At 64.9% G+C, this 56,355-nt stretch carries 52 protein-coding genes and 2 pseudogenes (2 of these 54 running past the window's edge); 28 read left to right on the plus strand and 26 right to left on the minus strand.

From position 1 onward, the window contains the following. Positions 1-351, minus strand: the 5' portion of a protein-coding gene (locus ACVIGA_RS19425) for a shikimate kinase (protein ID WP_456667603.1). It extends 282 nt beyond the left edge of the window; the window shows 351 of its 633 coding nt (coding positions 1-351); the start codon lies at positions 349-351; the stop codon falls past the left edge of the window. Positions 352-496: 145 nt separating this feature from the next. Here ACVIGA_RS19425 and ACVIGA_RS19430 point away from each other — a divergent pair, with 145 nt between their 5' ends. The 5 genes from ACVIGA_RS19430 (at position 497) to ACVIGA_RS19450 (ending at position 5,155) form a co-directional block, all read left to right on the plus strand. After that, entirely contained in the window at positions 497-643 is a 147-nt protein-coding gene (locus ACVIGA_RS19430; protein ID WP_016843561.1) for a hypothetical protein, read from the plus strand. 17 nt (positions 644-660) lie between these two features. Beyond that, positions 661-1,632: a site-specific tyrosine recombinase XerD gene (gene xerD, locus ACVIGA_RS19435; RefSeq protein WP_456667604.1), complete on the plus strand. Its 972-nt coding sequence runs from the start codon at positions 661-663 to the stop codon at positions 1,630-1,632. 202 nt (positions 1,633-1,834) lie between these two features. Then, positions 1,835-2,797, plus strand: a complete 963-nt coding sequence (locus tag ACVIGA_RS19440) for an acetyl-CoA carboxylase carboxyltransferase subunit alpha (protein ID WP_223972118.1) — start codon at positions 1,835-1,837, stop codon at positions 2,795-2,797. 229 nt (positions 2,798-3,026) lie between these two features. Further along, entirely contained in the window at positions 3,027-4,484 is a 1,458-nt protein-coding gene (locus tag ACVIGA_RS19445) for a L,D-transpeptidase family protein (RefSeq protein WP_456667605.1), read from the plus strand. A 275-nt stretch (positions 4,485-4,759) separates the two neighbouring features. Next, the gene (locus tag ACVIGA_RS19450; RefSeq protein WP_456667606.1) at positions 4,760-5,155 is read left to right on the plus strand and encodes a nuclear transport factor 2 family protein; all 396 of its coding nucleotides are present in this window, start codon (positions 4,760-4,762) and stop codon (positions 5,153-5,155) included. Positions 5,156-5,187: 32 nt separating this feature from the next. Here the strand turns inward: ACVIGA_RS19450 and ACVIGA_RS19455 are convergent, their stop codons facing one another. The 9 genes from ACVIGA_RS19455 to ACVIGA_RS19495 form a co-directional block, all read right to left on the minus strand. Beyond that, the gene (locus ACVIGA_RS19455) at positions 5,188-5,421 is read right to left on the minus strand and encodes a hypothetical protein (protein ID WP_375777558.1); all 234 of its coding nucleotides are present in this window, start codon (positions 5,419-5,421) and stop codon (positions 5,188-5,190) included. Positions 5,422-5,499: 78 nt separating this feature from the next. Then, positions 5,500-6,201, minus strand: a complete 702-nt coding sequence (locus ACVIGA_RS19460; protein ID WP_223972111.1) for a branched-chain amino acid ABC transporter ATP-binding protein — start codon at positions 6,199-6,201, stop codon at positions 5,500-5,502. Further along, the gene (locus ACVIGA_RS19465; RefSeq protein WP_456667607.1) at positions 6,194-6,928 is read right to left on the minus strand and encodes an ABC transporter ATP-binding protein; all 735 of its coding nucleotides are present in this window, start codon (positions 6,926-6,928) and stop codon (positions 6,194-6,196) included. Before ACVIGA_RS19465 ends, ACVIGA_RS19460 begins: the two co-directional genes overlap by 8 nt. Further along, on the minus strand, positions 6,915-8,015 hold the full coding sequence (locus ACVIGA_RS19470; RefSeq protein ID WP_456667608.1) for a branched-chain amino acid ABC transporter permease: 1,101 nt from the start codon (positions 8,013-8,015) through the stop codon (positions 6,915-6,917). The genes ACVIGA_RS19465 and ACVIGA_RS19470 overlap by 14 nt, the downstream gene beginning before the upstream one ends. 7 nt (positions 8,016-8,022) lie before the next feature. After that, positions 8,023-9,243: a substrate-binding protein gene (locus ACVIGA_RS19475; RefSeq protein ID WP_212311940.1), complete on the minus strand. Its 1,221-nt coding sequence runs from the start codon at positions 9,241-9,243 to the stop codon at positions 8,023-8,025. A 5-nt stretch (positions 9,244-9,248) separates the two neighbouring features. After that, positions 9,249-10,106, minus strand: a complete 858-nt coding sequence (locus ACVIGA_RS19480) for a branched-chain amino acid ABC transporter permease (RefSeq protein ID WP_097671091.1) — start codon at positions 10,104-10,106, stop codon at positions 9,249-9,251. 42 nt (positions 10,107-10,148) lie between these two features. Beyond that, entirely contained in the window at positions 10,149-11,663 is a 1,515-nt protein-coding gene (locus ACVIGA_RS19485) for an amidase (protein WP_456667609.1), read from the minus strand. Positions 11,664-11,857: 194 nt separating this feature from the next. Beyond that, positions 11,858-13,021: a substrate-binding domain-containing protein gene (locus ACVIGA_RS19490; protein WP_456667610.1), complete on the minus strand. Its 1,164-nt coding sequence runs from the start codon at positions 13,019-13,021 to the stop codon at positions 11,858-11,860. 146 nt (positions 13,022-13,167) lie between these two features. Next, a complete protein-coding gene (locus ACVIGA_RS19495; protein ID WP_456667611.1) occupies positions 13,168-14,349 on the minus strand; it encodes a substrate-binding domain-containing protein in 1,182 nt (393 codons plus the stop codon). A gap of 178 nt (positions 14,350-14,527) precedes the next feature. Between ACVIGA_RS19495 and ACVIGA_RS19500 the strand changes: the two genes are divergently transcribed. Next, positions 14,528-14,971, plus strand: a complete 444-nt coding sequence (locus ACVIGA_RS19500) for a MarR family winged helix-turn-helix transcriptional regulator (RefSeq protein ID WP_038387042.1) — start codon at positions 14,528-14,530, stop codon at positions 14,969-14,971. Between the two features lie 21 nt (positions 14,972-14,992). Here the strand turns inward: ACVIGA_RS19500 and ACVIGA_RS19505 are convergent, their stop codons facing one another. Next, positions 14,993-17,428, minus strand: coding sequence for a hypothetical protein (locus ACVIGA_RS19505; protein ID WP_456667612.1), 2,436 nt, complete (start codon positions 17,426-17,428; stop codon positions 14,993-14,995). A gap of 349 nt (positions 17,429-17,777) precedes the next feature. Between ACVIGA_RS19505 and ACVIGA_RS19510 the strand changes: the two genes are divergently transcribed. Both ACVIGA_RS19510 and ACVIGA_RS19515 read left to right on the plus strand, forming a co-directional pair. After that, a complete protein-coding gene (locus ACVIGA_RS19510; RefSeq protein WP_456667613.1) occupies positions 17,778-18,212 on the plus strand; it encodes a VOC family protein in 435 nt (144 codons plus the stop codon). A gap of 312 nt (positions 18,213-18,524) precedes the next feature. After that, positions 18,525-19,736: an ABC transporter substrate-binding protein gene (locus ACVIGA_RS19515; RefSeq protein ID WP_456667614.1), complete on the plus strand. Its 1,212-nt coding sequence runs from the start codon at positions 18,525-18,527 to the stop codon at positions 19,734-19,736. 26 nt (positions 19,737-19,762) lie between these two features. On the opposite strand, the gene secA is transcribed toward ACVIGA_RS19515, so the two are convergent. Then, on the minus strand, positions 19,763-22,627 hold the full coding sequence (secA, locus tag ACVIGA_RS19520) for a preprotein translocase subunit SecA (protein WP_456667615.1): 2,865 nt from the start codon (positions 22,625-22,627) through the stop codon (positions 19,763-19,765). A gap of 379 nt (positions 22,628-23,006) precedes the next feature. Between secA and ACVIGA_RS19525 the strand changes: the two genes are divergently transcribed. Continuing rightward, on the plus strand, positions 23,007-23,945 hold the full coding sequence (locus ACVIGA_RS19525; RefSeq protein ID WP_212311945.1) for a peptidylprolyl isomerase: 939 nt from the start codon (positions 23,007-23,009) through the stop codon (positions 23,943-23,945). A gap of 260 nt (positions 23,946-24,205) precedes the next feature. Beyond that, complete coding sequence (gene argJ, locus ACVIGA_RS19530; RefSeq protein WP_456667616.1) at positions 24,206-25,447, plus strand: bifunctional glutamate N-acetyltransferase/amino-acid acetyltransferase ArgJ; 1,242 nt, start codon at positions 24,206-24,208, stop codon at positions 25,445-25,447. Positions 25,448-25,735: 288 nt separating this feature from the next. On the opposite strand, the pseudogene ACVIGA_RS19535 reads toward argJ, so the two are convergent. Further along, positions 25,736-27,080: pseudogene (locus ACVIGA_RS19535) on the minus strand (TadE/TadG family type IV pilus assembly protein). A 175-nt stretch (positions 27,081-27,255) separates the two neighbouring features. On the opposite strand from ACVIGA_RS19535, the gene ACVIGA_RS19540 reads away from it, so the two are divergent. After that, positions 27,256-27,666, plus strand: coding sequence for a (deoxy)nucleoside triphosphate pyrophosphohydrolase (locus ACVIGA_RS19540; RefSeq protein ID WP_050630700.1), 411 nt, complete (start codon positions 27,256-27,258; stop codon positions 27,664-27,666). Between the two features lie 302 nt (positions 27,667-27,968). On the opposite strand, the pseudogene ACVIGA_RS19545 reads toward ACVIGA_RS19540, so the two are convergent. Next, positions 27,969-28,846, minus strand: a pseudogene (locus tag ACVIGA_RS19545) (methyltransferase domain-containing protein). Between the two features lie 78 nt (positions 28,847-28,924). Here ACVIGA_RS19545 and ACVIGA_RS19550 point away from each other — a divergent pair. Genes ACVIGA_RS19550 through ACVIGA_RS19570 form a run of 5 tightly spaced genes read left to right on the plus strand, consistent with a single transcriptional unit; the run spans position 28,925 to position 31,807 of the window. Beyond that, positions 28,925-29,734 carry a ComF family protein gene (locus tag ACVIGA_RS19550; RefSeq protein WP_456667617.1) on the plus strand — a complete coding sequence of 270 codons (810 nt, stop codon included), beginning with the start codon at positions 28,925-28,927 and terminating at the stop codon, positions 29,732-29,734. 30 nt (positions 29,735-29,764) lie between these two features. Beyond that, complete coding sequence (grxC, locus tag ACVIGA_RS19555) at positions 29,765-30,037, plus strand: glutaredoxin 3 (RefSeq protein ID WP_097671104.1); 273 nt, start codon at positions 29,765-29,767, stop codon at positions 30,035-30,037. Then, complete coding sequence (locus ACVIGA_RS19560; RefSeq protein ID WP_456667618.1) at positions 30,037-30,915, plus strand: carbon-nitrogen hydrolase family protein; 879 nt, start codon at positions 30,037-30,039, stop codon at positions 30,913-30,915. Before grxC ends, ACVIGA_RS19560 begins: the two co-directional genes overlap by 1 nt. After that, positions 30,912-31,382, plus strand: a complete 471-nt coding sequence (locus ACVIGA_RS19565) for a DUF1178 family protein (RefSeq protein ID WP_456667619.1) — start codon at positions 30,912-30,914, stop codon at positions 31,380-31,382. The genes ACVIGA_RS19560 and ACVIGA_RS19565 overlap by 4 nt, the downstream gene beginning before the upstream one ends. Further along, complete coding sequence (locus ACVIGA_RS19570) at positions 31,379-31,807, plus strand: EamA family transporter (protein ID WP_456667620.1); 429 nt, start codon at positions 31,379-31,381, stop codon at positions 31,805-31,807. Before ACVIGA_RS19565 ends, ACVIGA_RS19570 begins: the two co-directional genes overlap by 4 nt. 59 nt (positions 31,808-31,866) lie before the next feature. Here ACVIGA_RS19570 and ACVIGA_RS19575 read toward each other — a convergent pair whose 3' ends face one another. The 5 genes from ACVIGA_RS19575 to ACVIGA_RS19595 form a co-directional block, all read right to left on the minus strand. Further along, complete coding sequence (locus ACVIGA_RS19575) at positions 31,867-32,766, minus strand: EamA family transporter (protein ID WP_456667621.1); 900 nt, start codon at positions 32,764-32,766, stop codon at positions 31,867-31,869. Between the two features lie 185 nt (positions 32,767-32,951). Beyond that, positions 32,952-33,473 carry a lipocalin-like domain-containing protein gene (locus ACVIGA_RS19580; protein ID WP_456667622.1) on the minus strand — a complete coding sequence of 174 codons (522 nt, stop codon included), beginning with the start codon at positions 33,471-33,473 and terminating at the stop codon, positions 32,952-32,954. A 135-nt stretch (positions 33,474-33,608) separates the two neighbouring features. Beyond that, positions 33,609-34,520, minus strand: a complete 912-nt coding sequence (locus tag ACVIGA_RS19585) for a LysR substrate-binding domain-containing protein (protein WP_456667623.1) — start codon at positions 34,518-34,520, stop codon at positions 33,609-33,611. A gap of 13 nt (positions 34,521-34,533) precedes the next feature. Then, positions 34,534-35,304 (minus strand): bifunctional 2-polyprenyl-6-hydroxyphenol methylase/3-demethylubiquinol 3-O-methyltransferase UbiG, encoded by a 771-nt coding sequence (gene ubiG, locus ACVIGA_RS19590; protein WP_456667624.1) that lies wholly within the window; start codon positions 35,302-35,304, stop codon positions 34,534-34,536. Positions 35,305-35,318: 14 nt separating this feature from the next. Continuing rightward, on the minus strand, positions 35,319-35,786 hold the full coding sequence (locus tag ACVIGA_RS19595) for a PH domain-containing protein (RefSeq protein ID WP_375777579.1): 468 nt from the start codon (positions 35,784-35,786) through the stop codon (positions 35,319-35,321). 210 nt (positions 35,787-35,996) lie between these two features. Between ACVIGA_RS19595 and ACVIGA_RS19600 the strand changes: the two genes are divergently transcribed. From ACVIGA_RS19600 to prfA, 3 genes are all read left to right on the plus strand, one after another. Then, complete coding sequence (locus tag ACVIGA_RS19600) at positions 35,997-37,253, plus strand: aspartate kinase (RefSeq protein ID WP_456667625.1); 1,257 nt, start codon at positions 35,997-35,999, stop codon at positions 37,251-37,253. Between the two features lie 452 nt (positions 37,254-37,705). Further along, positions 37,706-39,973: a phosphoenolpyruvate--protein phosphotransferase gene (gene ptsP, locus ACVIGA_RS19605; RefSeq protein ID WP_456667626.1), complete on the plus strand. Its 2,268-nt coding sequence runs from the start codon at positions 37,706-37,708 to the stop codon at positions 39,971-39,973. A gap of 56 nt (positions 39,974-40,029) precedes the next feature. Next, positions 40,030-41,109 (plus strand): peptide chain release factor 1, encoded by a 1,080-nt coding sequence (prfA, locus tag ACVIGA_RS19610; protein WP_456667627.1) that lies wholly within the window; start codon positions 40,030-40,032, stop codon positions 41,107-41,109. 66 nt (positions 41,110-41,175) lie between these two features. Here the strand turns inward: prfA and ACVIGA_RS19615 are convergent, their stop codons facing one another. Beyond that, positions 41,176-41,643 (minus strand): MarR family winged helix-turn-helix transcriptional regulator, encoded by a 468-nt coding sequence (locus tag ACVIGA_RS19615; protein WP_456667628.1) that lies wholly within the window; start codon positions 41,641-41,643, stop codon positions 41,176-41,178. 142 nt (positions 41,644-41,785) lie between these two features. Next, a complete protein-coding gene (locus ACVIGA_RS19620; protein ID WP_456667629.1) occupies positions 41,786-42,274 on the minus strand; it encodes a hypothetical protein in 489 nt (162 codons plus the stop codon). 244 nt (positions 42,275-42,518) lie between these two features. Between ACVIGA_RS19620 and ACVIGA_RS19625 the strand changes: the two genes are divergently transcribed. The 4 genes from ACVIGA_RS19625 (at position 42,519) to ACVIGA_RS19640 (ending at position 47,418) form a co-directional block, all read left to right on the plus strand. Further along, complete coding sequence (locus ACVIGA_RS19625) at positions 42,519-43,874, plus strand: substrate-binding protein (protein WP_375777584.1); 1,356 nt, start codon at positions 42,519-42,521, stop codon at positions 43,872-43,874. A 103-nt stretch (positions 43,875-43,977) separates the two neighbouring features. Beyond that, the gene (locus tag ACVIGA_RS19630) at positions 43,978-44,853 is read left to right on the plus strand and encodes a branched-chain amino acid ABC transporter permease (RefSeq protein WP_456667630.1); all 876 of its coding nucleotides are present in this window, start codon (positions 43,978-43,980) and stop codon (positions 44,851-44,853) included. Positions 44,854-44,866: 13 nt separating this feature from the next. Next, positions 44,867-46,723 carry a branched-chain amino acid ABC transporter ATP-binding protein/permease gene (locus ACVIGA_RS19635; RefSeq protein WP_456667631.1) on the plus strand — a complete coding sequence of 619 codons (1,857 nt, stop codon included), beginning with the start codon at positions 44,867-44,869 and terminating at the stop codon, positions 46,721-46,723. Continuing rightward, positions 46,720-47,418 carry an ABC transporter ATP-binding protein gene (locus ACVIGA_RS19640; RefSeq protein WP_456667632.1) on the plus strand — a complete coding sequence of 233 codons (699 nt, stop codon included), beginning with the start codon at positions 46,720-46,722 and terminating at the stop codon, positions 47,416-47,418. The genes ACVIGA_RS19635 and ACVIGA_RS19640 overlap by 4 nt, the downstream gene beginning before the upstream one ends. Positions 47,419-47,591: 173 nt before the next feature. On the opposite strand, the gene ACVIGA_RS19645 is transcribed toward ACVIGA_RS19640, so the two are convergent. Continuing rightward, positions 47,592-48,017 carry an HIT family protein gene (locus ACVIGA_RS19645; protein ID WP_456667633.1) on the minus strand — a complete coding sequence of 142 codons (426 nt, stop codon included), beginning with the start codon at positions 48,015-48,017 and terminating at the stop codon, positions 47,592-47,594. Between the two features lie 105 nt (positions 48,018-48,122). Between ACVIGA_RS19645 and prmC the strand changes: the two genes are divergently transcribed. Both prmC and ACVIGA_RS19655 read left to right on the plus strand, forming a co-directional pair. Beyond that, positions 48,123-49,010, plus strand: coding sequence for a peptide chain release factor N(5)-glutamine methyltransferase (gene prmC / locus ACVIGA_RS19650; RefSeq protein WP_456667634.1), 888 nt, complete (start codon positions 48,123-48,125; stop codon positions 49,008-49,010). Between the two features lie 476 nt (positions 49,011-49,486). Next, positions 49,487-50,272 (plus strand): DUF4167 domain-containing protein, encoded by a 786-nt coding sequence (locus tag ACVIGA_RS19655; protein WP_456667635.1) that lies wholly within the window; start codon positions 49,487-49,489, stop codon positions 50,270-50,272. A 47-nt stretch (positions 50,273-50,319) separates the two neighbouring features. Here the strand turns inward: ACVIGA_RS19655 and ACVIGA_RS19660 are convergent, their stop codons facing one another. Continuing rightward, positions 50,320-51,069 carry a class I SAM-dependent methyltransferase gene (locus ACVIGA_RS19660; RefSeq protein WP_223972039.1) on the minus strand — a complete coding sequence of 250 codons (750 nt, stop codon included), beginning with the start codon at positions 51,067-51,069 and terminating at the stop codon, positions 50,320-50,322. A gap of 183 nt (positions 51,070-51,252) precedes the next feature. Between ACVIGA_RS19660 and gloB the strand changes: the two genes are divergently transcribed. After that, the gene (gene gloB / locus ACVIGA_RS19665) at positions 51,253-52,020 is read left to right on the plus strand and encodes a hydroxyacylglutathione hydrolase (protein ID WP_456667636.1); all 768 of its coding nucleotides are present in this window, start codon (positions 51,253-51,255) and stop codon (positions 52,018-52,020) included. Further along, positions 52,020-52,451: a cupin domain-containing protein gene (locus tag ACVIGA_RS19670; protein ID WP_456667637.1), complete on the plus strand. Its 432-nt coding sequence runs from the start codon at positions 52,020-52,022 to the stop codon at positions 52,449-52,451. The genes gloB and ACVIGA_RS19670 overlap by 1 nt, the downstream gene beginning before the upstream one ends. Before the next feature lie 112 nt (positions 52,452-52,563). Here the strand turns inward: ACVIGA_RS19670 and yddG are convergent, their stop codons facing one another. The 3 genes from yddG to ACVIGA_RS19685 all read right to left on the minus strand — a co-directional run bounded on the left by yddG (position 52,564) and on the right by ACVIGA_RS19685 (position 55,642). Then, positions 52,564-53,430, minus strand: coding sequence for an aromatic amino acid exporter YddG (yddG, locus tag ACVIGA_RS19675; protein ID WP_456667638.1), 867 nt, complete (start codon positions 53,428-53,430; stop codon positions 52,564-52,566). Between the two features lie 139 nt (positions 53,431-53,569). Further along, on the minus strand, positions 53,570-54,295 hold the full coding sequence (gene phbB, locus ACVIGA_RS19680) for an acetoacetyl-CoA reductase (protein ID WP_456667639.1): 726 nt from the start codon (positions 54,293-54,295) through the stop codon (positions 53,570-53,572). A gap of 168 nt (positions 54,296-54,463) precedes the next feature. Beyond that, positions 54,464-55,642, minus strand: a complete 1,179-nt coding sequence (locus ACVIGA_RS19685; protein ID WP_223972027.1) for an acetyl-CoA C-acetyltransferase — start codon at positions 55,640-55,642, stop codon at positions 54,464-54,466. 313 nt (positions 55,643-55,955) lie between these two features. Here ACVIGA_RS19685 and phaR point away from each other — a divergent pair, with 313 nt between their 5' ends. Next, positions 55,956-56,355: the 5' portion of a polyhydroxyalkanoate synthesis repressor PhaR gene (phaR, locus tag ACVIGA_RS19690; RefSeq protein ID WP_375777595.1), read on the plus strand. 191 nt of this gene lie beyond the right edge of the window; the window shows 400 of its 591 coding nt (coding positions 1-400); its start codon is at positions 55,956-55,958; its stop codon lies off the right edge, out of view.

Consider the following 56,355-nt stretch of genomic DNA (forward strand, 5'->3'; position numbering starts at 1 on the left):
GCGGTCGCGGATCTTGCTGCGGGTCTCCTCGCGCATGAAGGCGCCGCCGCCGGTCGCCAGCACGACCGAGCCGCTATCGAGGATGCGGGCGATCACCCGCGCCTCGCCGTCGCGGAAATACGGCTCGCCATGGGTCTCGAAGATCTCCGGGATCGTCATGCGCGCCGCCGCCTCGATCTCGGTGTCGGCATCGGTAAACGGCAAATTGAGCCGCAGCGCCATCCGCCGGCCGATGGTCGACTTCCCGGCCCCCATCATGCCGACCAGCACGATCGACCGCGTCCCCAGCGCGGCCGTGATATCGGCCTCAAGGGTCGGGTGGGTGGGCGCCGGGACGGCTGCGTCGGACATCAAAAAGCTCGGATATTGGGACGATTTGTTCAGAATTCGAGCCACCTATACTACCCCCGGCGATACCGTTACCAGCGACTCTTGCAACCGCGCGGGGAACATGTTGGATGATTTCATTGGTTAATTCGCCGCCTGAGTCGCCTCCATGCCCAGCCTGTTCCGCTTCCTGACGGTCGTCGCCGTGATTTTCGGGATCGGCTACGGCATCGTCTTCGCGCTGGCGAATTTCGTGCACCCGAAACCGCGGGAAATGACGGTGACCATCCCGCCGGATAAGTTCCTCAAGAAATAGGCGCTATGAGTCTTGGCATGACCGCTGCTGCCAAGAAGACCCCTGCCAAGTCCTCCGACGCCAAGCTGACCGCGTTGTTCCTCGACATGCTCGCCGCGGAACAGGGGGCCGGCGTCAACACGCTCGACGCCTACCGTCGCGACCTCACCGATTTCTCCGACTACCTCACTCATTCCGGCACCGATTTCACCAGCGCCGACACCGACGCGCTGCGCGGTTACCTCGCCGACCTCGACACGCGCGGCTTCAAGTCGACCAGCGTGGCGCGGCGGCTGTCCGCAATGCGGCATCTCTACCGCTTCCTGCTCAACGAACGTATCCGTGGCGACGATCCGGCCGCGATCCTGTCCGGCCCGAAGCGCGGCCGCGGCCTGCCCAAGGTGCTGTCGATTGCCGACGTCGACCGCATGCTGACCCGCGCCAAGGAGCTGACCCAGACCGACGTCTCGCCGGCGCAGCGGCTGCGCGCGCTGCGGCTGTATTGCCTGCTCGAGGTGCTCTACGCCACCGGCCTGCGCGTCTCCGAGCTGGTGTCGCTGCCGGTCTCCGCGGCGCGGCGCGATGCGCGGATGATCGTGGTGCGCGGCAAGGGCAACAAGGAGCGGCTGGTGCCGCTGAACGACGCCTCGCGCCAGGCGATGGCGGACTATCTCGCCGTACTGGAGGTGATGCAGCCGAAGGCGAAGAAAACCGCGCCGTCGAAATGGCTGTTTCCCTCCTCTGGCGAGAGCGGCCATTTGACCCGGCAGCATTTCGCCCGCGACCTGAAGGAGCTCGCGGCCGCCTCCGGCCTCGCACCGCGGCTGGTGTCGCCGCACGTGCTGCGCCACGCCTTCGCCAGCCACCTGCTGCACAATGGCGCGGACCTCCGCATCGTGCAGACCCTGCTCGGGCATACCGATATCTCCACCACCCAGATCTACACCCATGTGGTCGAGGAGCGGCTGAAGAGCCTGGTCCGCGACCTGCATCCGCTGGCGGAGAAGTAAGTCCGGCACCCGCCAGACATCGATACCTTCGCCTGATCCGCCTTGACTTCCGCGTCGTCTCCGCAGAAAGAGCGTCACCTGCCTGCGATCCCGAAGCGTGCATTCCGCCCGAATGCGCGTTAACCGATTGAAGTTACAAAACTTCTCTTGCCACCGCCGAAACCGCTTCGCCCCTCGCATTGTTCCTCCCTATATTGAGTTGATGCCCGACCCGATGCGCAGCTATCTCGACTTCGAAAAACCCGTCGCCGAGCTTGAATCCAAGATCGACGAGTTGCGTGCGCTTGCCGCAAGCGGCAGCGACATCGGCGACGAGGTCGCGCGGATCGAGGACAAGGCGGCGCAGGCGCTGACCGACCTCTATGCCAACCTGACGGCGTGGCAGAAGACGCTGGTGGCGCGGCACCCGCAGCGGCCGCACTTCACCGATTTCATCGGCGGTCTGATCACCGAATTCACCCCGATGGCCGGCGACCGCAAATTCGCCGACGACGAGGCCCTGATCGGCGGCTTCGGCCGCTTCCGCGGCGAGAGCATCTGCGTGGTCGGCCAAGAGAAGGGCGCCACCACCGATACCCGCATCAAGCACAATTTCGGCATGGCGCGCCCCGAAGGCTACCGCAAGGCGGTGCGCCTGATGGAGATGGCCGACCGCTTCGGCATCCCCGTACTGTCGATCGTCGATTCCGCCGGCGCCTATCCCGGCATCGGCGCCGAGGAGCGCGGCCAGGCCGAGGCGATCGCGCGCTCGATCGACTCCTGTCTGTCGCTCGGCGTGCCCAATGTCGCGATCGTCACCGGCGAAGGCATGTCGGGCGGCGCCATCGCGATCACGACGGCGAACCGCGTCCTGATGATGGAGCACGCGATCTACAGCGTGATCTCGCCGGAGGCCGCGTCTTCGATCCTGTGGCGCGACGGCACCAAGGCGCAGGAAGCCGCCAACAGCATGAAGATCACCGCCCAGGACATGCTGCGCTTCGGCGTGATCGACCAGATCCTGAAAGAACCCTCCGGCGGCGCTCATCGCGACCCCGCCGCGATGATCGCGCTCACGGGCGACGCCATCGCCCAGGCGTTCAACGACCTACGAAATCTTGATCCGGACGCGATTCGCAAACAGCGGCGCCAGAAGTTCCTGGATATCGGCCGCAAGCTGGGTTGACCCACCCAAACCGCCCAATTTTTCGACCAAATCGGCCGATTTTGCCGTAATTGGGCCCCGAGACGGGTCTTTAACGTTCCTTGAACCATGCCTGCTACCGTGAAGGCTGTCAGCCTCGGTTCAGGTTGCGAGCAGGGGTGGTCGAAGGCTAATATTTTACACAATGGCTTCAGGGCATATTCGCCGTGTTGGGGTCGCGAAAATCGCCCGGTGGGTGTGGAGCTCGGACTTGACTCATCGCACGCTCGTACGCGCGCTTCTGACTTCGGCGGTCCTCGCCGCGGGTGTCATGCTCGCCGGCTGTGACAGCGATCAGATCTCGCTCGCGCAGAATGCCAAGGCCAACCAGCCGGTCCCGCCAAAGCTCGTCGCTGCCATGACCGAGAAGGACATGGACATGCAGTCGCCGATCCTGGTGCGGCTGTTCAAGCAGGAAGCCGAGCTCGAGATCTGGAAACAGACCCGCTCCGGCCAGTTCGCGCTGCTCAAGACCTATCCGATCTGCCGCTGGTCGGGCGATCTCGGTCCGAAGGTCCGCGAGGGTGACCGCCAGGCGCCCGAGGGATTCTATTCGATCAACCCGAGCCAGATGAACCCGCAGTCGGCCTACTATTTGTCGTTCAACACCGGCTATCCCAACGCGTTCGACAAGTCGCTCGGCCGCACCGGCTCGGAGCTGATGGTGCATGGCGACTGCTCGTCGCGCGGCTGCTACGCGATGACCGACGAGCAGATCGCGGAAATCTATTCGCTCGGCCGCGAGTCGTTCTTCGGTGGCCAGAAGGCCTTCCAGTTTCAGGCCTATCCGTTCCGGATGACGCCGGTGAACATGGCCAAGCACCGCAACAACCCGAACATGCCTTTCTGGAAGATGATCAAGGAAGGCAACGATCATTTCGAGGTGACGAAGCAGGAGCCGAAGGTCGACTTCTGCGAGAAGAAATACGTCTTCGACGCGGTGAAGGCGCCGGACGCTGTGCGCGATCCGGTGTTCAATGCATCGGCGAAGTGTCCGGCCTATGTCATCCCCGAGGAGATCGCGAGCGCGGTGCGCGAGAAGGAGCAGCGCGACGACGCGGAGATGGCCAAGTTGGCCGCGAAGGGTACGCCCGTGGCCCGCCTCAACACCGGCATCGACGGCGGCATGAACGCGATCTTCGCCTCGAAGATTCCCGAAGGAAACACCGGTCTGTCCGAAGGCGGCGACAGCCAGGCGCTGCAGTCGATGTCGCTGGCGCGCGCGCCCGGCACGATCCCCGGCACGGTCAATCCGCCGCGGCCCAATCTCGCAGTCCAGCGGGACGAGCCTGTGGTGGCGACCACGTCGTCGACCACGCCGCCGGCCAGCACCCGCGTCGCCTCGGCCAACGCGTCCGACAAGTCCGAAGGTTTCTTCTCGAGCTTTGCTCGCAAGGTCGGCATCGGTGACGCCACCGCCGACGCCGGCAAGCCGGCCGCGTCGCCGTCCACTCCGGCCAAGCCGAAGGTCGCCGAGGCCAAGCCGCAATCGGTGGTTCGCGTCGCCCCGAAGGCCGAGCCGAAGCAGCCCGCCAAGCCGGCGCCGAAGCCGCAGGTGACCGGCGCCGCCGCCGCCGCCCCGGCCACGACACCGTCGACCCAACTCGCGGGCTCCGCGCCCGTCGTGCAGACCAACTCGTTCGACACCCGCTTCTCCGCGGTGAAGTGAGCGGGGGCTTGCGCCGCGGCGCCGCCTTTCGGTAACGATCAAACTTTCCCGCCAGTACAGTGTCGTCCCGGCGAAGGCCGGGACCCATAACCACAGGGTTGGGTTGGTGAGGAAAGCTGTGGCCCCAGCGCCGCGCAACAATTGATATTTGGGATAATGGGTCCTGGCTTTCGCCAGGACGACGATGAGGATGGCCCCCTTCGCCGCCACATTCCCCTTGCCAATCACGCGCAGACGATCGTGAAATGCGTGCGGGGCACAGCCGGGAGATTGCGATGGACGATCGAGCCGTACGCACGGCGTTGCAGCGCCATTGGGAGGCTTCGGACGCGAGCGATTTCGAGCGCGAGCATGAGATCTACCACGAGGATGCGGTGCTCGACTATCCGCAATCGGGCGAACGAATTCGCGGCCGGCGCAACATTCAGCAGAGCCGCACGGTGCAGCCGAACACAAAGCGCTTCACGATCCAGCGTATGATCGGCAGCGGCGATCTCTGGGTTACCGAATTCGTGCTGACCTATGACGGCATCCCGTCCTACACGGTGAGCATCATGGAATTCCGCGACGGACAGGTCGTCCACGAAACGCAGTACTTCGCCGACCGGTTTGAGCCCTCGCCATCGCGCGCGCATCTTGTCGAGCACGTCGGCGGGACGCCGTCGCGTTGATCAACGCGAATATCTGCACGGGCTGATGACGGTTACATGCCGTGGCTTTCAAATACCTTCTTGCAGCTTGAGCTCAGGCTGGCTCGCTTCATCTGAAGGCAGCTCTGCACGGCGCCGTCATTGCCGAGGTCTTTCCGGCAGAAGCGCTGTGCATCGCGCGAGCATGCGGATTGTTCGGACTTGGTGCCGGCATGCTGCGCCAGCGCTGCACCGCTGCTCATCACGGCAGCAGCAGCACAAAGGGTTATGATCGAAAGATAACGCATTGGTGAATTCCTCCCGCGGCCCAACGGCGGCCGGGGCGCTTCGTTCCTCGGGAACCCGGGATTCACCACGCCCTGCGGTTACGGCGCCAGGTACCGCAGCAATTCCGGATCGTTGCGCACTTCGCTGGCGCCGCCCTGCAGCGCGACGCGGCCGCGATCCAGCACATAGGCGTAGTCGGCGACGCGCAGCGCGAGGTCGAGATGCTGCTCGACGATCACGACCGAGATGCTCTTGGCGAGCTCGATCAACCGCTCGGTGATCTCCTCGATCACGCCTATCCAGACGCCTTCGGTCGGCTCGTCCAAGAGCAGCAGTTTCGGATTGCCGAGCATGGCGCGGCCGATCGCCAGCATCTTGCGCTCGCCGCCGGACAGCGTGCCGGCCGGCTGGTCGAGGCGCTGGCCGAGCTTCGGGAAGATCTCGAGCACGCGATCGACCGCGCTCGTATCGGAATTTGTCAGCGAGCCTACCGCGAGGTTGTCGCGCACCGACAGGCGGGCGAACACCGAATGCTCCTGCGGCACATAGCCGATGCCGGAGCGCACGCGCTCCTCGGTGCGGCGGCGGGTGATGTCGCGGCCGTCGAAGAACAACTCTCCCGTTGTGCTCGCGAGCTCACCGACGATGGTCTTCATCAGCGTGGTCTTGCCGGCGCCGTTGCGACCGAGCACGGCGACGCCGCCGCGCCAGGGAATGCCGATGTTGACATCGAACAGAACCTGGCTGCGGCCATAACCGGCATCGAGATGCCGGATATCGAGGAAGGATTGGTCAGGCACGGCGAAGATAAATCTCCTGGACACTCTTGTTGGCCTGGATTTCCGCGACCGTCCCCGACGCCAGCACCTTGCCCTGGTCGAGCACGGTCAGGCGGTCGCAGATGTCGCGGATGAAATCGAGGTCGTGTTCGACGATAACGAGCGAGCAATGCTGCTTGATCGGCTGCAACAGCTCGCCGGTGACGCGGCGCTCTTCGAGGCTCATGCCGCCGGTCGGCTCGTCCAGCAGCAACAGCCGCGGCTTGCCGGCGAGTGCCATCGCGATCTCGAGCCATTGCTGCTGGCCATGCGACAACGCCGCCGCGGCATCATGCGCGCGGTCGGCGAGCCGGAACTGGGTCAGCATCGTCATGACCTGATCGTGCAGCTTGTTGCGGGTGCGCGACAGCACGAGATCGAACAGCGAGGACTGCGCCTGCAGCGCCAGCAGGATGTTGTCGTACAGCGTCAGCGTCGGCAGCACCGAGGTGATCTGGAATTTCAGGCTCATGCCGGCGCGGGCGCGCTCGGTCGGCGTGAACGCAGTGATGTCGGCGTTGACGAACGAGACCTTGCCCGTGGTCGGCATTTCGGCGCCGGCGACGCACTTCATCAGCGTGCTCTTGCCCGAGCCGTTGGGGCCGATCAGGCCGTGAAACTCGTTCTCGCCGACGGTCAAGCCTGCGCCGTCGAGCGCGGTGAGCTTGCCGTACACCTTGCTGATGCCTGATGCTTCAAGGAGCGGCATTGCCGGTCTCCTTTGGCTTTGGCGCTTTGCCGAAGCTGCCGACCCGCTCGCGCTCGCCGAGCACGAGGGAGACCAGCCCGAGCGGGCGGAACATGATCACGAGCAGCAGCAGCACGCCGAGGATGATCGGCCAGACGTCGCGGTAATTGTCCGACAGCCAGAAGCTGACGCCCTCGATGATCACGGTGCCGATCACCGCGCCGATCAGCGTGCCGGAGCCGCCGAATAACACATACAGAACCACCTGGGTCGAGAACACGACCCCCAGCATGTTGGGCCAGACGAATCCTTCGTGGAAGGCATAGAGGCTGCCGGCGAGGCCGGCGATGGTGCCGCCGACCGCAAAGATGATCGCCTTCAGATGCTGCGCCTTGTAGCCGAAGAAGGCGATGCGCTGCTCGTTCTCGCGCAGGCCCGCGAGCGCGAGGCCGAATTGCGAGCGGACCAGGAAGCGGCAGAGCAGATAGACCACGACGAGGATGCCGAGCACCATGTAGTAGTAGACCGGCCCCTCCTCGAACTCGTAGCTGCCGAGCGTGAGCGGCGGGATCGACGGGATGCCGTTCTGGCCGCCGAGATAGTACCAGCCGCGCGCCAGCCGGTCCGCCGCGTAGGAGCCGGTCAGGGTACCGAGCGAGACGAAGATCACGCTCGAGGGATAGCGCCCGAGCAAGAGAAAGCCGCCGAGCAGCAGCGATGCCGTGAGGCCGATCAAGGTGCCGGCGGGCAGGATCAGGAGGATCGAGGTGACATTGAGGTCGCGCGCGAGCAACGCCACGCCGTAGCCGGCGGCGCCGAAGAACAGCGCCTGGCCGAAGCTCATGATGCCGGCATAGCCCCACACCAGGTCGAACGACAGCGCGAACAGCGCGAGGATCACCACGCGGGTGGCGAACACCGTGAGATAATCCTGCAGCACCCATGGCAGGACCAGTGCGATCAAGAGCACCAGCCCTTCCACGATCGGCAGGACCTTCCATCCTGCCGATGCCTGTCCCGCCGGCGCGCGCGCGGCCGGTGCACCCTCACCTGTCACGACATCCGGTTCCTCACCGATGCGTGCGACGGCCTGCTCTGCTCCACCCATGGATTGCTCAGCATTCCTTGGGATCGACGAGACCGGCGCTGCGCGCCACGATCTCATAGTTCCCGCCTTTGGCAACAGCGGTGTACATCTTCATCTTGCAGTGCCGCTTGCCCGGCACCATTTCGGCCGGTCCGCCGGGCCCTTCGGCGATCTTGGCGTGGTCGAGCGCGGCCGCGACCGAGTCGCGATCGACCTTGCCGGCCTCCTTGACCGCAGCTTCCCACAGCTTGAGGCCGCGATAGGTTCCGGTGGCGGCGCTGCCGGCCGCGAACAGGAAGTTGCCGGGGAAATCCTTCTCATAGGCCGCCTGGATCTTGGCGTTGAACGGATCCTCCTTGGTCAGCACCTTGAAGTAATCGAGGCAGCTCGCCAGCCCCTCGATCTCGCTGGCCTGGTTGATGTTGAGCGTGTTCTCGTCATAGTAGACGCAGGCGAGCCGCCCGCCGTTCTTGAGGAAGCCGGCTTCATAGAGCTGCTTGAAGAACGGCCCGACACCAGGCGGGATCACGGTGTTGAAGACGACGTCGACCTTGTTGGAGATGATGCGGTTGACGGTGGACGAGAAGTCGACCTGGTCGAGCGGGTAATACTCCTCGAACACGACCTCGCCGCCATTGTCCTCGATCACCTTGCGGGCGTAGACGTTGAGCGTGTGCGGCCAGACATAGTTGGCGCTCGGCAGCGCGAACTTCTTGCCGCCGTTCTTGATCAGCCAGGGAATGAATTCGTCGCATTGCTGCGCCGGCGTCGGCCCGGTGCAGAACAGATAGGGCGTGCACTCCTTACCTTCGTAGAGCTGTGGATAGATGTAGAGCGTCTTGCCACGCGCCACGATCGGATCCTTGATCGCGTTGCGCATCGACGAGGTGATGCCGCCCAGCACCATGTCGACCTTATCGCGCTGGATCAGCTTGCGGACGTTGCCGACTGCGACCGATTCGTTCGAGGCGGTGTCCTCGATGTAGAGTTCGAGCGGCCGGCCGAGCAGGCCGCCGCCGGCGTTGATCTCCTTGATCACCATCTTGGCGACATTGGCGTCGGCATTGCCGGCATAGGCGATCGGGCCGGTCAGGTCGGTTGCGATGCCGACCTTGATCGGGCCTTCAGCGGCGTTGGCCCAATCGGGCCTCACCACCCAGCTTCCGACGCCGGTCGCGAGCGCACCGGTCGCGAAGGCGAAATTGCTCATGAAGCGGCGGCGCGTGAGATTCATGCGTTCAATCGACATGGTGATTAGACCCCTTTCCCAGCAATGAGGCCTTGCGGCCGGAATTTGATGAAGGCGATGGCGAGCACGAAGACGAGGACGTCGGCGACGACGGGCGACATGACCCATGGCAGCGCTGCGCTGAGCGTGCCGATGACGCCGGCGCCGGCGACCGGACCGATGAAGGAGCCGACCCCGCCGACCATCACGGCGACGAAGCCCTGGATCAGGAAGCGGATGCCGAGATCGGCAAACAGAGAGAACACCGGCACGATCAGCGCGCCGGCTAGCCCGGCCAACGCCGCGCCGAACGCAAAGGTCGCGCCGTAGATCAACGGCGTCGAGATGCCCGACGCGCGCGCGAGCGCCGGGTTCTCCAGCGTGGCGCGGACCCGAAGCCCGAAGCTGGTGCGCGCCAGCAGCAGATAGCAGCCGCCCATCACCACAAGCGTGATCACGATGATGGTGAAGCGCCAGGCCGAGATGTGGACCGAGCCGAGGTCGATTGAACCGCCGATCGGCTCCGGCACCGTGAGATAGAAGCCGCCGATCAGGCCGCGGACGCTTTCGCGGATGATCAGCCCGAGCGCATAGGTGCCGAGCATCGCCACGATGGGCGCGGCGTAGAAGCGCCGAATGATCAGCGCCTCCAGCACGAAGCCGATCGCGCCAACCACAAAGGGCGCGGCGACCATGCCGGCCCAGACCGGCGCGCCATGGGCATACGCCAGATAGGTCACATAGGCCCCGAGCAGGACGAACTCGCCCTGCGCGAAGTTGAAGATGCCCATCATGCTGGCGATGATGCCGAGCCCGAGCACGACCAGCACGATGATCGCGCCGAAGCTTACGATTTCGAACACCGCGGCGAAGGTGCTAGCCATGGTGTTCGATCCATCGACCCTGCGTCTGCGACAAGCGGTGCCTCACATCTTCTTCCAGTCGCCGGCTTGCTCGAAGGCGTGCGCGGCGCGGTAGATGGTGGTTTCCTCGAACATCCGGCCGACCAGCATCAGGCCGACCGGCAGCCCGTCGACCATGCCGCAGGGCAGCGACATTGCCGGGTGATGGGTGATGTCGAACGGAGCGGTGTTGGAGATCATCTCCAGCGCGCGGGCGACATATTCCTCACGGCTGGCATTGGCCTCGGGCAACTTCGTCGCCTTCATCGGCGTGGTCGGCATCAGCAGCAGATCATAGTCCTTGAAGGCCTTGTCGTAGGCTGCTGCCAGCCGGCGCGAGATGTTGAGCGCCTTGCCGTAGAAGCGCGGACCGAAGCTGTTGTTGATGTAGGTGCCGAGCATCATGAACAGCTTCGTGGTCTCGGACAGCGAATCCGCCTGACGGCGCCAGCCGCGATGGAAATCCATCAGCGAGGTCGAATAGAGGTCGCCGCGGCTGAGGCCGTAGCCGTCGCCGAACATCATGGTCTGGGTCAGGCCTTCGGTGCCAATCGGAGTCCAGATCGCGCCGCCGAGCATGTGCATCGGGATCGATACCGTCTCGACGCTGGCGCCGAGATCCTTGAAGCGCTTGGCCGCCTCGTGCACGCTTTCATTCACCGCAGCTTCCGCGGTCGGCTGCTCAAAGCCTTCCTTGACGATGCCGATCTTCATGCCCTTGACGCCCTTGCCGAGCGCCTTGGTGTAATCCTCGACCTTCGGCGCCTTGATCCGGGGATCGTAGCCGTCGTCGCCGGCCAGCACCTCCAGCAGCAGCGCGTTGTCTTCCACGGTCGCGGTCATCGGGCCGGTGTGGTCGACGTAGATCTCGATCGGCATGATGCCGGTGTAGGGCACGAGGCCCCAGGTCGGCTTCATGCCATAGGTGCCGCAGAACGAGGACGGCATGCGGATCGAGCCGCCCTGGTCGCCGCCGATCGCCATGTCGACCTCGCCGAGCGCGACCACCACGCCCGAGCCCGACGACGAGCCGCCGGCCGAATAGCCCATCTTGTGCGGATTGTGCACGGCTCCGTAGGAATTGGTGTGGCTGCCGCCGGACAGGCAGAAGTGCTCGCAATGCACCTTGCCGGCGATCTCGGCGCCGGCATCCAGCATGCGGGTGACGATGGTGGCGTCGAAATCGGGCACGTAGCCTTCCAGCGTCGACGAGCCGTTGGTCATGGGCACGCCGGCCAGCATGATGTTGTCCTTCAGCGCGACCGTCTTGCCCTTGAGCTTGCCGGAGGCTGCGCCCTTCACCGTCGACTTGCGGTACCAGGCGTTGTGCTTGTTGTCTTCCGGCGCCGGGCGATAGCCGGGCGTGCGCGGATATTTCACTTCGGGCAGTTCGTCCGGCATCGCGGCGACGAGGTTGTAGGCATCGACCGAGCCCTGCATCAGGCCGCGGAACGAGGCCACGTCCTCATCGGTCAGGGACAGGCCGCACTGCTCGGCGACGGCACGAAGTTGCGTTGGCGTGGGAAGGACGACGGTCACGGCGCTCTCCTGAAGCTTTTGATCTTTGGATTTTGATTCCTGGATCGGATCTCTTGGACATCCTTGGGCACGAAGCAGCGGCGGCGCGTTTGACCCGCGCGAACCGCCCACCCCGTTGCCGTATTGAAAACGGAAATATTTTCCTTTTCAAGTATTATTTCATGGATCGGTTAGGCAGGCTGTCGCATCCGGCGTCAGATCGCCTTGATCACCCTGAAGTCGAGGCCGTCGGCTTCAGCTAGATACATCGGCATCCTGGCGTGGCCGCTGCGCACCGTGACCGGACCGCGCGGGCCGCGATAGACGAGGTTGTCCGCCGCCGCGAGCAGCGCCCGCAGGTCAAGCGTGCCGGCGCGGTTGGCGGCGGCTTCAAGCAGGCAGAAGCCTTCATAGGCGGACTCGCCGCACGATCCGACCGGCGGTGCGAACGCCCCGAACATCGCGCGATAGCGGTCCCTGAAATCGTCGCCGGCCTGCGAGCCGACAGAGGGGAAATAGCCGGAGGCGCAGAACAGGTTCTCGGTCTTGTCCGCACCGATGCCGAGCAGCGCGGTTTCGTCGAAACAGCCGGCAAAGCGCAACGTGGTGGCGGCGAGCCCGGCGTCGGCGAAGGCGCGGTTGAAGGTCACGCCGTCGGTGCCGATCAGCGAGATCAGCACGACGTCGGGCTTCGCCGCGCGGATCCGCTCCAGATGCGCCGCGTGGTCGTCCTCGCCGACCGGCACGAACTCCTCGCCGACCACAAGACCGCCGGTCTCCTTGATGTAGCGCTTCACCGCGCGGTGCGATTGCCAGGGCCAGACATAGTCGCTGCCGATCAGGTACCAGCGCCTCGCGCACTTCGCCTCGGCCAGCCAGTGGATCGACGGCCGGTTCTGCCAGCGCGGCGTCTCGCCGATCGCAATCACGCCCGGCGTGCGCTCACCGCCCTCATAGACCGGCGTGTAGATGTAGGGGATCTTGCTGCGGGTGATGAGGTGACGCAGCGCGACACGTACCGCGCTGGTGTGCATGCCCATGATAAGATCGACCTCGTCGGAGGCGATCGCCTGCTCGGCGCGGTCGACCACCTCGTCGATCAGGCCGCCGGCGTCGTAGACTTGGAACTCGATCTCGCGGCCGAGGATGCCGCCGCGCCGGTTGATGTCGGCGACCGCGAGCTGCGCGGTCGAGGTCGCGGCCGGCCCCCACATTCCGGGCGAACCGGAGCAGCAGACGAAGCCCGCGATCCGCAGCCGGTTACGCGCGCCGCGCGGACCGAACCCACCCCGATCCATCGGCGCAAGCAGGCGATCCGACGCCGCCGACGCCAGGTTCCTGAACAGCAGGGACGGCGGGAACGGGAGGTCTCTTGCCATGACGTTGGACGTCGAATGCACACCTGCTCCTGTCCGGCACCGGTACGCCGCTTACGGCATCGCCCTTACGGGCGACGGTGCCATTAGCTCCTGTTTTGGCGCGTTCTCTTCACGCGAAGCGGTACCCACTTAGCTCGAGAACGCTTCTAGATCGTCTTGATCACATTGAAGTCGAGACCGTCGGCCTCTGCAAGATAGATCGGCATTTCGGCACGGCCGTCGCGAATGGTGACGGTGCCGCGGGCGCCGCTGTAGACGAGGTTGCGCGCTGCAGCAAACAACGGGCCCGTCGACAGCGAGCGGGCGCGGTTGGCCGCCGCTTCGAGAAAGCGCATCCCCTCATAGTTGGACTGTCCGACCGAGCCGATCGGCGGCGCGTGCGCGCCGAACATCGCTCGGTAGCTGGTCTGGAACTCGTCATTGGCGCGCGAATCGACGCAGCCGAAATAGCCGGAGGCGCAGAACAGGTTCTCGGTCGCGTCCGGCCCGATGCCGAGCAGCACGGTCTCGTCCATCGCGCCCGCATAGCGCAGTGTGGTGGCGGCGAGCCCGGCTTCCGCAAAGGCGCGGTTGAAGGTGATGCTGTCGGTGCCGATCAGGGTAATCAGCACGACATCGGGCCGGGCAGCCCGAATCCGCGCCAGATGCGGCTCGTGATCGTCCTCGCCGAGCGGGACGAATTCCTCGCCGACCACCTGGCCGCCGGCCTCCTTGATGTAGTGCTTCACCGCGCGATGCGATTGCCAGGGCCAGACATAGTCGCTGCCGATCAGGTACCAGCGCTGCGCTTTCTTGACCTCGGTGAGCCAGTGGATCGCCGGGCGGCTTTCGGCACGCGGCGTCTCGCCGATCGCCATCACCCCGGGCGTCCGCTCGCCGCCCTCATAGACCGGCGTGTAGACATAGGGGATGCGGCCGGCTGTGACCTTGCGCAATGCGAGGCGGACCGCCGAGATATGCGAGCCCATGATCACGTCGATCTCGTCGAACGCGATCGCCCGCTCGGCGCGGCGCACCACCTCCTCGATCGGACCGCCAGCGTCGTACATCGACAATTCGACCTCGCGGCCGCGGATGCCGCCGCGCCGGTTGATCTCGGCGACCGCGAGCATGACGCTGTTGGCCGAGATCGGCCCCCAGATCCCGGGCGCGCCGGAGAAGGTGATGAAATTGCCGATTCTAAGCTTGCTGTCGGTGCCGCCACGGCGCGAGGAGCCCGGCTTGACGGTCAAAGCGAGATCGGCCGCGCAGGACGACGGATTTCGAAACAGGTGCGGCGGCGCGACGGGCATGCCGCCATACGCCTGGAAGGAGACCGTCGAGAGCACGCCAACTCCTGTCTGGGAAGCAGTACGCAACGCAGCCAGCGGGCGGTCGCGGCGTCCGCCCCTTGGTTGGGGGAATATCCTAGGGGAAAATATTGAATATTCAACAATTGAAGTGCATATAGAAATGGCATGAGTTGCCGGACATTCATTCACCGGGTCAGGAACCAGGTCTCACGCCGTGGCTAAACCGCCGAAAGAAAATTCCCCGATCACCGAACACCTCACCTACCTGCTCGCGCAAGCCAACCGGGAGATCAACCGGCAGTTGGAGACGCGGCTGGCCAAGGAAGGCGTGCCGGTCGAGCAGTGGCGCATCCTCAAAGTGCTGTCCGACGGCAACGGACACTCGATGGGCGAACTCGCCGACGCGGTGCTGCTCAACCATCCGACGCTGACCAAGATGATCGACCGCATGGTGTCAGATGCGCTGGTCTATCGCGTGCAGGATCCCAAGGATCGCCGCAAGGTGCTGATGTTCGTCTCCGACCGCGGCAAGGCGCTGTGCCGCCGGCTGAACTCGCTCGCGGTGAGCCAGGAAGAGCACATCGTCGAGAGCTATGGCGACAAGTCGACCACCGAGCTCAAGCGCCTGCTGGAAAGCCTGATCGGCAGCGCCAACTGAGGCAATAGGCAACAGCCTCCGCTACGACGCCACCTCGTCCTGCGCCACCAGGCCTGCCGGCCCGACCGGCGTGAGGGCGTCATCAGCGACCGGATGGGCCAGCCGGTTGCCGACGATCATGATCGCGCACACCACATAGCAGCAGACGCCGAGTGCGAATGTCGTGGTGATGCCGAACTGGATCGACAGCGCCATGCCGAGCACGGACGCAAGCATCGAGGTGATGCCGTTGGTGCTCCAGAAGAAAGGCAGCAGCCCGCCATGCCGCCGCCAGATGCCGAGGCCCAGCGGGAACATCATGCCCATGCAGAAAGCCGGCGGCGCCAGCAGCGCGACCGACACCAGGATGCGGATGTCGGTCGGCGCGGAGCGCGCCCAGGCGGTGACGGCCGGCGTCAGCAGGCCTGCGGCCACCAGCGTTGCGACCAGCGCCACGAGGCGAGCGATCAACATGGCCGGCCGCGCAGGCGCGGCACCTACCGTGGCGCTGCCGATGCCGCCGAACAGCAGGATCGTGAACAGCACGACGCTGAGCCCGTAGACCGGGTGGCCGAGGAACACCATCAGCCGTTGCATCTGCGAAATCTCGATCAGCATGAAGCCCATGCCGATCGCGGCGAAATAGGCCACCGGCGGCACTAGTGTGGCCGCCGGCATCCGCCGCATCAGGCGCGCGAAGGGAATGCCGATGTAGAAGATGCAGATGCCGAGCTGGAAGACGAGCACCCATTTGATGATGCCGAGCGCTGCGTTGTTCTGCGCCTCGAAGCCGTTCTTGAGGAACAGATCGGCAAGTCGCGCGGTATAGAAGAAGAACGGCTTGTCGTCGGTCGAGGCCACGATGTTTACCGGCAATGAATCAAGAAAGCGCTGGTCGGCCTTGCCCGATAGAAGAGCCGAAGTGACATTGTCATACGCGATGCCAGGCCCGAGCAGCAGCTTGAATCCCCGTGCTTCCAGCCGCTCGCGCGCGCCCTGCCATTGCGCCGCCGTGAACGCCTCGGGCCGGGTCATGACCGTGACGACGCTGCCGACATTCGCCGCAATCACATGCTGCGACAGTTCGGTCATCGGCACACCCTGATGCTGCAACGCCTCCGCCGCGATCGCAATCAGGCGATAGAACTCGCCGCGATAGGCCGTTGGTTCGTACCAGCGCGATACCGAGAGCATGCCGCCCGGCTTCAGCGCGCGGAAGAAATCGTCCCACGCCTCCACGGTGTAGAGCCGGTTCTCGGTCAGCGTCAGCCCGCCGGCTGCGGTGGCGGCCCAGGTGTCGATCAGCGAGATCTGGATCAGGTCGTAGCGATCGGGCGAGTGGTTGATGTAGCTGCGCGCTTCGGCATTGACCAGCGACACGCCAGGCTGGCGATGGAGATGGCCCGAATAATCGGCGAACTTGTCGGTCAGCACTTCGAAGATCGCGGGATTGATTTCGATGCCGTGAATTCGCTGCGCGCCGAAATACAGGCCGGAGAGGATGTCGCGGCCGCCGCCGACGCCAACCACGGCCACGTCGCCCGGCCGCTGCTGCACCAGATAGGGCGCGTTGATGACGTCGTCCTTGAGATAGGAAACCTTGGTCAGATCGCCGGAGAAGCGGGTGATCGGTGTCGCCGCGTCGGCATCGATGTCGAGATAGAGCTGCTCGATCCTGGTATCCGGGGTGCGCGAGAACGACCAGCCGAACGGAGTCGAAAGCCCGAGATCGGTCACGCGGATGCGCGAATAGGTGTTCCAGCGCTCGAACAACGTTCCGGTCTGCTCGGTGCCCTTGGCCCAGATCACGCCAAGATGGCTGATGCCGGTTGCGGCAAGCGCGGTGTGGACCGCGGCGAGCGCGGCAAGACCAAGCGCGGCGTTGCGGCTCAGGCGCACATCGCTTCGGCCTTCGCCGTGACGGACCACGAACCAGCCGACGGCCGCGGCGCAGGCGCCGATCCACAGCGTCGCGCTGACCGGATCGATCACCAGCAGCACGAAGATGATGCCGAGGCAGCCGACTGCGGCGCCGACCAGATCGGCAGCGTAAAGCCAGCCGCCAACATTAGGCAGCCGGGTCAGGAGAATCGTGATGCAGATGCCGCCCTCGGCGAACGGAATGGTGAAAGCCAGCGCCACCACGGCGAGCGCAGACATGGCATATGCGCCGGGCACGACCAGCGGCGCATACAGAAAGGCGCACATCACGACGACGCCGCTGATCGCGAACCGCGCGGCATGGCGGGCAAACTCCGGCGCCACACGCTCCGACGCATAGCGGGCTGAATCCTCATAAACCTTCATTGCACCGCGCGTCAGCCCGAACATCGCAAGCGCGATGGCCCCGAAAGCGAAGTGGTAATGCACCATCACGCTGAAGAAGCGGGTAATCAGGATCTGATAAGCCAGCGTGGCCGACGCCAGCACGAAGATCGCCGGATAGTAGCGGCCAGGCATAGTCGTCGCGGTCTGCAAGGCGCGGCCTCCGGATCGAGCCTTGACCAAAGAGACGCTTTGATGCGCGTTGGCGGCTCACCCGACGCGCCCGGCAATATTGAAGCACAGAGCACTAACAAGTGATTGATTGGACGAACCAATACCGACGTTGGGTAGTGGCCGGACCGGCGGCGGGCTTAGCGCAGGGTTACCCGGAAGCCCAAAATCGCGAAATACCGCCTCACGGGCAGACAGCTATGCCGGAAGCTCAACAAAAAGCCCGGTCAACATGTCGGAGTGCCGGTCGCGGGCTCGTCCTCCGGATGCGCGAACGCTGTGCGCGCGGTTCCGGCTCATCCTCCTCATCGATCACAAGGATTTCCCCGCCATGACTTCGATCACGCCGTTCCTCTGGCTCGACAACAACGTCCGCGACGCCGTCGCCTTCTACAAGTCGGTGTTCCCGAACGCCGAGATCGAGACCGTCAGCGACTTCATGGCGAGTTTTGAGCTCGAGGGGCAGCGGTTCTACGCGCTCAATGGCGGGCCGCAGCACAAGTTCAACGAGGCGGTGTCGTTCTTCCTCAGCGTCGAGACCCAGGAGCAGGTGGATTATTTCTGGAGCAAGCTCACCGACGGCGGCCAGGAATCGCGCTGCGGCTGGCTCAAGGACCGCTTCGGCCTGTCCTGGCAGGTGATCCCGACGGCGCTGAGCCGCTATCTCGGCGACTCCAACCGCAAGGCGGCCGATCGAGCGATGCAGGCGATGCTGAAGATGCAGAAGATCATCATCGCCGATCTCGACAAGGCGTTCGCCGGCTGACGGCGATGCGGCTTCGGCGGCGGGCCAGGCGCCCGCCGCGTCAAGGTTGCGGGCGCGGCCTTGATATCCACGGTGGAGCAGTCCGGGGTTTTCTTCGTGCATCCTGACGAACTCCATCAGGGTTTCGATGCCGAAGTCGGTGAAGGCGATGACGCGTCTTGGCCGACGCCATGGATCCAAGATGCGACCATCATCCATTCACGGTACCTCCGAAGGTCAGCAAGCACCTTGGCATCCTCCCACTCGCCCATCGATAATTGAATGAAGAACAAGTAGGATCGGCGCCGTCCATTCCGACACCGAGGTGAACCCATGCGGTTGCCACATCTCGCGGTGCTTTTGGGCTGTCTGGCATCCCCCTATAGCGGGACAGCCTCCGCACAGATTTCGGACGATGTCGTACGGATCGGGGTATTGAACGATCAGTCTGGTGTGTACGCCGATTTTGGCGGGCCCGGCTCGGTCATCGCCGCACGCATGGCGGTGGAGGATTTCGGCGGCAAGGTCCTGAACAAGCCCATCGATGTCGTAGTTGGCGATCATCAAAGCAAGGCGGACATCGGCGCCGCAATTGCGCGTCACTGGTTCGACGTCGATAACGTCGATATGGCGGTCGGATTCGACAATTCATCCGTCGCGCTCGCGGTCGAGCAAGTCGCACTCCAGAAAAATCGCATCGCCATCGCCGGGGCCGTCGGAACCACTGCGTTCACAGGAAAGAACTGCACGCCGAACGAGGCCTCGTGGCTCCAGGATTCATATGCACTAACCAACACGCTTGCTCGATCAATGGTCCGCAGCGGCGGGGACACCTGGTTCTTCATCACCGCAGATTACGCTTTTGGCTATTCGATGGAGGCTGATGCGAGCAGCGCCGTCCTCGCCAGTGGCGGCAAGGTGCTGGGAAGCGTGCGCCACCCGATCAACAGCGCGGATTTCAGTTCTTATCTGCTGCAAGCGCAGGCCTCGGGCGCGAAGGTCGTTGCGCTGGCAAATGCCGGCGGAGACATGATCAACGCCACCAAGCAGGCAACCGAGTTTGGACTGTCACGCCGCGGTCAGACGCTCGTCTCGCTTCTTGCCTTCATCACCGACATTAACAGCCTCGGACTTCGCGCGGCGCAAGGCTTGCGGTTTGTCACAGGGTTCTACTGGGATCGCAACGACGAAACGCGCGCCTGGTCCAAGCGCTTTTTCCAACGACATGGCCGTATGCCGACCTCGGCGCAGGCGTCGGTTTATTCCGCAGTCCGTCACTATCTTCGCGCGATCGAGGCAGCCGGCACCGATGAGCCGAAAACGGTGATGGCAAAAATGCGCGAGATTCCAGTCAACGATTTTTACACGAAAGCCGGCAAGCTCAGGGAAGACGGAAGGCTCCTGCACGATATGTATTTCGTGCAGGTAAAGACCCCCGATGAATCGAGTGGCCCTTGGGACTACTACAAGATCCTTGCGACCATCCCGGGCGATCAGGCGTTTCGCCCGGCGGGCGAGGACGGATGTCCTCTCGTCAAGCGATAATGGTCGAACTCACCGGCTAAATGGCGTTACGCGTACCGCCCGTGGCAGTGCTTGTACTTCTTGCCTGACCCGCAGGGGCAGTCCTCGTTGCGACCGACCTTGCCCCAGCTTGCCGGGTCGTTCGGATTGCGGTCGGCAGCCGGCATCCCCGGCGCCAGCGAGGCCTGGGCATAGGTGGCTTCGGTCAGGCGGGCCTGGGCGAACTCGTCCTCACCGGTGTTGGGATCGAGCTTGTGCGCTTCCATCGGCGGCAGCGGCATCGGCGGCTCCTCCGGCGGCACGATCTCGACCCGCATCAGCTGGGCGGTGACCGCCTCGCGCAGATGCGCGCTCATCTCCTGGAAGAGATTGAAGGCTTCGGTCTTGTACTCCTGCAACGGATCGCGCTGGCCGTAGCCGCGCAGGCCGATCACCTGGCGCAGATGGTCGAGCATGATCAAATGCTCGCGCCAGAGATGATCGAGCGTCTGCAACAGGATGGTCTTCTCGACGTAACGCATCACGTCGGGACCCCATTGCGCGACCTTGGCCGCCATGCGCTCGTCGACGTGATTCTCGATGCGCGTCAGCAGCTCCTCGTCGGCGATGCCTTCTTCCTTGGCCCATTCGTCGACCGGCAGGTCGACATCGAGCACGCGCTTCAATTCTTCCTTGAGGCCCGCGGTGTCCCACTGCTCGGCATAGGCGTGCTCGGGGATGTGCTTGGCGACCACGTCCTCGACGAAGGCATGGCGCATGTCGGTCACGGTCTCGACGACGCTGTCATCCTTCATCAGGTCGATGCGCTGATCGAAGATCACCTTGCGCTGGTCGTTCTGGACGTTGTCGAACTTGAGCAGGTTTTTGCGGATGTCGAAGTTGCGCGCCTCGACCTTCTGCTGGGCCTTCTCGAGCGCCTTGTTGATCCAGGGATGAATAATGGCCTCGCCTTCCTGCAGGCCGAGCCGTTGCAACATGCTGTCGAGCCGGTCGGAGCCGAAGATGCGCATCAGGTCGTCTTCCAGCGACAGGAAGAATTTCGAACGGCCGGGGTCGCCCTGACGGCCGGAACGGCCGCGCAGCTGGTTGTCGATCCGGCGGGATTCGTGGCGCTCGGAGCCGATGATGTAGAGGCCGCCCGGCTTCTTCACGGTCTTGGCGGGCTTGTTGCCCTTGGCGGGCTCGACCTCGAAATCCTCTTCCGCCTTCAGCACGATCTCGCGGAAGCGCTCGATGTCGGCCTTGATCAGCTCGATCTTCTTGGCCTTCTCGGCCTCGTCGGTGATCGCGGCGGTCTCCTGCTGGATCCGCATCTCGAGCGAGCCGCCGAGCTTGATGTCGGTGCCGCGGCCGGCCATGTTGGTCGCGATCGTGATCGCGCCCGGCACGCCGGCTTCCGCGACGATATAGGCTTCCTGCTCGTGGAAGCGCGCGTTCAGCACCGCGAACAGCTTTGCCGGCTTGCCCGCACGGGCCGCAGCATAAAGCTTGTCCATACCGGACTCGGCGCCGAAATCGATCTGCTTGTAGCCGTGCTTCTTGAGGTACTCGGCGAGCACTTCCGACTTCTCGATCGACGCCGTGCCGACCAGCACCGGCTGCAGCCGCTTGTTGGCGCGCTCGATCTCGGCAAGGATCGCGGCGTATTTCTCGTTCTGGGTGCGGTAGACCTCGTCGTCCTCGTCGAGGCGCGCCACCGGCAGGTTGGTCGGGATCTCGACGACCTCGAGCTTGTAGATGTCGAACAGTTCGTCGGCCTCGGTCAGCGCCGTGCCGGTCATGCCGGACAGCTTCTGATACATCCGGAAATAGTTCTGGAAGGTGATCGAGGCCAGCGTCTGGTTCTCGGGCTGGACCGTGACGTGCTCCTTGGCTTCCAGCGCCTGGTGCAGGCCTTCCGAATAGCGCCGGCCCTGCATCATGCGGCCGGTGAACTCGTCGATGATGACGACCTCGTCGTCGCGGACGATGTAATCCTTGTCGCGCGTGAACAGCGTGTGCGCGCGCAGCGCCTGGTTGACGTGATGCACGACGGAGACGTTCTCGACATCGTACAGCGAGTCGCCCTTGAGCTGGCCGGCGTCGCGCAGCAGGTTCTCGAGCTTCTCCATGCCGCCTTCGGTCAGCGTCACCGTGCGCTGCTTCTCGTCGACCTCGAAGTCGTCCTTCTTGACAAGCTTCGGCATGAAGGTGTCGATGGTGTTGTAGAAATCCGAACGATCGTCGAGCGGGCCGGAGATGATCAAGGGCGTGCGCGCTTCGTCGATCAGAATCGAGTCGACTTCGTCGACGATTGCGTAGAAATGCTCGCGCTGGACCATGTCCTCCAGGCGGTACTTCATGTTGTCGCGCAGATAGTCGAAGCCGTATTCGTTGTTGGTGCCGTAGGTGATGTCGCAGGCATAGGCGGCCTTGCGCTCGGCATCGTCGAGGCCGTGCACGATCACGCCGGTGGTCAGCCCCAGGAACGAATAGATCTGGCCCATCCAGCCGGAGTCGCGGCGGGCGAGGTAGTCGTTGACGGTGACGACATGGACGCCCTTGCCGGCGAGCGCGTTGAGGTAGACCGCGAGGGTTGCAACCAGCGTCTTGCCTTCGCCGGTCTTCATCTCGGCGATGTCGCCCTCGTGCAGCACCATGCCGCCGATCAGCTGGACGTCGAAATGGCGCTGGCCGAGCGTCCGCTTGGCCGCCTCGCGCACCGTGGCGAAGGCCGGAACCAGGAGGTCGTCGAGCGTCTTGCCGCCGGCGAGCTGCTGCTTGAACTCGGCGGTGCGGGCCTTGAGCTCATCGTCCGTCAGTTTGACGATTTCGGGCTCGAGGGCGTTGATGGCGCTGACGCGGGACTGATACCCCTTGACCCGGCGGTCGTTGGAGGAGCCGAAAAACTTGCGGGCGAGCGCGCCGATCATGCGAAATTCCTGTTCTTCGGTCTCGAGTTCGGTCTTGGTTCAGTGTTGAATTTCAGTCTTGGAATACAGCCTGAGATGGTCCGCCGGATTGCCTATCAACTCACCGTGACGCGCTACGGTTCGAGCCCCGGCCCGGAGCTCCTCCGCCAATTGAGTGGGAAACAGGCCATCCTGGGTTCAACGGCGAAAAACGCAGCAAAATAAGCGCTCTCACCACTGACACGGTCGGCCAGAGATATGGCCCGGTCGGGGGGTTGTCAACGCCGCCAAGATGTCAAGGAATTCATCATTTTGACAAGACTTTCGCGTTGCCAATGTAACACGATTGGGCGAGTGTCCGCCCCGCTCGAGCTCCCCCCCTTTAGACCAAGGATTTTGCATGACCACCTCGCCTCCGGAAACCAAAACCGGCCTGCGCCTCGGCCTCGCCACCCTGGCCGCCACGGGCTGTCTTGTCGCAGTGCTGGCTGCCGGCCTCCCGGTCCGCGCCGCGGAATCCGACCCGGTGCTGGCGAAGGTGAACGGTTCCGAGATCCATGCCAGCGACGTGGCGCTCGCCGAGGAGGAACTCGGCCCGAGCCTGCAGCAGATGGACCCCTCGACCCGCAAGGACAACGTGCTGTCCTTCCTGATCGACATGAAGATCGTGTCCAAGGCCGCCGAGGACAAGAAGATCGAGAACAATGACGACTTCAAGAAGCGGCTCGCCTTCACCCGCAACCGCCTGTTGATGGACAGCCTGCTTGCCAGCGAGGGCAAGGCTGCGACCACCGACGACGCCATGAAGAAGGTCTATGAAGAGGCCTCCAAGCAGATCACCGGCGAGCAGGAGGTGCGCGCCCGCCACATCCTGGTCGAGACCGAGGACGAAGCGAAGGCGATCAAGGCCGAGCTCGACAAGGGCGCGGACTTTGCCGAGCTCGCCAAGAAGAAGTCCAAGGATCCCGGCGCCTCCGACGGCGGCGACCTCGGCTTCTTCACCAAGGAGCAGATGGTGCCGGAATTCTCCGCGGTCGCCTTCACGCTCGAGCCGGGCAAGATCTCCGATCCGGTCAAGTCGCAGTTCGGCTGGCACATCATCAAGGTCGAGGAAAAGCGCAACCGCAAGGCGCCCGACTTCGAGCAGGTGAAGGCCCAGATCGAGACCTATGTGACCCGCAAGGCCCAGGCCGACTATGTCGCCAAGCTGCGCGAGGCCGCCAAGGTCGAGCGCCTGGACAAGCCGGCCGAGACGGCCAAGGACGCGACGGCGCCGGCCGATGCCGCCAAGGACGCGCCGAAGCCCGCCGACAACAAGATGGCGCCGGCGAAGAAGTAAGCTCCAGAGCGAAAGCAGTTGCGATGGCCGGGCATGTCCCGGCCATTTGCTTTTTGAGGTGAACGGTAGCCCGGATGAAGCGCAGCGAAATCCGGGCAGACCATCCGCGGTGACAGCGGACCCGGATTACGCTTCGCTCCATCCGGGCTACAGGCGTCTCTTTGAACAATTGATGACAGCGCGTTCGCGCCCGAGCCCTCTCCCGCTTCAGCCGGCGAGATGTTATGCAGCGCTTCCCTCCCCGTAGCCGGAAGCCTCCCATGTCCACCGCCGTCTCCCCCCTCGCCCCGCCTGACGTTCCCGAGATGCCCGTGATCGCGGGTGTGCGGCTTGCGACCGCTGCCGCCGGCATCCGCTACAAGGGCCGCACTGACGTGCTGCTCGCGCTGCTGGACAAGGGCACCACGGTGGCCGGCGTCTTCACCAAGTCGAAATGCCCGTCGGCTCCGGTCGAATGGTGCCGCGCCAATCTGAAGGGCGGGGCGGCGCGCGCGCTGGTGGTCAATTCCGGCAACGCCAACGCCTTCACCGGCAAGACCGGCAAGTCGTCGACCGCACTGACCGCGCAGATCGCGGCGAAGGCGGTCGGCTGTTCGACGTCGGACGTGTTCCTTGCCTCCACCGGCGTGATCGGCGAGCCGCTCGACGCCACCAAGTTCGACGGCGTGCTGGCGCAGCTCGCGGAGACCGCGACCCCCGATCTGTGGATGGACGCGGCCAAGGCGATCATGACCACCGATACCTTCCCGAAGGTCGCCACCGCGACCGTGAAGCTCGGCAAGGCCAAGGTGACGATCAACGGCATGGCCAAGGGCGCCGGCATGATCATGCCCGACATGGCGACCATGCTGTCCTTCGTCTTCACCGACGCTCCGCTGTCGGCGGCCGTGCTGCAATCCCTGCTCAAGGCCGGCGTCGAGGACACCTTCAATGCGCTGACCATCGACGGCGACACCTCGACCTCGGACACGCTGCTCGCATTTGCGACCGGTGCTGCGGCCGCCAACGGCGCGCCGAAGATCTCGCGCGCCAGCGACCCGCGCCTGAAGGCCTTCACCAAGGCGTTCCAGCAGATCCTCGCCAATCTGTCCGAGCAGGTGGCGCGCGACGGCGAAGGCGCCCGCAAGCTGGTCGAGGTGGTGGTCGAGGGCGCCACCACAAAACCGTCGGCGCGCAGAATCGCGATGTCGATCGCCAATTCGCCGCTGGTGAAGACCGCGATCGCCGGCGAGGACGCCAATTGGGGCCGCGTGGTGATGGCGGTCGGCAAGGCCGGCGAACCCGCCAACCGCGACAAGCTCTCGATCTCCTTCAACGGCATCCGCGTCGCCAAGAGCGGCGCGCGCGATCCGTCCTACAATGAGAAAGAGGTGTCGGAGGCGATGAAGGCGCCGAAGATCCAGATCAAGGTCGCGCTCGGCCTCGGCAACGCGAAGGACCGCGTGCTGACCTGCGACCTCACCAAGGAATACGTTGCGATCAACGGCGATTACAGGTCGTAACCGCTTTCCCAATCACCTCCGTCATTGCGAGGAGCGAAGCAACGAAGCAATCCGCCCGTCCGTATGTGCGGTGAGATGGATTGCTTCGCTTCGCTCGCAATGACGGTGTAAGTCCCGTCATCCCCGCGCAAAGGCTTCGCCTTTGTCGCTGGAGGTCCGAGCGGAGCGAGCCTCGAAGGATGCACGGCCTGAATGCATCAGCGCTGTGAGGGAGTTGGGCCGTCGACCCTTCGAGACGGCCGCTGCGCGGCCTCTTCAGGGTGACGGGGAGAGATAAGACTCGCGGCCTTAACTGCTGATCCGCGCGTCGGCGACTGCTTTCTTGAACAGCGCGTTCATCGCGTCCGCGATGCCCTGGGTCGGGCTGACCTCGAAATAGAAGCCCGGCGACGCACAGGTCTGCATGTTCTGCGCGATCTGGCTGTTCGGCGATGGGCCGAACGGGCCCTGATTGAACGGATCGATCCAGGTCATGTACCAGTTGTTGGTCGGCAGCTGCAGATAGGTGGTGTAGAGCACCGCGATCTTGATGTTGCGCTTCTTGATCGCATCGCAGAGCGCCGGATTGATCGGCGACTGGCAGCGATTGCTGCCGGTGATCGGCTTCAGGCAGCTTGTATTCGGCTCGTCGGCGACCCCGTCGGATACGAAGAACAGATATTTCAGCGGCGCCGACGACGTGCCCGCGCCCGGGTTTGCGATCGCATTGTTGATCTGGGGAAAAATCGCGGTGAACTGGCTGTCCTTATCCGCGGTGTAGGAATCGTTGTTGCCGTAGACGCCCATCAGATCGATGTTGCCGGCCGCCGACTTTGCACTCGACAGGCGACAGCGAAAACAGGCTTCGCAAGCCGTAAGTCGCCGAGGACGCGCCGAAGTCATAGATCGCCATACGGAACTGGCTCGAATAGGTCTGGGTCGCCGCCGCGGTATCCATCAATTGCTGGGTCGCGCTGCGCAGCACATCGATCCGCGTCGTGACGCCAAGCGATTTCGCCAGATTGTAGTAGTTGTTGGGGTCGTTGTAGTCGTGGCAGGCGAAGGCGCATTGGTCGTTCGGCTTGAAGCTGTTGCCGGTGGTGGCCGTGACCAGCTTGGCGACGTCCGTCGGCGTGGCGCCGACGCCCATCGACGGTGAGTTATCGAGCAGCAGATAGAAATCGATATAGAGCGGCATGTTCGCGGTCGAGGTCGAGGTGCCCGACACCGACACCTTGCTCCGCCCCAGCACGCCGAGGAACATGGTCGGGACGTCGGCGGTGAATTGGACCGTCGAGGTGATGATGCTGCCGCTCTTGGTCATGGTCGGCGTCACGTTGGTCAACGTGAAGCCGTTCTGGTTGAAGATGTTGCCGTTGAAGATCTTCTTCGCGTCGGCTTCTCCCGCCGAGATCTCGCCGTCCGAGGTCATGGCGCCGGCCGCGATGAAACCGGGCGATGCCTTGGCGACCGATCCGACGCTCGCCGCGTCGGCGGCGGAGATCAGCTTGCTGCGGATCTGGTTGGCGCGGGAATAGTCGACCGCGCATCCGACCGCGACGAGCAGCGGCAGCAAGGCCAGGCCGAAGATCATCGCGATGTTGCCGGAGCGATCGCGGCGGAAACGGCTGACGGTCCGGAGCAAGGTGCGCATGGGTTATATCGGCAGAGAAATTGATGGGCTGATAAATCAGGAGCTTCACCCTGCCTGCCGCGAATTAAGGCCGGCTTATCGCGAATGCAGAAAGAGCGCGCCGGCATAAATCGTTTGGCTGACGGGGCGTTGCTGGTTAATGAAAGCTTGCAGATGAGAAGGACATTCCAGCTACATGGCTGACATCAAGCTGACCCTCGTCGTCGCCTGCGCGCTGGTCGACGCCGACAAGCGCGTGCTGCTGGCGCAGCGTCCCGAAGGCAAGGCACTGGCGGGCCTGTGGGAATTCCCCGGCGGCAAGATCGAGCCCGGCGAGCGGCCGGAGCAGACCCTGATCCGCGAGCTGCACGAGGAGATCGGCATCACCGTGAGCGAGCCGTGCCTCGCGCCGCTGACCTTCGCCAGCCATGCCTACGAGACCTTCCATCTGCTGATGCCGCTCTACATCTGCCGCCGCTGGGAGGGCATGGCGGTGGCGCGCGAGGGCCAGAACCTCGCCTGGGTCCGTGCCGGCAAGCTGCGCGACTATCCGATGCCGCCGGCGGACATTCCGCTGCTGCCGCATCTGATGGATCTGCTGCTGTGATCTCAGCCTCCCCCGCTTGCGGGAGAGGCGCGGCTACCCAAAATATCGAAAACAACCCCATGCACAGTAGCCGGCGGCGGCCGGCATTCGACCAGGCGACTTGACGCGTCGGGCAACTCACAGGCCCGCGGACACCCGGCTGCAGCCGCATCTGATGGATTTGCTGCTGTGATCTCTTCATCCTCCCCTGGAGGGGAGGATCGATCCGCATGAAGCGCAGCGGAATGCGGATCGAGGTGGGGTGACGGTCTCTCAACACGGGCACTGTTCGAGTCGAAAGACCGTCACCCCCACCCCGCCACTCATTTCATTCGCGTCGACCCTCCCCCTCCAGGGGAGGGTGAAGTGCCCTTCACCGCAGCTTCCAGACTCGCCCTCGCCGAACCCGGCTTGAGCGGCTTGGGTTGGCTCTCATGCGGCGCCCAGCCGGACAGCCAGACGATGTCGAAGGTGGCGCGGATACGTCCGTCGGGATCGGCGAAGCGCTCGCCGTAGATCTGCGCCATCCGCAGCATCGTGGCGCGGCGGGTCGGGGTGTGGCGGCGCTCGCGCAGCACATTGGTGGCGCCCATACGCCTGAGATCGGCCATCAAGGCGAACGCGCTGGCATAGCGCACCACGACGCGGTCGACATCGGTCACCGGCAGCGCAAAGCCGGCCCGCTGCAACAGCGCGCCGACATCGCGCAGATCGGCAAACGGCGCGACGCGCGGCGACACGCCGCCCTCGCACTCCGCCTCCGCCGCGGCGAAGCTTTGCCGGAGCTCGGTCAGCGTGTCGCCGCCGAGCATCGCCGCGAGCAGCAGCCCGTCCGGTTTCAGCGCGCGCGGCGGATTTGCGTCAGCACGCCCGGCAGATCGTTGACGAACTGGAAGGCGAGCGCGGAGACCGCGAGGTCCAGCGATTCAGGTGGCAGTCCTAGCGCTTCCGTCTCGCTGAAACCGATCGGATCGACCGAGGCGACACGCCCGCGCAAGGCGTCCGCCAGCCCGTCACCCGGCGTCCAGATGTCGGCCGCGGAAGAAAAGCCGCGCGACACCGCCTGCAACCGGTCCGCCATGTCCTCGGTGGCCCGATCGAGCAGGAACGTCGCCGCCCCCGCGGCCTGCGCGCGCGCCAGCCGCGCGCGGAGCGATGCGCGATCGAACAGGACAGGAGCCGTGGCCGGGGTCGTTGCCATGCCGGCTGGTTACGCCGGTCGGCCGCCGCAGGCAATGCGCCTTGAGCCCGCGTTGCTCAAACGCTAGCCTCATCAGCCATGGACGCCGAGGCATCACCGACACGCTCCATTACCGGACACTTTCAGCGGGCGCTTGGCGCGGTCGGGGGCGCGTGGCTGCGCACCGCGCGGCTTATGCTCGACATCGCGCTGCCGACGCTGTGCGTGTCCTGCCGCGAGCCGGTTCATGGCGAGGGCGTCTGCGCGGCCTGCTGGGCCAAATTGTCGTTCATCGCGCCGCCGTTCTGCCCGCGGCTCGGGATTCCCTTTGTCTACGATCCAGGTCCCGAGCTGCTGTCGATGGAGGCGATCGCCAATCCACCGTCCTACCAGCGCGCCCGCGCCGCGGTGCGCTATGACGACGTCGCGCGCACCCTGGTGCACGCATTGAAATACCAGGATCGCACCGATCTGGCGCCGACAATGGGCCGCTGGATGGCGCGCGCGGGGAAGGAATTGCTAGCAGATGCCGACATGCTGGTGCCGGTTCCCCTGCATTGGCGGCGCGGCTGGAGCCGGCGCTACAACCAGTCCGGCGCGCTCGCCAAGGTGATCGCGCGCCAGAGCGGCGTCAAAATGGTGTCCGAGGCGCTGCGGCGCACCCGCGCCACCGAGCAGCAGATCGGGCTGTCGCGCAAGGACCGCGCCAGCAATGTGCAGGGCGCATTCGGGGTCGCCGATGAACGCAAGGCTGACATCCAGGGCCGCCGCGTGATCCTGGTCGACGACGTCCTGACCTCTGGCGCCACAGTGGATGCCTGCGCACGGGCGCTGTTGCGCGCCAAGGCCGCGCAGGTCGACGTGCTGGTGTTTGCCCGGGTTGTCGATACCCACCGCGCTCCCATATAATCTGTAACTTCTGGTTCAACCGAGCACACCATGACCGCTGCCATCGAAATCTATACCCGCCCCGGCTGCGGTTATTGCACCGCGGCCAAATCGCTTTTGACGCGCAAGAACGCCGCGTTCACCGAATTGAGCGTCGCCAGCAACCCGGCGTACCGCGACGAGATGTACGATCGCGCCGGCGCGGGCTCGACGTTCCCGCAGATCTTCATCGACAAGACCCATGTCGGCGGCTGCGACGAGCTCTACGCGCTCGACCGCGAGGGCAAGCTCGACGGCCTGCTCAGCAACGGAGGCGGCGCCTGATGAGCACGGACAACATTTTCACCGCCGCCATGGTGCAGATGCGCACCGGATTGCTGCCCGAGCCGAGCCTCGAACAGGGCACGCGGCTGATCCGCGAAGCGGCGGCGCAGGGCGCCAAGTACGTGCTGACCCCCGAGGTCAGCAACATGATGCAGCTGAACCGCAAGGCGCTGTTCGAGCACCTCGCCAGCGAAGAGGACGACAAGTCGCTGCAGGCCTATCGCGCGCTGGCCGCCGAATTGAAGATCCATCTGCATATCGGCTCGCTGGCGCTGCGCTATTCGCCGGAGAAGGCGGTCAACCGCTCGTTCCTGATCGGGCCCGAGGGCAATGTGCTCGCGAGTTACGACAAGATCCACATGTTCGACATCGATCTGCCCGGCGGCGAGAGCTATCGCGAATCGGCCAATTACCAGCCCGGCGAGACCGCTGTGATCTCCGACCTGCCCTGGGGCCGGATCGGATTGACGATCTGCTACGACGTGCGCTTCCCGGCGCTCTATCGCGCACTCGCCGAAGCCGGCGCGTCGTTCCTCACGGTGCCCTCCGCCTTCACCCGCAAGACCGGCGAAGCGCACTGGCACACGCTGCTGCGCGCCCGCGCTATCGAGACCGGCTGCTTCGTGTTTGCGGCGGCGCAAGCCGGCCTGCATGAGAACAAGCGCGAGACCTTCGGGCATTCGCTGATCATCGACCCCTGGGGCGAGATCCTCGCCGAAGGCGGCGTCGAGCCGGGCGTATTCCTGGCCGAGATCGACCCCACCAAGGTCGAGACCGCGCGCAAGACTATCCCTTCACTTCAGCACGGCAGGCGTTTCGGCATCGCCGACCCCAAAGCCGGCCCGGAGCATCTGCACCTCGTCCGGGGCTCGGCATGATCCGCTACACGCTGCGCTGCGAGCGCGGCCATCAGTTCGAGAGCTGGTTCCAGAGCTCGGCGGCCTATGAATCGCAGGAGCGGCGTCACCTGATCGATTGCCCGTCCTGCGGCTCTGACAAGATCGAGCGCGCGATCATGGCGCCGCAAATCGTCAGCAAGAAGGGCCGCGAACGGGCCCAGCCGGCGCCGGCCGCCCCCGTCGAGGCACCGCCTGCCGAATCGACGTCGCTGATGATGGCGCAGGAGCGCGAGCTGCGTAGCAAGCTGAAGGAACTGCGCGACCACATCGTGAAGAACGCCGACAATGTCGGCGAGCGTTTCCCGAACGAGGCGCGCAAGATGCATTACGGCGATATCGAGCACCGGCCGATCTACGGCGAGGCCTCGCCCGAGGAGGCGCGCGCGCTGATCGACGAAGGCGTCGAGGTCTCGCCGCTGCCGACGCTGCCGGAAGACCGGAATTGACCGCGACCTGGCAGGCCTGGGCGTTTCTTTCGGCCATTTTCGCGGCGCTGACCGCGATCTTCGCCAAGGTCGGCGTCGAGGGCATCAACTCCGATCTCGCCACCCTGATCCGCACCGTGATCGTGCTGATCACGCTGTCGGCCATCCTATTCGCGACCGGGCAATTCACCCAGGCCGACCCGATCTCGGGCAAGAGTTGGCTGTTCCTGCTGCTGTCCGGGCTCGGCACCGGCGCGTCGTGGATCTGCTATTTCCGCGCACTCAAGCTTGGACCTGCCACACTGGTCGCGCCGATCGACAAGCTCAGCGTGGTGCTGGTGGCGCTGTTCGGCGCCGTGTTCCTTGGCGAGCGCCCCTCGGCCTATGGCTGGATCGGGATCGCCCTGATCTCGGCGGGCGCGGTACTGATCGCCGTGAAGGGCTGATAGCGTTTTCGAGCGAAGTGGCTACCGGTTCGCGTGAAGAAAACGCGTCAAACAAGAGTTTACGCGGCGATCAGCAGCGCGACGCCGATCACGATCAGGACGATGCCGATCACCTCGCGCAGCGAGAACGGCTGCTTGAGCGAGAAATACGCCACGCCCTGCGCGAACAGCACCTCGATCAGCGCCAGCGTGCGCACATTGGCGGCGGCGGTGAGCGCGAACGCCAGGAACCAGAACTGCGATGAGAACGCGCCCATGAAGCCCGCGAACATCGAGGGCCGCCACAGGCCGAGAATCTTTCGCAGCACGTCGGGCGCGCGCAGCAGCAGATAGACCGACAGAATCAGCGTCTGGACGAACAGGCTCCACATCAGCGTGTACGACGCCGCCGTCACAAACGAGACGCCGGGCACGGCAATGATCGCGCCGCGAAAGCTCACCGCCGAGATCGCGAACACCGCGGCGGCGCCGAGGCCGAGCACGGTCGGGCGCAGATCGGCAAAACTCTTCTGCCCGCCGGGCCGCAGCGCGGTGACGACGACGCCGATGGTGGCGATCACGATCGCGATCACCTTGGGCGTCGTCAGATGGTCGCCGAGGAAGATGAAGCCGAAGATCGCGGTTTGGATCGCCTCGGTCTTCATATAGGCCGTGGTCACCACGAAGGAGCGGTCGTTCATCGCCAGCAGCATGAAGCCGGTGCCGACGATCTGGCTGAGCGCACCCGACAACAGCCACGGCCAGAACGAGGCCGCCGGCCACGGCACGCGATCGCCGGTCAGCAGCACCGCCAGCGCGAAGAACACCACCGCGAACGGCAGGCCGAACAGGAAACGGATATTGGTCGCGCCCCAGGTCCCGAGCGGCCCGGTCAGATGCCGCTGCATCGCATTGCGCGCCACTTGCCCGAACGCAGCGACGATGGTGAAGGGGATCCAGAGCGAGGCGATCGTGAACATGCGGGATGACGAAAGTGCGCCGGGGCGGGAGTACGCGCACAACGTGCCGATTGCGGTCGAGGCGGTCAACCGAGACGGTGCATGACAGGGCTGCGATCGAGCCGCAAGCCCGGTGTCGTCCCTGCGAAAGCAGGGACGACAGCTTTCGGGTGGCAACAGCGCGCCACCAAACGAGGCCGCCGGGATCAGTCGACGCGCCGCCAGACCGAGATCGGCGTGTCGCCATTCGACCTCGGCGGCACGCGATAGCTCAACTCGTTGGCCTTCAACTGATAGAATCGAACCTGCTCGGTACCTTCCCAATTGGGAAAGGATGACTTGGCGATGTGAAAATCCAGCGTTCCTTTCACCGGGTCGACATCGACCTTGCCGAAATGCGAGCTCACGCCGAGCACGGCGGCCCGGTATTCAGCGTCCGTGGCCTTCAGCTTGTCCGCGTTCGCAAAGGGCCTTCGCTCGCTGTCGAAAATCTGCAGCGAATATCGTCCTTCGGCATCGATGAACAACATGCCCCTGGGCGAGGGCCCATAATCGTGCCCGCGGCTGCCATCGCCGTGCAGCACATCGGCAGCGACCAGGCTCCACGTCCCCGCCAGCGATGCCGCGGCATTGCCGCCGGCGGCTTGCGCTTGAAACAGCGGTAACGCGGCCGTCATCAAGAACGGCAGAGCGACGCAAACACCCTTCATCAATGCAGCTAACTTCATGCAACGGTCCTTTCAAATCGTGGTTGGCTCACCACCACGATCAAGGATCCGGCCGCGTAATAAAATGCAGTTGTTCTGATGCGAGAGTTCAGAAAAACCGGACGGTTGCAGCTTCGCCGAAGCGACAGCCGGTCGTCAGCGCGCAACCCGGGCCAGTCCGCGCTGCGGCTGGGCCAGATGGTCCTGCAACGTCGTTCTGATGATCGACCGCAATCTCACCACGGCAGGCTCGAGCGTTCTGCCGGCGTCGTGCAGGCAAGCCTTGAGCGAGGATGCCGGCACCGGCGGCAATCCGGCGCTGGCGGGGAGCGCGCGCAATTGATCCGGCAACGCGACCGCCGTCCGCAGCGTCACCCCCAGGCCGGCTTCGACCGCGGCCCAAAGCCCCGGCAGGCTTGGGCTGCTGAAGGCGATACGCCAGGCGATGCCCGCCCGATCGAGCGCAGCGATGGCGCGCTGGCGGAAGAAGCACGGCGCCTCATAGACCGCGAGCGGCACCGGCTCGCCCTGATGCCAGGACGGAGCGGCCGAGGCGCTGCCGATCCAGACCACCGGCAAGGTCGCCACGGGTTGCGCGTCGGTACGCGTGTCGTTGTCGAGCGCCAGGACGAGGTCGAGGCCGCCTCCGTCGAGTTGCTGCAGCAGCAGCCGGTTGCGATCGACGACGGCCTCGATGCGAACCGCCGGATAGGCCTGCTTGAAGTAGGCCAGCGCGGCCGGCAACCACACTTCGGCAAAATCGGCAGGCAATCCGAAACGAACCACACCTTCGAGAGCCCGGTTGCGCAGCGCCTCGACCGCTTCGTCATTCAGATCCAGAATGCGATGGGCATAGGTCAATATCAGCTCGCCGGCCTCGGTGAGAGCCAACCCCCGGCCCTGCTTGACGAACAGCGGTTGGCCGATCTGCTCTTCGAGCTTGCGGATCTGCTGGCTGACCGCCGATTGCGACCGGCCGATCTTTGCCGCGGCCCGGCTGAAATTGCCCAGCCGATACGCCGTGATCAGCGTTCGCAGCACGTCCATATCGAGATTGACGTGGCCCATCGTTCTGATCAGCTCACGCCTCCTCCGCCACCACCATGTAGTTCACGTCCATGTCGGACGAGACGCTCCATTTGTCGGCGAGCGGGTTGTAGACCACTCCGGCCTGTTCGGTGACGGTCAGGCCGGCGTCGCCGAGGTAGCGCGCGAGTTCGTCGGGGGTGACGAACTTGCTCCACTCATGGGTACCGCGCGGCAGCCAGCGCAGCACGTATTCGGCGCCGACGATGATCAGCGCAAAGCTCTTCCAGTTGCGATTGATCGTCGACGCCACCATCAGCCCGCCGGGCTTGAGCATCGCCGTACAGCGCTTGACGAAGGCACCGACGTCGACGACGTGCTCGACCACCTCCATCGCCAGCACGATGTCGAAGCGCTCGCGGACGTCCATGTCCTCGATCGTGGTGCAGCGGTAGTCGATCGACAAATGCCCCTTGTCGGCGTGCAACTTCGCGGCTGCGATGTTGGTGGCGGACGGATCGATCCCGATCACCTGGGCGCCGAGCCGCGTGAACGGCTCGCACAAGAGGCCGGCGCCGCAGCCGATGTCGAGCAGGCGCAGGCCGGACAGGCAGCTGAGGCTCTTGGCGTTGCGCTCGAACTTGCGGCAGGCGGCGTCGCGGATATAGGTCAGGCGCAGCGGATTGATCTTGTGCAGCGGCGCCATCTTGCCGCGCGGATCCCACCATTCATCCGACAGTTTTGAGAATTTCGCCACCTCAGCCGGATCGACCGAGTGCGCGGAGGCATTGGCGGAGGAATTTGAAAGAGTTGTTTGCGTAGCCATGATTGCGCGCGCCCCTATCGCGCGGTGATCGAATTGCGGAACGCCAGCGGCGAGGCGATGGTCTTGATGGTCTCGATGCCCTCGCCGACGCCGCGGATGGTGACGTCGCCATAATTGAGCAGGCGCCCCATGATGCTCTGGTTGACGTCGACGCTCTCGACCTTGTCGAGGCTCATCTCGAAGGTGCGCCGCTTGATGAAGCCGCTCTTGTGCACCACGCGGAAATTGGTGACGTCGGTTTCCGTGGTCCACCGATGGAACCAGGCCGCGCCGGTCCAGTACAGCGCCGCGACCGCGACCACGGCGGCGGCCGCCAGGCAGGCCAGCACCAGGGCGTCGACCGTCGTCATCCGGGACAGGATCAGCAGCGCCAGCACCACGATCCAGGCCGCGATCGCCGGCAGATAGAACATCCAGTGCGCATTGGTGGAATACAGCAGCTTCTCGCCGGGCTGCAGGATTTCGTCGATATAGCGTCCCATCCAATCCCGCCTTCGAATTACCCGCGAGTCACCCTTGCGCCACAGCCCGCCGGCAACCGGCAAAACACCCCCAAAAGACCTTCCGGGGACCCCTACCAACCGGCTTGCCCCCGGGCGCGGCGCTATGTATACGCGCCTTTCGGTGCCCGCGCTTGCGGTTTTCGGCGTGGGTTAACCTACTTATCCTCTTAAAGGAATAGACGCGTCGTCATGGGCCGCCTCGTGATGAAATTCGGCGGTACGTCCGTCGCCAATATCGATCGTATCCGCAACGTCGCCCAGCACGTGAAGCGCGAGGTCGACGCCGGCCACCAGGTCGCCGTCGTCGTCTCCGCGATGTCCGGCAAGACCAACGAGCTGGTGGGCTGGTGCACCGAGGCCTCGCCGATGCACGACGCGCGCGAATATGACGCGGTGGTCGCCTCCGGCGAACAGGTCACCTCGGGCCTGCTCGCGATCGTGCTGCAGGGCATCGGCATCCAGGCGCGCTCCTGGCAGGGCTGGCAGATCCCGATCAAGACCTCGGACGCGCATGCCTCGGCGCGCATCCTCGATATCGACGGCAGCGAGATCATCGACCGCTTCAAGGAACGCAAGGAGGTCGCGGTCATCGCCGGCTTCCAGGGCATCAACCCGCAGACCGGCCGCATCACCACGCTCGGCCGCGGCGGTTCGGACACCTCGGCGGTGGCGATCGCGGCTGCGCTGAAGGCCGACCGCTGCGACATCTACACCGACGTCGACGGCGTCTACACCACCGACCCGCGCGTGGTGCCGAAGGCGCGCCGGCTCGACAAGATCGCATTCGAGGACATGCTGGAGCTGGCCTCGCAGGGCGCCAAGGTGCTGCAGGTTCGCTCGGTGGAACTCGGCATGGTGCACAACATGCCGATCTTCGTGCGCTCCAGCTTCGACAAGCCAGAGGATATCGACCCGCACGCCAACCAGCCGCCGGGCACGCTGATCTGCAGCGAGGAGGAAATCATGGAAATGCACGTCGTCACCGGCATCGCCTTCTCCAAGGACGAAGCCCAGATTTCCGTGCGCCAGATCGAGGACAAGCCCGGCGTCGCCGCGGCGATCTTCGGGCCGCTCGCGGATGCCAACATCAATGTCGACATGATCGTGCAGAACGTGTCGGAGGACGGCAAGACCACCGACCTCACCTTCACGGTGCCGGCCGCCGACTACAACCGCGCCAAGGACACCATTACCTCGGCCAAGGCCAAGATCGGCTATGTCAGGCTCGACACCGCGACCGACGTCGCCAAGGTCTCGGTGATCGGCAGCGGCATGCGCAGCCATGCCGGTGTCGCCGCGAAGGCGTTCAAGGCGCTGTCCGAGCGCAACATCAACATCCGCGCCATCACCACCTCCGAGATCAAGTTCTCGGTCCTGATCGACGCCGCCTACACCGAACTCGCGGTCCGCACGCTGCACACGCTGTACGGGCTGGATCAGGCGTAGGGTTTTCTCTCCTCCGTCATTCCGGGGCGCGCCACTTGGCGCGAGCCCGGAATCCATTTCATCGTGGGGGCTGGGGCCCGATGGATTCCGGGCTCTCGCTTCGCGAGCCCCGGAATGACGAGGGGATAGGCTTCCCGCCCCCTCCCAGGGAACAAGCCGTCCTCCGGTACCCACATCCCGGAGTTAGAATTTCTCTTAGCGGGCGCAGCATAGGGCTGACGCAGACGTTATTTGCTACTGGCAGGCGTTTTGCTTGGCAAAGCGAGCCTCGATTGGCTATACGGCCAGTCAGGTGGGCTGTCGCAAACTGTGGCACAGTTTGTGCGATCCCGAATCGGCGGGAACTGGCGCGAGCGGCGACGCCGAATGACTAAAATTGTTGTTTTTGACGAGTTTTGCGCCAACGGCCGGCCGGCCCGGTGCGCCGGCCTCGTGGGGAGGGACTGAAGCACATGCGGAGCGCGTCGGGAGGCCCCCGCGTCCTATTGAGACGGCTCCGCGAAACCATGGCGGAGCAAGTCTCCGCCCAGGAACGCCTCGACAAGATCGTGGTGCTGATCGCGGCCAACATGGTGGCCGAGGTCTGCTCCTGCTACGTGCTGCGTATCGACAACACCCTCGAGCTCTACGCCACCGAAGGTCTGAACCGCGACGCCGTGCACCGCACCGTGCTGAGCGCGCATGAAGGCCTGGTCGGCCTCGTCGCCAGCGAGGCGACGCCGCTCAATCTCTCCGACGCGCAAAGCCATCCGGCCTTCGCCTACCGCCCGGAAACCGGCGAAGAGATCTACCACTCGTTCCTCGGCGTGCCGATCCTGCGCGCCGGCAACACGCTCGGCGTGCTCGTGGTGCAGAACCGCGCCAAGCGCACCTATGTCGAGGAAGAGGTCGAGGCGCTGCAGACCACCGCCATGGTGCTGGCGGAGATGATCGCCTCGGGCGAGCTGGCCGCGCTGGCGCAGCCGGGCGCCGAGCCCGCCGCGCGGCACTCGCTGCACAAGACCGGCGCGGTGCTCTCCGACGGCATCGCGCTCGGCCATGTCGTGCTGCACGAGCCGCGCGTCGTCATCACCAACTACATTGCCGAGGACCTGCCGAAGGAAATCAAGCGGCTCGACACGGCGCTGGCCAACCTGCGCGCCGATCTCGACCGCATGCTGGAGCGCGGCGACGTCGCGGAAGGCGGCGAGCATCGCGAGGTGCTGGAAGCCTACCGCATGTTCGCCAACGACCAGGGCTGGTCGCACAAGCTGCATGAGGCGGTCGCCACCGGCCTCACCGCGGAAGCCGCCGTCGAACGCGTGCAGTCCGACACCCGCGCGCGCATGCTGCGCTCAACCGATCCGTATCTGCGCGACCGGCTGCACGATCTCGAGGATCTCGGCCATCGCCTGATGCGGCAACTGGTCGGCCAGGACCATGCGCCGACGCGCGAGCAGTTGCCCGACAACGCCATCCTGATCGCGCGCGCGATGGGCCCCGCGGCGCTGCTCGACTATGACCGCAAGCGGCTGCGCGGCCTGGTGCTGGAGGAAGGCACCGCGAATTCCCACGTCTCGATCGTGGCGCGCGCGCTCGGCATTCCCGCGGTCGGCGAGGTGCCGAACGCGCCCGGCATTGCCGATCCGGGTGATGCCATCATCGTCGACGGCATTTCCGGCGAGATCTATGTCCGCCCCTCCGCCGAGATCGAATCCGCCTACGCCGAGCGCGTCCGGTTCCGGGCGCGGCGGCAGGCGCAATATTCGGCGCTGCGCGACAAGCCTTGCGTGACCAAGGACGGCCAGCCGATCGAGCTCCTGATCAATGCCGGCCTTACCATCGACCTGCCGCATATCGAGGACACCGGCAGCGCCGGCATCGGCCTGTTCCGCACCGAATTGCAGTTCATGGTGAGCCCGAGCCTGCCGCGTTCGAGCGATCAGCTCGCGCTGTACCGCACCGTGCTCGATGCCGCCGGCGCCAAGCCCGTCACCTTCCGCACGCTCGACATCGGCGGCGACAAGGCGCTGCCCTACATGGAGACCGTGGTCGAGGAAAATCCCGCGCTCGGCTGGCGCGCGATCCGGCTCGGTCTCGACCGCCCCGGCCTGCTGCGCGGCCAGATCCGCGCGCTGCTGCGCGCCGGCGGCGGCCGTGCCCTGAAGATCATGTTCCCGATGATCTCGGACATCTCCGAGTTCGACCAGGCCAAGGCGATCGTCGAGCGCGAGCTGACCTATCTGCGCCAGCACGGCCACTCGCTGCCCGAGCGGATCGATATCGGCACCATGGTCGAGGTACCGGCCTTGCTCTACCAGCTCGACGAGCTGCTGAAGAAGGTCGACTTCGTCTCGGTCGGCTCCAACGACCTGTTCCAGTTCCTGTTCGCGGTCGACCGCGGCAATGCCAAGGTCTCGGAACGTTTCGACACCCTGTCGGCGCCGATCCTGCGCGCGCTGCGCGACATCGTGCGCAAGGCCAAGACCGCGAAGAAAGCCGCCTCGCTGTGCGGCGAGATGGCGTCGAAGCCGATCGGCGCGCTGGCGCTGATCGCGCTCGGCTACCGTTCGCTTTCGTTGTCGGCAACGGCGCACGGCCCGGTCAAGGCGCTGATCCTCGACCTCGACGCCAAGAAGGCCGAGGCGATGATCAATCCGCTGCTCGACGCGCCGGTCGGCAGCGTCTCGATCCGCGGGGCGCTGACGAAGTTTGCGGAAACCGAGGGGCTGGCCTTGTAGCGACGCTGCCGTCGCCGCTGCCACCCTTCGCGCTTTCAGCAATTCGAGACTCCGCCATGCTACCCGAAGCCAAACTCGACGTCCTGCTCGCCCATCACGCCTCGCTCGAGGCCGAGCTGCTCGGCCAGGTCAACTCCGAGCGCTACGTCGCGATCACGCGCGAGCTCGCCGAGCTCAATCCGCTGATCGATGCCGTGAAGCTCTATCGCTCCGCGCGGTCGGAGCTCACCGACACCGAGGCGTTGCTGGCCGAAGCGGGGACCGATCCCGAGATGCGCGGCATGGCGGAAGCCGAGCTGGAAACGCTGCAGGCGCGGATCGGCGATCTCGAGCAGAAGATCCGCGTCGCGCTGCTGCCGAAGGACGCGATGGACGACCGCAACGTGGTGCTGGAAATCCGCGCCGGCACCGGCGGCGACGAGGCCTCGCTGTTCGCCGGCGACCTGTTCCGGATGTATGAGCGCTTCGCGGCCTTGCAGGGCTGGAAGGTCGAGGTGATCTCGGCCAGCGAAGGCACCGTCGGCGGCTTCAAGGAAATCATCGCCGAGGTGCAGGGCCGCGGCGCGTTCGCCAAGCTGAAATTCGAGTCCGGCGTGCACCGCGTGCAGCGCGTGCCCGACACCGAGACGCAGGGCCGCATCCACACCTCGGCCGCCACCGTCGCGGTGCTGCCCGAAGTCGAGGACGTCGACGTCGACATCAAGGACACGGATTTGCGGATCGAGACCATGCGCGCCGGCGGCGCCGGCGGCCAGCACGTCAACAAGACCGAGTCCGCGATCCGCATCACCCATCTGCCGACCGGCATCGTGGTGATGATGCAGGACAGCCGCTCGCAGCACAAAAACCGGGCGTCGGCGATGAACATCCTGCGCTCGCGCATCTATGATGCCGAGCGCCAGCGCGTCGACGCCGCGCGCTCCGCTGACCGCAAGGAGAAGGTCGGCTCCGGCGACCGCTCGGAGCGCATCCGCACCTATAATTTCCCGCAAGGGAGAGTCACCGACCACCGCATCAACCTGACGCTCTACAAGCTGCCGCAGGTGATCGCGGGCGAGGCGCTCGGCGAATTGATCGATGCGCTGACCACCGAGCACCAGGCCGCGCAGCTCGCGGCGCAGGGCGCGGCGGCCTGACAACGCGATCTATCGCTGGCGCATGATCTCTTCGGAGAACCGCTGCGCGCTTTTCCGGATCATGCGCTACTTCTTCTGCGACTTTCTGAAGTGGCGCAGGATCTTGCCGAGTGCCGGGCCGGCCGTGGTCAGCTCCTCCAAGTGAATCTTCGACAGCGCCTGCAGCTTGCGCTCGCCTTGCGAGGTCAAGGTCACCAGCACGCGCCGGCCGTCGGCGGCATCGACCGCCCGGGTCAGCAGCCCGAGTTTCGTCATCCGGTTGACCAGCTCGACCGCGGTGTGGTGGCGGATCAGCAGATAGCGGGCGAGATCGCCGACGGTGGTCGGCTCCGTTCCGGAAAATCCCTTGATGGCGAGCAGCGCCTGGTGCTGCTGCGGGGTCAACCCGGCCTGCTGCGCCGCCTCCTCGCTGAACGCGAGAAAGCTGCGCAGCTGGTAGCGGAACCGCGCCAGCGCCGCGTAATCGACCGTCGCGCCCGCCGCTTTGCGTTTGGTGGCTCCGACTGCCGTTTGTCGCTGCTTGGCCTGAGGCATTCCGTCGTCCCGTTGCTGGCGCGCTCCGCCTGATGGCAGGAGCTGGGCGACGCTACCAAACCCGCGCCGGACGGACCATCCTACCGGCGGGCTCTGCACGCATGTTTTCAACGGTTTGACGATCGAGCGGCGGAGCGCGAGATTACGGTTGCGGCCAGTGATCGTAGCTCGAGCTCAATATCTTCAACAGCACGATCTGGAAGGCGACCGGAATCCGCGGGCTGCGGCGGCGGATCGATTTCTCCAGCGCCTCGGTGATCTCGCTCTTGGTGAGATCGCCGGCCGAAGCACGCTCGACCAGACTGCCCCAGACCTCGGACAGCGATTTGCCGGTATGGTGCGGTGCCGGGATCAAGATCCCGCGCGACGCCGCCCAATCGATGATCTCACGCATGGTCTGCCGCCCGCAATTTCGCGCGGTCGCCAGATGGCGCGCCGTGAGCAGGCGCAGCAGGTCGTCGGATGGTGTCCAGTCGAGCTTCGGCGGCAGTTCGTCGGTCAGCTCGACCGACAGCTCCTTCAGCACGTTCATCGCGCGGATGCTCAGGCCGCTCGATGGCTCGGCGCCGCCGTCCTCGGTCCCGGCGTGCTCTGCGGCATTTCCGGCGCGATTTGAAGGCTCCTGGATCATCGCCCCCTCACTTACAGGACCCGCACCCGGGCGGTAAACCCTCGATATATCGTAGACCGACATTAATTCTATCGCAGACCGATATGATTCGACGAAAGGTGACATTGACTAAATATCCCGGTGGGGAATTGTAGCTGTGACAGGCTGCTGCATCGCAGCCGGCGCATCCAGCCGCCGATCGATCCGATCCGGCGACGAGTGAACATGCGCGCCAACAATCAATATAATCGGAGGATATCGAGCGATGAGCACCAAGGATTTTCGCCCGGGCAGCACATTGAACGTCTCGCGTCGCACCCTGCTGCAGGCCGGCGCAGGCCTGATCGGCGGCACCGTGCTGCCGGCCTCGATCGCGTCCCGGGCATTCGCCGAGGACCATCCGGCGATCGGCACCTTTCCCGCCGGCACGTCCGGCTCCTCGGCCTTCATCGGCATCTCGGTGCCGCGCACCGGCACTTACGCGGTGCAGGGTGAGGATGAGCTGAAGGGCTATCAGCTCGCGATCGAGCACATCAACAGCGGCCACGACCTGATCAAGAAGATATCGCCGAAGACCTCAAAGGGCGTGCTCGGCAAGGAGCTGAAGTTCGGCGTCGCGGATTCCGCGGCGAAGCCGAACGAGGCGGTGCAGGCGCAGCAGCGCTTCATCTCGGAGAACAAGGCGGTGATGATCACCGGCGGCACGTCGAGTGCGGTCGCGGTCGCGCTGAACAAGCTGGCGCAGCGCGAGAAGGTGATCTTCGTCTGCGGCATCTCCGGCTCCAACGACACCACCGGCAAGGATTGCGTGCGTTACGGCTTCCGCCAGAACTTCTTCGGCCAGACCGCCGCAGCGGCAATTGCGCCGGTGCTGATCAAGCAGTTCGGCAAGGACAAGAAGGCCGCGTATCTGACGCCCGATTACACCTACGGCCACACCGTAACCAAATCGATGCAGGACTTCCTCGCCCAGGCGGGCTGGACCACGGTCACCAACCAGGTGTCGCCGCTCGGCGCGCCGGATTACTCGTCGTACCTGCTCAATGTCGCGAACTCCGGCGCCGACGTGCTGATCAACGTCAACTGGGGTCACGACGCCGTGCTGTCGACGCAGCAGGCCAAGCAGTTCGGCGTGCTCGACAAGATGAAGCTCGTGGTGCCCTACCAGGTGCCGTTCATCGCGCGCGAGACCGGCGGGCTGATGCAGGGCGTCTACGCCGCGACCGACTACTGGTGGACCATCGAGGACAAGTATCCGCTGGCCAAGATGTTCAACGAGACCTTCGAGAAGAAGTTCGGTTACAAGCCCGAATGGGGCGCCGAGAACGCCTATGTCAGCTTCGCGCACTGGGCCCGCATGGTCGAGGAAGCCGGCAGCTTCTATCCGCCCGACGTCATCAAGGCCTACGAGAAGGGCGAGACCATCCCTTCGCTGGTCGGCGACGTACATTATCGCCCCGAGGATCACCAATGCGTCCGCCCTGTCATCATCGTCCGCGGCAAGATGGAAAAGGAGATGAAGAACAAGGAGGATTATTACGAGGTGGTCGAGATCGTCCCCGGCGACGGTCTGATGCAGAAGCCGGATGCGTTCGGCTGCCATCTCGGCGACTACACCTGATTAACGTGGGAAGACTCGGCGCCGTGGGCGGGGCGACCCGACCCGCGGCGCCGCTTTGTGTCGGAACGCATCCTTCATTGACCGGGCCAACCGAACGCACGCCATGATCAACTGGCCAAATTTCGTCTCGCAACTTTTCAACGGGCTGGCGCTCGGCGCGCTGCTCGCGCTGATCAGCTCCGGGCTGACGATCATCTACGGCACGCTCGGGGTGCTTAACCTCGCCCATGGCGCCATGTTCATGATCGGCGGCTACGCCGGATATGTGGCCTATTCCTACACCGGATCGTTCATTCTCGCGGTCATCGCCGGATCGCTGTTCGTGATGCTGCTCGGGGTTGCGATGGAGCGGATCATCATCCGCCACTTCTACCATCGCCCGCATGAGGACCAACTCCTGGTCACGTTCGGGCTCAGCATCTGCTTCGTCGAGATCGTGCGGCTGATCTTCACCAGCCAGTCGCAGGTGGTACCGCCGCCGGCGCTGCTGCAGGGCATCACCTCGCTCGGCTTCCTGTTCTATCCGACCTACCGGCTCGCCGTGGTCGGCATCGTCGCGGTCGCGCTCGGCGCATTGTTCCTGATCCTCTACCGCACGCGGCTCGGGATGATCGTGCGCGCCGGCATCGAGGATTCGATGATGGTCGATTCGCTCGGCATCAACGTCTATCGCGTCTTCATGATCGTGTTCGGCATCGGCGCGATGGCCGCGGGCTTCGCCGGCATCATCAACGCGCCGGTGGTGTCGCTGACACCCGGTGTCGGCGACGACATCCTGGTGGAAACCTTCGTGGTGGTAGTGATCGGCGGCGTCGGCTCGTTCCCCGGCGCGATCCTCGGTGGACTGATCGCCGGCGAGATCATCAGCGTCACCTCGATGTTCAACCCCGGTTACGCCTACGTCATGCTGTTCGCGGCGATGACGCTCGTGCTCGTGCTCCGACCGCACGGCCTGCTCGGCACGCAGGGCCGCGAATGACGACGGATAATCAATGCTGAAACAGCGCCCATATTTGATCGAGTTCCTGACGGCCGCGGGTCTGATCGTCGCGCCGTTCGTGCTGCCGTGGCTCGGCTTCGCACCCAACACGGTGAACCGGATCCTGGTCTGGGGCCTGTTCGGCCTCGGCTTCGACATCCTGTTCGGCTTCACCGGCTTGCTGTCGTTCGGCCAGTCGGCGTTTTACGGCACCGGCGGCTTCGTCGCCGCCTGGCTGCTGACCCGCGCCGGCTTCCCCTACGTCGTGCTGGCGCTCGTCATCGGCATGATCGCGGCCGCCGCCACCGGCTACCTGATCGGCCTGATCGCGCTGCGCCGCACCGGCATCTACTTCGCGATGATCACGGTGGCGATCGCCGAAGTGTTCTTCTTCGTCGAGTTCAATCCGCTGTCGGACTTCACCGGCGGCGAAAACGGACTGCCGGGCGTTCCGACCCCGAGCTTCAATCTCGGCTTCACCACGCTGCACTTCACCACCGGCTGGTCGCTCTACCAGTTCCTGGCGCTGTGCTACTTCATCGGCGTCGTGATCGCATTGCGCATCGTGCGCTCGCCGGTCGGCGCCGTGTTCAGCGCCATCCGGGACAATCCGCTGCGCGCGACCGCGGTCGGCCACAACATCCATGGCTACAAGCTGACCGCCTTCGTGATCGCAGCCGCCTATGCCGGCTTTGCCGGCGGGCTGCTCGGCGTGTTGCAGGCCTTCATGCCGCCCGACGCATTCACCTTCGACACGTCGGGCCAGCTCGTGATGCAGACCGCGATCGGCGGCCGCGGCACGCTGTTTGGGCCACTGGTTGGCGCCGCGGTGTGGCTGTCGTTGCAGGACTTCCTGCAGGCCGCGCTCGGGCTTGGTGCTGCCTGGAAGCTCGTGCTCGGCCTCGTGTTCGTGCTGCTGGTCTGCTTCCTGCGCCGCGGCATCATCGGCGGCCTCGCCGATCTCTATGGCCTGCTGACCGGACAGCGCGGCGCCCGCGAGCCGGACGAGAGCGAGCCCGAGGTCGCAGCCGTCGCAAGCGAGCCACACGCCGCGGTCGCCGCTGCGCCGACGCCTCCGCGGCCCCGCCCCGCGGGCAGCCCGTCCGGTCCGATCCTCCAGGCCAAGGGCCTGACCAAGCGCTATGGCGGCCTGCTCGCCAACAGCGACATCGACTTCACGGTCAATCACGGCGAGCTGCGCGGCATCATCGGCCCGAACGGCGCCGGCAAGTCGACCTTTTTCAAGATGCTGACCTGCGAGGTGCACCCGACCTCGGGCACCATCGTGTTCGAGGGCCGCGACATCACCGGCATGAACGTCACCGACGTCTGCCAGCTCGGCCTGACCAAGAGCTACCAGGTCAACCAGCTGTTCACCGGGCTCACGGTGCGCGAGAACCTGGTGATCGCAGCGCTGTCGGGGCTTCGCGGCAAGTTCAAGCTCGACCTGTTCCGCAGCATCGACAGCATTCCCGGGTTGTCCGAGCGCGTGCAGCACACGCTCGAGCTGGTCAATCTGACCTCGCGGCCCGACACGCCGGTCTCCGAGCTCGCCTATGGCGAGAAGCGGCGGCTGGAGATCGGGCTGGCGCTGGCGACGTCGCCGAGCCTCTTGCTGCTCGACGAGCCGCTGGCCGGCATGAGCCCGCGCGAACGCGTCGAGACCGTGAAGCTGTTGAAGTCGATCAGCCAGGGCCGCACCATGATCATCATCGATCACGACATGGATGCGCTGTTCGAGCTCGCCGAGCGCGTCACCGTGCTGCAGGAAGGCCGCGTGCTGGTCGAGGGGACACCGGAAGAGATCAAGAACAACTCGACTGTCCAGGAAGCCTATCTTGGCGGCGTGCATGGAGTGCTCGCCGCATGAGCCTGCTCGAAGTCAACGGACTGAACAGCTATTACGGCGACTCGCACATCCTGTTCGACGTCTCGATCCGGGTCGAGCGCAACGAGGTGGTGGCGCTGCTCGGCCGCAACGGCGCCGGCAAGAGCACGACGCTGAAGAGCCTGATGGGCGTGGTCACCCCGCGCCGCGGCTCGGTGATGTTCGACGGCGCCGAGATCGCTGGCAAGAAGAGCCACAAGATCGCGCAGGCCGGCATGCAGCTGGTCCATGAGGAGCGCCGCATCTTCGGTAGCCTGACCGTCGAGGAGAACCTGGTGATCGCCGGCCTGACCGCCTCGCAGCGCTGGCCGCTCGACCGCATCTACGAGATGTTCCCGCGGCTGCGGGAACGGCGCGGCAACCGCGGCACTGACCTGTCCGGCGGCGAGCAGCAGATGCTGGCGATCGCGCGCGCTCTGGTACGCGACCCCAAGATCATCCTGCTCGACGAGCCGTTCGAGGGACTGGCGCCGGTGATCGTGCGCGACCTGATGAAGGCGTGCCGCGACCTGGCCGAGGCCGGACAGACCATCGTGCTGGTGGAGCAGAACCTCGCCGCGACGCTCGCGCTGGCGCAGCGCATCTACATCATCAATAACGGTCACATCGTCCATGAAGGGCCGGCGCTGGAGATCAAGGCCCAGCCCGACGTCCTGCAGCGCTATCTCGGGGTTTAGGGCTGCGCTTTCTCCGCCGTCATTGCGAGCAAAGCGAAGCAATCCATCGGTCCGCATGCGCGGATGGATGGATTGCTTCGTCGCTATCGCTCCTCGCAATGACGAACTCGATATTGCGCATGGCCTCTCGGGATATCGATTACGGCATTCCCGCGTCGGACCTGGCCACCCGCTCAATCTCCCAGCGCCGCGATCATGCGCTTGGCGTGATCGGCGAGCACATCCATGTCCTCCTTGCGGGTCTGCGCCGGCAGCAGCGCGACGCCGGCCTTCACCGGCATCACATGCATGTGCAGGTGAAACACCACCTGACCGCTGGCGGGCTCGCTGAACTGCTGGATGATGATGCCGTCGGCGGAGAACGCCTTCATCGCCGCGATCGCGATGCGCTTGGCCGTCCGCGCCACCGCGGCAAGGTCTTCCTCGGCGATGTCGAGGATGCCGCGCGCGGGCGCCTTCGGAATCACCAGCGTGTGCCCCGGCGAGCGCGGCATGATGTCGAGGAACGCAAAGGTCCGGTCGGTCTCATAAACCTTGAAGCTCGGCACCTCGCCGCGCAGGATCCTGGCGAAGATGTTCTGGTCGTCGTAGCCCGTCATGGTCGCGCGTTCCGGATCGATAATCTGCGGCTTCGACCGTGCGCGCCGGCCGCCGAGGGCGCAAGCGATATCGACGCCGCATCGACCATCGGCTAACAACGCGCGATGAGCGCATCAGCTGAAAATGGCCAGACCGTCGAAGGTACACGGCGCACACTCGCCACGCGCCTCAAGGCGGCAGGCCACGACGCCGCCGAGCTCGACGCGCGGCTATTGACCGGTGCCGCGCTGGGGCTCGATCTGACCGGCATGGTGACCGGTGCCAGGCGCATCGTGACGAAGCACGAAGCGGATCGCCTCGAAGACCTGGCGCGGCGCCGCCTCGCCGGCGAACCGGTCGCGCGCATTCTCGGCATCAAGGAGTTTTGGGGACTGCCGCTGCATCTGACGGCTGCGACGCTGGTGCCGCGCCCCGACACCGAGACCGTGGTCGAGCGCGCACTCGAACTGCTGCGGGCCGACGGTGCGGCCGGGCGCGCGTTGCGGATCGCCGATCTCGGGACCGGCTCCGGCGCGATCCTGCTGGCGCTGCTCTCGGAACTGCCCCAGGCGCATGGCTTCGCCACCGACATCTCGGCGGAGGCGCTGCAGACGGCGAGCCGAAACGCGGCCGAGCTCGGGCTTGGCCAGCGCGCGACATGGATCGCGTGCGACTATGGCAGCGCCCTGACCGGCGCGTTCGACCTGATCGTGTCCAATCCGCCCTACATCCCCTCGGCCGACATCGCCGGCCTCGACATCGAGGTGCGCGGGCATGATCCGCGCGCGGCGCTCGACGGCGGGGCCGACGGGCTCGACGCCTACCGCGCGCTGATTTCGCAATATGCGTGTCTTTTGACATCGGGTGGATTTCTGGTTGTGGAAGTCGGGCAAGGCCAGAGCGGCGACGTTGAAGCGCTGATGACGGCTTCGGGATTATCCCCAACGGGACCACCGAAAGCCGATCTCGGGGGCATCCCGAGGGCGGTTTCCGCCCGCCGGGTGCCCCGATAAAGTCCTATTGGAACGAAAAAAAACCTCTTGGAATATCCCCCGGGAACGACTACGTTCCGGCCACAACATCGGTGCTGGCCCCGTAACTGTTACGGGTGATGACCAGGGCTCAGCAGAGCCCGCCGATCGAAAGGTTCCAGGAACGCAGGTCTCATTGAGCGCAATAGCCGAAGCTGTGCCGCTCTCGACCGCCAAGCGAACGAAAGCCTGTTATTGCGCTTGAAGACTTACGCACGAGAGCTGGGCCTGTCTCAACGGGCGGAATGATTTGGTCGCTGGCGCGTTTGGCCGGCGGCGGTTGGGGAACGCGTCTTTGCTGAACGCGACTTTGCTGAACGTGATGGTCGGCAACATCGAAACCACTTCGAACGGCAGTGCGATTCCGTGTGCCTTGGCGCGCGCCGAATCGAACGCTGGACTGCAATAGCTTCAACACCGGACTGCAATAACTTCAGGGCTGGAATAAAAGGCGACAGATGAGAAACGGTCAGAACAACAAGCGGATGCGCAACCGGAATAACAACAACAATAACAACAACAATAATAATAACCGGCGCGGCCAGAATCCCCTGACACGGGTGTACGAATCGAACGGACCCGACATCAAGATCCGTGGCACGGCCTCCCACGTGGCCGAGAAATACGTCCAGCTTGCGCGGGATGCACGCTCCTCCGGCGATCCGGTGGCAGCCGAAAACTACTACCAGCACGCCGAGCACTACTACCGGATCATCGCGACCGCGCAGGAGCAGTTCCGGCAGAATCAGCAGCAGCCGCGTCCCGACGCCGAGGTGACGCAGACTGAAGACGGCGACGACGACAGCGACGGCTATTCGAGCTTCGGCCAGGAGCCGGGCTTCGTGCCGCAGCAGCAACAGCCCTTCGTGCGCGACAACGGCCAGCAGCCCTACCAGCAGCAACCGCGCGAGCATCGCGAGCGTGACCAGCAGCCGCGCGAGCAGCAGCCGCGTGAGCACCGCGAACGCGAGCATCGTCCGCAGCCGCAGTATCAGCCGCAACCGCAGATCCAGCCGCAGCCGGTGCTGGCCGATGCCGGCGGGGTCGATCGCCTGCCCTCGTTCATCACCGGCGGCGCGCAGCCGCAGGTCAACGGCGGCACCTATGAAGCCAACAATGGCGGCGCAGAACGCGGCGAACGCAGCGAGCGCTTTCCGCGCCGCCGCCGCCGTCCGCACGGCCCGCGCTCGGACATCGCGGCGCAGCCGGCGCCGAGCGACGACTTCAATCCAGGCAACGAGTAACGCAACTGTGCGGCCACCCTCCCCTGGAGGGGGAGGGTGCGTCTTCATCATTCCGCGTGACTGGATTTGCGCGTCGCCGTCGAGGACGGCACCAGCACCGGGCGCAATGACGGGATCAGCTGCGTGCGTTCGCGGCGCGCCGGGATCGCGCGATAGACCTGCTTGCTCGCTTCCACGATATGCACGCCGGCGAACGGCATCGACAGCGCTGCGCCGAGACGCTCCCACGCCATCGCCGAGCGCAAGAACCAGCTGCCCTGCACCGGCGGCATGAACAGCGCTTCGCCCCATGACGCCGGCGTGAACCAGGTCTGCCGCAACAGCTGGGTGATCTGCGCCCGCGAATAGGGCCGGCCGTGGCCGAACGGCGTGGCATCGGTGCGTGTCCAGACGCCGCGCCGGTTCGGGATGATCGCGATCAGCCGCCCCGACGGCGACAGCACCCGCCATACCTCGCGCAGCAGCCGCTCCGGATCGTCGGACATCTCCAACGCATGCACCAGCAGCACGCGGTCGACCGCGGCATCCGGCAGCGGCATCGAGAATTCGTCGATCAGGGTCGCCAGCGCCGGCCGGCCGGTCGGCCATTTCAGCACGCCCTGGGCCGCCGGCATGAAGGCGATGCAACGCTCGGAGGTATCACGGAACAGACCGAGATAGGGTGTCGGATAGCCGAGCCCGAGCACGCGCTGGCCTTCCGCGTTCGGCCACCGCGCACGGATGCCGCGGTTGATCAGCTGCCGCGCCACGATGCCGAGGCGCTGCGAATAGAAATCGCGGAGGTCGATCACGTCCATGGTCCCAGCCTAACATGCCCCCTGCAGCCGGGGAGCGCCGAAATTTGCGTTGCCGCCGGAGCGTTAACGCCATATTTCACCCCTATATTGGGCGCGGTAAGAGCATGATCCGGAAACGGCGACACCGGTTGTTCGAAAAGATCATGCTCTGAAATGTCCGTCCCGTTTGTTCGTGGAGATATCATGACCGCCGAAATTCGCACCTTCAGCTGCCTCACCGACAATTTCGGGTACCTGATCCACGATCCGGCCACCAAGGCGACGGCATCGATCGACGCGCCGGAAGCCGGCCCGATCATCGAGGCACTGGAGCGCGAAGGCTGGACACTGACCGACATCCTGATCACCCATCACCATGGCGACCATGTCGGCGGCGTCGCCGAGCTGAAGCAGAAATACGGCTGCCGCGTCGTCGCGCCGCACGACCAGTCGGCCAAGATCGCCAATGTCGATCTGCGCGCCGCCAATGCCGACGTCATCAAGGTCGGCAGCCTCTTGGCCCGTGTGGTTGAAACTCCCGGCCATACGCTGGACCATATCTCCTATGTGTTCGACGGCGAGAAGGCGGTATTCGCCGCCGACACGCTGTTCTCGATCGGATGCGGCCGGGTGTTCGAAGGCACCTATCCCATGATGTGGGATTCGCTTTTGAAGCTGCGTTCGCTGCCGGATGATTTCCGTCTCTATTGCGGCCATGAATACACCGCCTCCAACGTGAAGTTCGCGCTCACCATCGAGGGCGACAATCCGCATTTGCAGGCCCGCGCCGAAGAAGTGACGAAGCTGCGCGCCGAGGACAAGCCGACGATTCCCGTGCTGCTGGGTGACGAGAAGAAGGCCAACGTGTTCCTGCGCGCCGACGAGCCTTCGGTCGCAGCCAAGCTGCACATGAAGGGCGCCGACCCGGCGCTGGTGTTCGGCGAGCTCCGCGAGCGCAAGAACAAGTCGTGATGGCCGGACTTTCGGCTGCCGACATCATCGTGCGGCTTGAGCTCAAGCCGCATCCCGAAGGCGGGCATTACCGCGAGACGTTTCGCGACAAGCGCTGCGACGTCAGTGGACGCGCGCATTCGACCGCGATCTATTTCCTGCTCGCGCGCGGCGAGCGCTCGCACTGGCACCGCATCGACGCGGTGGAGATGTGGCACTATTACGCCGGCGCGCCGCTGACGCTGAAGATCGCGCAGGACGGCGCGCAGCCGCATGCCATCACGCTCGGACCTGACGTCGCGCAGGGCGAGCAGCCCCAGGCGATCGTGCCGGCGGGCGCCTGGCAGGCCGCGGAAAGCAGCGGCGACTGGACGCTGGTCGGCTGCACCGTCGCGCCGGGTTTCGAGTTTGCGAAATTCGAGCTCGCGCCGCAGGGCTGGGAGCCTGCCTAATTCGTCATTCCGGGGCGCGCGTAGCGCGAGCCCGGAATCCATAACCACGATCGGGATTATGGATTCCGGGCCTGCGCCAAGTGGCGCATCCCGGAATGACGAATCGAGAGTATCATCGCTTCAACACCATATCCTTCGCCGCGATGAGCCCGCCACCGGCGATCAGAATCGCGGCGATGGCGATGTTGGCGCTGGGCTTGGCAAAACCCGCGGCAATCAGGAACGCGGTCGAGAGCAGCGGCGTGGCGTAGGATGCCGCACCGAGCACGCGGATGTCGCCGCGCTTCATGCCGATGTCCCAGGCAAAGAACGCAGCGCCCACCGGGCCGATGCCGAGCGCGATCACCGCCAGCCATTGCAGCGGCGTCGCGGGCCACACCGTGGTCTCCACCAGCATGTGCACCAGCGCGGCAAGTATGGCTGTCGCGAGGCAGAAGCCCGCCACCGCATCTGTCGGCACCGCCTTGAGCCGGCGCGACATCACCGAATAGGCGGCCCAGACGAACGCCGCGACGAAGGCCGCCGCGAAGCCTGGAATCTGCGCTCTTGTGAAGGCGCCGGTGTTGCCGGCGAACAATAACACGGTGCCGGCAAGGCCAAGCAGCGCGCCGACGATGTGATGGATCGCCAGCCGCTCGCCCGGCAAGAGCGACGAGAACAGCACGATCAACAGCGGCCAGAGATAGTTGAGCAGGCCGGCCTCGGCCGGCGGCGCGAAACGCAGCGCGAGGAAATACAGCGCGTGATAGCCGAACAGGCCGCCGACGCCGACGAGCCAGGCAATCGGTGACTGCTTCAATGCGCCGAACGCCGCGGGACGCAACAGGAAGCTTGCGAACGCGACCGCGGCGCCGATCGCAAACGTCATCGCGGCGAGCTGAAACGCCGGGATCGCCCCGGTCGCGACCGTCATGACCGACAGCAGCGACCACATCAGGATGGCGGTCAGTCCGACAAGGGTGGCAGTTCGGGTCGTCATCTGAATTCAATCCGTCGCGGCCGGGCCGGCCACGTCTTGGCTTCGCGCCTCGCGGTTGTAACGACGAAAATGCCCGGCACAAGGCCGGGCATCACGACTTCGTTGATCGAGCGCCTGCGACGCGACGACGCTTCTCGCGTCAGGCGTGATACTGGCCGCCGTTGATGGTCAGCGTCGAGCCGGTGATGAAGCCGGCGTCGTCGGCCGCGAGGAAGACCACGGCGCGCGCGATCTCCTCGGGTTCGCCGAGCCGGTTGACCGGAATCTGCGGGATCACGTTCTTCTCGAGCACGTCCTTCGGCACGGCCTGCACCATCTCGGTGTTGATGTAGCCCGGGCAGATCACGTTGACGGTGATGCCGCCCTTGGCGTTCTCCAGCGCTAAGGCCTTGGTGAAGCCGATATCGCCGGCCTTCGCCGCCGAGTAGTTGACCTGGCCGAACTGGCCCTTCTGGCCGTTGATCGAGGAGATCGAGATGACGCGGCCGAACTTGCGGGCGCGCATGCCCTCGATCACCTGGCGCGTCATGTTGAACAGCGAGCCGAGGTTGGTGTTGATCACGGCATTCCACTGCTCCAGCGTCATCTTGTGGAATGCGGTGTCCTTGGTGATACCGGCATTGTTGACGAGCACGTCGACCGGGCCGAGATCGGCCTCGACCTGCTTCACGCCGGCCGCGCAGGCGTCGAACGACGCGACGTCCCACTTGTAGACCGGGATGCCGCTCTCCGCCTTGAACTTCTCCGCCGCGGTGTCATTGCCGGCGTAGCTCGCCGCCACCTTGTAGCCCGCCGCTTTCAGCGCCTTGCTGATCGCAGCTCCAATGCCCCGCGTTCCGCCCGTCACCAATGCAACACGTGCCATATCCGTCTCCTCCTTGGCCGTCTTTTATAACCGGATCACTCCGGTCCTCGCACTCACAACACCTCTAAACAAAAATGCCCGGCGCAAAGCCGGGCATCTTTTCTATCAGTTCGCGCCGTGGTTGACAGATGATCTTTTCATCACCTAACCGACCTCGCTGCCTTTTGTTCAGTCGCGTGCAACGCACATAGCGATGCCCATGCCGCCGCCGATGCAGAGCGTCGCGAGGCCCTTCTTGGCATCGCGCTTCTGCATTTCGTGCAGCAGCGTCACAAGGACGCGGGCGCCCGACGCGCCGACCGGATGGCCGATCGCAATCGCGCCGCCGTTGACGTTGACCTTGGCCGGATCCCAGCCGAGGTCCTTGTTGACGGCGCAGGCCTGCGCGGCGAACGCCTCGTTGGCCTCGATCAGGTCGAGGTCGGCGATGTTCCACCCGGCCCTCTTCAGCGCCGCGCGCGAGGCGGGGATCGGCCCGGTGCCCATGATCTTGGGGTCGACGCCGGCCTGGCCCCACGAGACGATGCGGGCGAGCACCTTCTTGCCCTGCTTGGCGGCTTCCTTGGCGGTCATCAGCACGACGGCGGCAGCGCCGTCATTGATGCCGGAGGCGTTGCCGGCGGTGACGGTGCCGTCCTTCTCGAAGGCGGCGCGGAGCTTGGCCATCGCATCGATGGTGGCGCCATGACGCGGATATTCGTCGGCGTCGACCACGATGTCGCCCTTGCGGGACTTGATGGTGACCGGGACGATCTCGTCCTTGAACCTGCCGGCCTTCTGCGCCGCCTCGGCCTTGTTCTGCGAACCGACCGCGAACTCGTCCTGCTGCGAGCGGGTGATCTGGTACTGCTTGGCGACGTTCTCGGCGGTGTTGCCCATGTGGTAGCCGTTGAAGGCATCCCACAGGCCGTCCTTGATCATGGTGTCGATCAGCTCGAGGCCGCCCATCTTGACGCCGCCGCGCAGATATTGCGCGTGCGGGGCCATGCTCATCGATTCCTGGCCGCCCGCGACCACGATCGAGGAATCGCCGTTGAGCAGCGCCTGGTAGCCGAGCGCCACCGTGCGCAGGCCCGAGCCGCAGAGCTGGTTGACGCCCCAGGCCGGGCTTTCCACCGGAATGCCGGCCGCGATCGAGGCCTGGCGAGCCGGGTTCTGGCCCTGCGCCGCAGTGAGGATCTGGCCCATGATGACTTCGGAGACCTGACCACCTTCGACGCCGGCACGCTCCAGCGCCGCCTTGATGGCGATCGCGCCGAGGTCGTGGGCCGGTGTGGTGGCGAACGCGCCGTTGAAGCTGCCGACGGGGGTGCGGGCGGCGCTGACGATGACGACATCGTCTGACATGGACATCTCCTATGGGTTGTAGCTGGGTTTCTCGACGGCGGGCGGCCGGTTTGGCGGGCCTGTCTCTTGACGGCCATCCTGTAAACCTCGTCGAGACATGTCAATCGAACTGTCACGCAAAACACGCCGCGACGCACTCAAAATGGCGCTCTTGGCACATTCCTGAGCAAATCCTATGCTTTGGAATTAACCGCAAAGCACAAAACGGTAGCCGAAGCGCTTTGAAAATGCTTACCTTTGCTGCGATGCGTTGCATTTAGCCCAGCGGCGATGCTGCCGGGTTCCAGGTCCTTCGGTGTTGAAGTGTGAGCCCATGGCAAAATCTGAACAACCGACCACGATCAAGAAATACGCGAACCGGCGGCTCTATAATACCGGTACGAGCACCTATGTGACGCTCGAGGATCTCGCAGCGATGGTGAAGGAAGGCGAGGATTTCCTCGTCTATGACGCCAAGACCGGCGACGACATCACCCGCTCCGTGCTCGCGCAAATCATCTTCGAGCAGGAAAACAAGGCCGGGCAGAACCTGCTGCCGACCACCTTCCTGCGCCAGCTGATCCGCTTCTATGGCGACAGCATGCAGATGGTGGTGCCGAAATATCTCGAGCAGTCGATCGATACGCTGACCCGGGAACAGGAGAAATTCCGCAAGCAGATCGCGGGCGCCCTGAGCGGGACGCCGTTTGCGCCCCTGGAAGAACAGGTCCGCC

This window comes from Bradyrhizobium sp. USDA 3240 (assembly GCF_054063295.1).

Coding starts and splice junctions, on each gene's coding strand:
- ACVIGA_RS19430 (WP_016843561.1), top strand. CDS start 497: ATGCCCAGCCTGTTCCGCTTCCTGACGGTCGTCGCCGTGATTTTCGGG.
- xerD (WP_456667604.1), top strand. CDS start 661: ATGACCGCTGCTGCCAAGAAGACCCCTGCCAAGTCCTCCGACGCCAAG.
- ACVIGA_RS19440 (WP_223972118.1), top strand. CDS start 1,835: ATGCCCGACCCGATGCGCAGCTATCTCGACTTCGAAAAACCCGTCGCC.
- ACVIGA_RS19450 (WP_456667606.1), top strand. CDS start 4,760: ATGGACGATCGAGCCGTACGCACGGCGTTGCAGCGCCATTGGGAGGCT.
- ACVIGA_RS19455 (WP_375777558.1), bottom strand. CDS start 5,421: ATGCGTTATCTTTCGATCATAACCCTTTGTGCTGCTGCTGCCGTGATG.
- ACVIGA_RS19465 (WP_456667607.1), bottom strand. CDS start 6,928: ATGCCGCTCCTTGAAGCATCAGGCATCAGCAAGGTGTACGGCAAGCTC.
- ACVIGA_RS19470 (WP_456667608.1), bottom strand. CDS start 8,015: ATGGGTGGAGCAGAGCAGGCCGTCGCACGCATCGGTGAGGAACCGGAT.
- ACVIGA_RS19475 (WP_212311940.1), bottom strand. CDS start 9,243: ATGTCGATTGAACGCATGAATCTCACGCGCCGCCGCTTCATGAGCAAT.
- ACVIGA_RS19480 (WP_097671091.1), bottom strand. CDS start 10,106: ATGGCTAGCACCTTCGCCGCGGTGTTCGAAATCGTAAGCTTCGGCGCG.
- ACVIGA_RS19490 (WP_456667610.1), bottom strand. CDS start 13,021: ATGGCAAGAGACCTCCCGTTCCCGCCGTCCCTGCTGTTCAGGAACCTG.
- ACVIGA_RS19510 (WP_456667613.1), top strand. CDS start 17,778: ATGACTTCGATCACGCCGTTCCTCTGGCTCGACAACAACGTCCGCGAC.
- ACVIGA_RS19515 (WP_456667614.1), top strand. CDS start 18,525: ATGCGGTTGCCACATCTCGCGGTGCTTTTGGGCTGTCTGGCATCCCCC.
- secA (WP_456667615.1), bottom strand. CDS start 22,627: ATGATCGGCGCGCTCGCCCGCAAGTTTTTCGGCTCCTCCAACGACCGC.
- ACVIGA_RS19525 (WP_212311945.1), top strand. CDS start 23,007: ATGACCACCTCGCCTCCGGAAACCAAAACCGGCCTGCGCCTCGGCCTC.
- argJ (WP_456667616.1), top strand. CDS start 24,206: ATGTCCACCGCCGTCTCCCCCCTCGCCCCGCCTGACGTTCCCGAGATG.
- ACVIGA_RS19540 (WP_050630700.1), top strand. CDS start 27,256: ATGGCTGACATCAAGCTGACCCTCGTCGTCGCCTGCGCGCTGGTCGAC.
- ACVIGA_RS19550 (WP_456667617.1), top strand. CDS start 28,925: ATGGACGCCGAGGCATCACCGACACGCTCCATTACCGGACACTTTCAG.
- grxC (WP_097671104.1), top strand. CDS start 29,765: ATGACCGCTGCCATCGAAATCTATACCCGCCCCGGCTGCGGTTATTGC.
- ACVIGA_RS19560 (WP_456667618.1), top strand. CDS start 30,037: ATGAGCACGGACAACATTTTCACCGCCGCCATGGTGCAGATGCGCACC.
- ACVIGA_RS19565 (WP_456667619.1), top strand. CDS start 30,912: ATGATCCGCTACACGCTGCGCTGCGAGCGCGGCCATCAGTTCGAGAGC.
- ACVIGA_RS19575 (WP_456667621.1), bottom strand. CDS start 32,766: ATGTTCACGATCGCCTCGCTCTGGATCCCCTTCACCATCGTCGCTGCG.
- ACVIGA_RS19580 (WP_456667622.1), bottom strand. CDS start 33,473: ATGAAGTTAGCTGCATTGATGAAGGGTGTTTGCGTCGCTCTGCCGTTC.
- ACVIGA_RS19585 (WP_456667623.1), bottom strand. CDS start 34,520: ATGGGCCACGTCAATCTCGATATGGACGTGCTGCGAACGCTGATCACG.
- ubiG (WP_456667624.1), bottom strand. CDS start 35,304: ATGGCTACGCAAACAACTCTTTCAAATTCCTCCGCCAATGCCTCCGCG.
- ACVIGA_RS19595 (WP_375777579.1), bottom strand. CDS start 35,786: ATGGGACGCTATATCGACGAAATCCTGCAGCCCGGCGAGAAGCTGCTG.
- ACVIGA_RS19600 (WP_456667625.1), top strand. CDS start 35,997: ATGGGCCGCCTCGTGATGAAATTCGGCGGTACGTCCGTCGCCAATATC.
- ptsP (WP_456667626.1), top strand. CDS start 37,706: ATGCGGAGCGCGTCGGGAGGCCCCCGCGTCCTATTGAGACGGCTCCGC.
- prfA (WP_456667627.1), top strand. CDS start 40,030: ATGCTACCCGAAGCCAAACTCGACGTCCTGCTCGCCCATCACGCCTCG.
- ACVIGA_RS19615 (WP_456667628.1), bottom strand. CDS start 41,643: ATGCCTCAGGCCAAGCAGCGACAAACGGCAGTCGGAGCCACCAAACGC.
- ACVIGA_RS19620 (WP_456667629.1), bottom strand. CDS start 42,274: ATGATCCAGGAGCCTTCAAATCGCGCCGGAAATGCCGCAGAGCACGCC.
- ACVIGA_RS19625 (WP_375777584.1), top strand. CDS start 42,519: ATGAGCACCAAGGATTTTCGCCCGGGCAGCACATTGAACGTCTCGCGT.
- ACVIGA_RS19630 (WP_456667630.1), top strand. CDS start 43,978: ATGATCAACTGGCCAAATTTCGTCTCGCAACTTTTCAACGGGCTGGCG.
- ACVIGA_RS19635 (WP_456667631.1), top strand. CDS start 44,867: ATGCTGAAACAGCGCCCATATTTGATCGAGTTCCTGACGGCCGCGGGT.
- ACVIGA_RS19640 (WP_456667632.1), top strand. CDS start 46,720: ATGAGCCTGCTCGAAGTCAACGGACTGAACAGCTATTACGGCGACTCG.
- ACVIGA_RS19645 (WP_456667633.1), bottom strand. CDS start 48,017: ATGACGGGCTACGACGACCAGAACATCTTCGCCAGGATCCTGCGCGGC.
- prmC (WP_456667634.1), top strand. CDS start 48,123: ATGAGCGCATCAGCTGAAAATGGCCAGACCGTCGAAGGTACACGGCGC.
- ACVIGA_RS19655 (WP_456667635.1), top strand. CDS start 49,487: ATGAGAAACGGTCAGAACAACAAGCGGATGCGCAACCGGAATAACAAC.
- ACVIGA_RS19660 (WP_223972039.1), bottom strand. CDS start 51,069: ATGGACGTGATCGACCTCCGCGATTTCTATTCGCAGCGCCTCGGCATC.
- gloB (WP_456667636.1), top strand. CDS start 51,253: ATGACCGCCGAAATTCGCACCTTCAGCTGCCTCACCGACAATTTCGGG.
- ACVIGA_RS19670 (WP_456667637.1), top strand. CDS start 52,020: ATGGCCGGACTTTCGGCTGCCGACATCATCGTGCGGCTTGAGCTCAAG.
- yddG (WP_456667638.1), bottom strand. CDS start 53,430: ATGACGACCCGAACTGCCACCCTTGTCGGACTGACCGCCATCCTGATG.
- phbB (WP_456667639.1), bottom strand. CDS start 54,295: ATGGCACGTGTTGCATTGGTGACGGGCGGAACGCGGGGCATTGGAGCT.
- ACVIGA_RS19685 (WP_223972027.1), bottom strand. CDS start 55,642: ATGTCAGACGATGTCGTCATCGTCAGCGCCGCCCGCACCCCCGTCGGC.